Source organism: Streptomyces sp. NPDC059861, assembly GCF_042731435.1.
Taxonomy (GTDB): domain Bacteria; phylum Actinomycetota; class Actinomycetes; order Streptomycetales; family Streptomycetaceae; genus Streptomyces.
Genome location: NZ_JBHWJQ010000030.1, coordinates 1 through 57,671, shown reverse-complemented (window position 1 = coordinate 57,671; position 57,671 = coordinate 1). Strand labels below are relative to the sequence as shown.

The window sequence follows — 57,671 nt, the reverse complement described above, 5'->3', positions numbered from 1 at the left end:
GTACCACCGTGGAGCGGCCGATCGAGACCTGGGCGAGCTCGGTGGCCATGGGGTGCTGGGTGCGGTACGTCCACCGCGTCGCGGTGCCGGAGCGCCGCACGTCGGCCTGGAGACCGTTGGCGACGGCCGTGTAGCCCTCGGGGGCGGTGATCCGGAAGGTGAAGCCGGCCTTGTCGGAGGGGTGGTCGTTGCACGGGAACACCAGGTGGGCGGCGTCGGCCTGGTTGGCCATCGCGAGGCCGTCGGAGGTGCGCACCCAGCCTCCTTCCCGGCCGCCCGCGGGCATGGGGTCGCTGGTGTGCCGCACGGTGATGCGCATCCGCTGCCCCTGGGGCAGCGCCTCGTCCGGCGTGATCACCAGGTCCTCGTCGGCCGCGGCGAACGACGCCGGCTCACCGTCGATCTCCACGGCGGAGACCTTGCCGCGCGCGAAGTCGAGGTTGACGCGCGAGAGAGGGGCGGTCGTCCGGGCGTCGATGGTGGTCACGGCCTGGAGCGGCTTGTCGTTGCTGCCGGGATACGTGAGGGACAGGTCGTACGCCGCCACGTCGTACCCCGGGTTGCCGAGGTACGGGAACAGGCGGTCGCCGACGCCCAGCGGGATGGGCGAGGCGCTCGCGGCGACGAGACAGACGGAGGCGGCGGAGGCGACCAGGGCCGCCTTCAGCCGACGCTTGATCCTGGGGGCGTCGGTGCGGGCTCGGGCGCCGTCGGTGGCGGGCCGGGGAGCCCTGTCACGGGGGGTGAGCAGCATGGGCTACGGCTATCAGCGCGCGCGTGCGACACCACGACGGCGCGCGCCGGGCGCACCCGAACGGGGTGCGGGTGGGGGCCAAGGCGCCCAGTTGGAGGGCGGGTGGGCCCGGCGGGCGCCACACACACGCGGGGCGTGGTGGTGGTCAGGGCGTGGCGCCGCGTCTCACCACGTCGACACCTGGTGCTGCGCCCGGCTCACGTCGTACACCCCGGCCACGTTGCGCATCGCGCGCATCAGGGCGGGCAGGTGGGCGGCGTCGGTCAGTTGGAGTGTGTACGTGTGGCGGACGCGCTGCTGGGTGGGGGGTTCGACGGTGGCCGAGACGATCTCGGCGCCCTCCAGGGCGATGGCCTCGGTCAGGTCGGCGAGCAGGTGCGGGCGGCCGAACGATTCAGCGACGAGCGTCACCCGGCACTCCGCGCTCTCCCCCCAGCTCACGTCCACCTCCGCGCGCCCCGTGCCCTTCATCCGCGCCACCGCCGCGCACTCGACGCGGTGGACGGTCACGACTCCCCCGCGCACGGCGAAGCCGGTGACCTCGTCGGGTGGTACGGGGGTGCAGCAGCGGGCCAGCCGGATACTCGCGCCCGGGCGGTCGGCGACCACGGCTTCGGGGGAGACGGACGCTTCCGCCCCTCCGAAGGCTCTCGGAGTCCGAGACGTTCCTGGGGCCACCGGGGTTAAGGGGGCTGCCGGGGCCGGAGCGGCCCCAGTGGCGGAAGTGGGCGACGTGGGAGATGCCGCGGAGTTCTCGGCAGGGTTCTCGCGGCTCGTCTCCGCGGCCCCCGCCCCGCCCGCCTCCGTGGGCGTGGGATGCGCGGTGAGCCACCGCTGGATGGCGATGCGGGCACCCGGTGTGTGGGCGTGGTCCAGCCACTCCCTGGAAGGCTCGGAGGCCGGGTCCTGGCCCATGAGGAGCTGGACCGTGTCGCCGTCCCGCAGGACCGTGCTCAGCGTCGCCAGGCGGCCGTTCACGCGCGCCCCGATGCACGCGTGCGCGTCCTCGCCGTACTGCGCGTACGCGGCGTCCACGCAGGACGCGCCCTCGGGCAGACCGAGGGTGCCGCCGTCGGGGCGGAAGACGGTGATCTCGCGGTCCTGGGCGAGGTCCTCCCGCAGGGTGGACCAGAAGGTGTCGGGATCGGGGGCGGCCCGCTGCCATTCGAGGAGGCGGGAGAGCCAGCCGGGGCGGGTGGGGTCGGCGCGCTCGCCGTCGGCCGGGTCCTCGGAGGAGGCGGGCGGCGCATAGGGGTTGCCGAGCGCGATGACGCCTGCCTCCGCCACCTTGTGCATCTGGTGGGTACGGATGAGTACCTCGGCGACCTGGCCGTCCGCGCGGGCGAGGGCGGTGTGCAGGGACTGGTAGAGGTTGAACTTCGGTACGGCGATGAAGTCCTTGAACTCCGAGACGACGGGCTTCATACAGGTGTGCAGTTCGCCGAGGACGCCGTAACAGTCCGCGTCCTCGTTCACCAGCACCAGGAGCCGGCCGAAGTCGCAGCCGCGCAGCCGGCCGCGCTTGCGCGAGACGCGGTGCAGGGAGACGAAGTGCCGGGGGCGGATGAGGACTTCGGAGGCGATGTCGGCCTCGTTCAGCACGGTGCGCATCTCTGCGGCGATCTCGGCGAGCGGGTCGTCGCAGCGGGCCGCGTTCTCGACGATCAACGCGCGTGTGTGCTCGTACTCCTCGGGGTGGAGGATCGCGAAGACCAGGTCCTCCAGTTCGGTCTTGAGGGCCTGGACGCCGAGGCGTTCGGCGAGCGGGATCAGGACGTCCCGGGTGACCTTGGCGATCCGGGCCTGTTTCTCGGGGCGCATCACGCCGAGGGTGCGCATGTTGTGGAGCCGGTCGGCGAGTTTGATCGACATCACCCGGACGTCGCTGCCGGTGGCGACGAGCATCTTGCGGAAGGTCTCGGGCTCGGCGGCGGCGCCGTAGTCGACCTTCTCGAGTTTCGTGACGCCGTCGACGAGGTAGCGGACCTCCTCGCCGAACTGCTCGCGCACCTGAGCGAGGGTCACGTCGGTGTCCTCGACGGTGTCGTGGAGCAGAGAGGCCGTCAAAGTGGTGGTCTCGGCACCGAGTTCGGCGAGGATCAGGGTGACGGCGAGCGGGTGCGTGATGTACGGCTCGCCGCTCTTGCGCATCTGGCCCCGGTGCGAGGACTCGGCCAGGACGTAGGCGCGGCGCAGCGGTTCGATGTCGGCGTCGGGATGGTGGGCGCGATGCGCCTCGACGACGTGGCCGATGGCGTCGGGCAGCCGGTCACGGGTGGCGGACCCCAGCAGGGCGGCGCGGCCCAGGCGGCGCAGGTCGAGTCGCGGGAGCGACCTTCTGCGCGGCGCCGGCGAGGGCACGGGGCCTGTCATCGGGCCCGCCACAGCACCTGGGCTCGCGGGGTTCGTGGCCTCCGCACTCATGGGCACCTCCGGCTGCATGGACCGGCGAACGGGGTGCCCCATGGCGGACACGGCTCAGGGGTGGCGGACATCTCCCCCGTCCGGGCCGGTGCTTGATGCTATCGAGCCGACCACGCCCACCTGACCGCCTCTCGCCCAGCGTGAAACGGATCACCCATTCGAGCGACGGTTTGGAGGTTTATGGCCGGGCACGGCATGAACTGGGCTGCCAGGTGTCGAACGTCCGCGCGGTGTTTTCGCCGCTGTCGGCCGTAGGGCGACCGCATCCTGGCGGAGTGTCAGCCGATCACGGCGGCGAGCGTGCGATCCAGCCGAAGCGGATACCCCGTCAGCCCGCCGAGCCCGCCAGCCACTCCGCGTCGATCTCGCCCTCGGCGACGATCACCGCCGGGCCGGTCATCTCGATCTCGCCGTCCGGCCGTTCGGTGATGACCAGACGTCCGCCGGGGACGTCCACGGTGTACGTCACCGGAGTCCCGGTGACGGCGGGGTCGGCGCCGTCTCGGCGGGCGGCGGCCACTGCGACGGCGCACGCGCCCGTGCCGCAGGAGCGGGTCTCGCCGGAGCCGCGCTCGTGCACGCGCATGGCGACGTGCCGGGGGCCGCGGTCGACGACGAACTCGACGTTGACGCCGTCCGGGTAGGCCGCGGCCGGGCTGAACGGCGGCGGGGAGTGCAGGTCGCCGGCGTCCGTGAGGTCGTCCACGAACGCCACGGCGTGCGGGTTGCCCATGTTCACGTTCCGCGCGGGCCAGCTGCGCTCGCCGACACTCACCGTGACATCGCCCTCGGGGAGCCGCGCGCTGCCCATGCCGACGGTGACGTCGCCGTCCTTGGCGAGGTGCACGGTCTTCACGCCCCCGCGCGTGGCGACGGCGATGTCACCTTCGGTGACGTGCCCGGCGCGCTGGAGGTAGCGCGCGAACACGCGCACGCCGTTTCCGCACATCTCCGCGATCGAGCCGTCGCCGTTGCGGTAGTCCATGAACCACTCCGCCTCGGCCGCCATCTCCTCGGCCTCGGGGTGCGCCGCGGACCGCACGACGTGCAGCAGGCCGTCACCGCCGATGCCGGCGCGGCGGTCGCACAGGGCGGCGACGGCGACGGGGGGCAGGTCGATGGCGTTCTCGGGGTCCGGGACGATCACGAAGTCGTTCTCGGTGCCGTGCCCCTTGAGGAAGGCGATCCGCGTGCTCATTCCTCGATCGTACGGGGTGACCACGACACTCCGTCGCGCCCGGGCGTCGTCCGGCCAGGGCCTCGGCGCCGTGACCGACCCGTGCCACCCCGAGGTTCAGCGCAGCCGACCGTTCCGGCCGGTGATCGACCCGCCCTACGGTGAGCAGCCGCTCAGCGCAGCCGGGCCACCCGCCATACCGCGAGCACCACCACCGCGGCGACCAGGACCACGTACGCGAGCACCACCCGCCAGTCCGGTCTCCGCCCGGAGCCCCGCTGCGGCAGCCCCGGCCAGGTGTGGCCGACCTTGCGGGCGGCCATCATGCCCCAGCCGGCCGCGCAGGAGCAGATCAGCAGCCCCAGCATGGCGATCACGGCGCCACTGTCGCCGAAGTCGAAGGCGAGCGGGAACGCGAACATCAGGGAGCCCACCGCGGCCAGGCCCACGATCGGCGCGAGCTGCCACAGGCGCAGCCGGCGCTGCGGGCGCAGCTCGACCTCGACCTCGGGACCGCTCACGAACAGCTCGTCCGGCTCGGGGCCGTCGTCGGTCACACCGTCCGGCGTCTCGTCGAGCCCGTCCGCAGCGAGACGGACGTCCCCGTCGGGGCCGAGGGGACCCGCAGCGCCGAGGCCGAGGGAATCCTCACCGTCGGAGCTGAGCGGACCATTCCCATGGGGGCCGGCCGGCCCCTCCGTGTCGGCGCCGAGACGGGCACCCCCGCCGGCGGTCAGTCCCTCCGCGTCGACGCCCGGACGACCGTCGTCGTCCCGCTCCGCTTCACCACTCCCGGTGGTGGCGTGCTCGGCGTCTTGTGCCGTGTTGCGAGGGCCGGCCTCCATCGCCACGCGCCCTCCCAACTAGGACTCCACTTGGTCGATCGAAGCTCGATGATGGCACGGCGCCGGAGGCCCGGATGACGGCCGGAGCGTCCCGATGCCATCACGTGATCAGGCTGTGACCGGTCGTTCGACCAACGCCAGGGCCCGCCGCGGAAGTTCCCCGCGGTCCGCCGCGGCCCCACTGAGCCAATGCACCCGGGGGTCGCGCCTGAACCACGAATCCTGGCGGCGCGCGAAGCGTTTGGTGGCCCGGACGGTCTCGGCCCGTGCCTCCTCCATCGTGCATTCACCGGTCAGCGCCGCGAGCACCTGCTGGTAGCCGAGTGCGCGCGACGCCGTACGCCCCTGGCGCAAACCCTGCGCCTCCAGTGCGCGCACTTCGTCGACGAGCCCGGTGTCCCACATCCGGTCGACCCGGAGTGCGATGCGCTCGTCGAGCTCGGGACGCGCCACGTCGACGCCGATCTGCACGGTGTCGTACACCGAGTCGTGACCCGGGAGGTTGGCCGTGAAGGGCATCCCGGTGATCTCGATCACTTCCAGCGCCCGGACGATACGGCGGCCGTTGCTCGGCAGGATCGCGCGCGCGGCGTCGGGGTCGGCGGCGGCGAGTCGGGCGTGCAGAGCGCCGGAGCCGCGCAGCGCGAGCTCCTCCTCCAGCCTGGCCCTGACCTCGGGGTCTGTCCCCGGGAACTCCAGGTTGTCGACCGCCCCACGGATGTACAGACCTGAGCCGCCGACGAGGACGGGCCAGCGTCCGTCGGCGAGCAGGGCGTCGATGCGCTCTCGGGCGAGCCGCTGGTACTCGGCGACGGAGGCCGTGACCGTGACGTCCCAGATGTCCAGCAGGTGATGCGGGATGCCGCCGCGCTCCTCGGGCGTCAGCTTGGCGGTGCCGATGTCCATCCCCCGGTAGAGCTGCATGGAGTCGGCGTTGACGACCTCCCCACCGAGCTGCTGGGCGAGGTGGACGCCCAGATCGGACTTTCCGGCCGCGGTCGGTCCGACGACGGCGATGACTCGGGGGGTGGGAAGTGCGCTGCTCACCGCACCAGTCTCGCAAACCTCTCACCCCGCCCTCGAACGAGTTACGTGACGGGGGCAACCCGGAGTCGTTGCCCGTTGCGGGGGTTCACGCCGCCAATTCAGGGAGGCGGCGACCCGGGCGATACACGGACGCTTCCCGGCCTCCTCGGCTTCGCCCGGACAGGAGCCCCATGGCGACGCGGGATTTAGCCCGCGCGAGTAACGTATGGAGTTGATATGGGCGTTTTTGCGCGACTTTTCCGCAGGTCGAAGACCACGGAGGAGACGTCGGCCGCCGAGGCACGGACCGAGCAGCCGTCGGCCGGGCCCGAGGCGGATGAGGTGACGGAAGCCAAGTCATCGGACGAGACCGAAGCCGGGGCCGCGACGGAGCCGCCCGCGGCGAAGAAGGGTGACGAAGGCGACGCTTCGGAGGCCGTCGAGATCCCGCAGCAGCAGTCTCCCGGCAAGGCGGCCGACAGCGAGGCCGACGAGGGCGCCCGGACATGACGGTCCCGCGAGGGAAGGTGAACCCATGGGTCTTTTCGACAATCTGAAGGCCAGGCTGGGCCCGGCCAAGGGCAAGGTCTCCGACCTCGCGCAGCAGCACGGGGGCAAGATCCAGCACGGCATCGACAAGGCCGCCAAGGCCGTTGACGACCGGACCAAGGGCAAGTACAGCGACAAGATCCATACGGGCACCGACAAGGCCAAGGGCGCCATGGACCGGCTCGCGCACAAGGACGACAGGGACACGGGAGGCGGCACCACCACGCCGCCGAGCGGCCCGCCGCCGGCCTCCTGAACAGCCGACGACGCGGACGTCAGCGCCGAAAGCAGAGTTGGCGGAGGAGTCGGCGGTCAGCGCGGACCAGGGCATACGGCACGACGGGCGGCCGCGGAGCACGACGCTCCCGGCCGTCCGCCGTATGCGCCGACCGATCGCCGCGCGCGCCTGTTCCGTAGGCGCAGCCCGGATCCCGTAGGGCGCTGCCCGTCCGCCCTTCGCCGTCGGCGGCTGCACGTCAACGACTACGTGTGGGGCGCTGCCCGTCAGCCGTTCCACATAGGGCGCTGCCCGTCAGCGTCCCACGTAGGGCGCTGCCCACCAGCCGTCCGCGCCGCCCCTTACCGTCGGTCGGCCCCCGTTCCCAGCGCGCCCCCTACGACCAGGACGCCACCACGTACCCCACCCCGTACGGCGCGTCCTCGTACAAGAGGGCGCCGCCGAGGCCGGCGTCCTCGGCCGCGCCCGCGAGCACCTGCCAGGGCGCACGCCCCGACACCATCAGTCGGCGCGCCAACTCCACGTCCAGCGCCTCAAGGGCCGCGAGGTCGGCCGATCCCAGCGCACGCCCCACCGCCTCGTCGAACGGCTCCGCCCGCTCGTCGAGATATCCCGGCGCCTTCAGCGTGCGGCACGCGCTCGCGTCACCCATCACCAGCAGCGCGACCCGCTCGGTCCCGGCGGCGATCTCCCTGCCGATGTCCCTGCACCGCTCGGGCGCGAGCGATTCCCCCACCGCGAGTCCCTCGATCGGCGCGTCGGACCAGCCGGTCCGCCGCAGGAGCCAGGCGGCGACCGCGAGCGACGGCGGCAGCGTCCCCGGGACGGCCGCCTCGGTCCCGTCGGTCGCTCCGTTCCGGCCCAGTCGCACACCGACGTCGACACCGAAGCCGCGGAACGAGCCGTGCGTGCCCTCCGGGTACGTCTCGGTCTCGCCCTGCCACGTGGGCCCGACGACGATCAGCCGGTCGGGCCGGGCGGCGGCGAGCACGCCCAGCGCGTCGGTGCACGCGGTACGGGCGGCGTCCAGCTCAGGAGCGGCACCCGCGGCGACCGCGGGTACGAGAAGCGGCGGGCAGGGGCACAGTGCGGCGGCGACAAGCATGATCGGCAGCGTAACCCCGCCGGCCCACCGGCCGGCGCTCCGGCCCGAGTCGCCGCGCCCTCGGTCGCCGCGCCTTCAGCCGACGCGCCTTCAGCCGTCGCGCCCGCGATCGCCCGGCCCAGGTCTCGGCATTGCCGGTCACCGCACCTCAGCCGCCCTGCCTTCAGCCGCGTCGGCTTCGTCGCGGTCGCCCGGCCCAAGTCTCCGCGTCCCCCGTCGCCGCATCCTCAGCCGCCGGGGCTGGTCGCCCCGGCCTCAGCCGCTCACGTCGTCTCCCTGGCCTCAGCCCTTCCAGTCGATCCCAGACGCCCGTGGCCCGAATCGGTCTCAGCCGCCGTGCCTCAGTCGCGGCCGCAGCCGCCGCCCGAGGCCACCGGCAGGGGCTCCGGGACGCCCACCGTCGGCAGGCCGAGCAGCACGCCCGCCGGCTTGGCGGCCTCCGCCGCGTTCCGCTTCTCCCAGGCGTCGCCCGCGCGCGTGCGGCGCACGGCGAGAACGGGGCCCTCGGCGAGGAGGTGGTGCGGGGCTGCGTACGTCACCTCGACCGTGACCACGTCGCCGGGGCGCACATCCTCGTCCGGCTTCGTGAAGTGGACCAGACGGTTGTCGGGGGCGCGGCCCGAGAGGCGGTGGGTGGCGCCGTCCTTGCGGCCCTCGCCCTCGGCGACCATCAACTCCAGGGTGCGGCCGACCTGCTTCTTGTTCTCGTCCCAGGAGATCTCCTCCTGGAGGGCGACGAGACGCTCGTAGCGCGCCTGGACGACCTCCTTGGGGATCTGCCCGTCCATCTCGGCGGCCGGGGTGCCGGGCCGCTTGGAGTACTGGAACGTGAACGCCTGCGCGAACCGGGCCTCGCGCACCACGTGCAGGGTCTGCTCGAAGTCCTCCTCGGTCTCGCCGGGGAAGCCGACGATGATGTCGGTGGTGATCGCCGCGTTCGGGATGGCGGCGCGGACCTTCTCGATGATGCCGAGGTAGCGCTCCTGGCGGTACGAGCGGCGCATCGCCTTCAGGACCGTGTCCGACCCGGACTGGAGCGGCATGTGCAGCTGCGGCATCGCGTTCGGCGTCTCGGCCATCGCGGCGATGACGTCGTCCGTGAAGTCACGCGGGTGCGGCGAGGTGAAGCGGACGCGCTCCAGGCCCTCGACCTTGCCGCAGGCCCGCAGCAGCTTGCTGAAGGCCTCACGGTCACCGATGTCGGAGCCGTAGGCGTTGACGTTCTGGCCGAGCAGCGTGATCTCGGAGACGCCCTCGGCGACCAGGGCCTCGACCTCGGCGAGGATGTCGCCGGGACGGCGGTCCTTCTCCTTGCCGCGCAGCGCCGGGACGATGCAGAAGGTGCAGGTGTTGTTGCAGCCGACGGAGATCGACACCCATGCCGCGTAGGCGCTCTCGCGGCGCGTCGGCAGCGTGGAGGGGAACGCCTCCAGCGACTCGGCGATCTCGACCTGTGCCTCTTCCTGCACGCGCGCGCGTTCCAGCAGGACGGGCAGCTTGCCGATGTTGTGCGTGCCGAAGACGACGTCCACCCACGGCGCCCGCTTCACGATGGTGTCGCGGTCCTTCTGCGCGAGGCAGCCGCCGACCGCGATCTGCATGCCGGGCCGCTGGGCCTTCTTCGGCGCGAGGTGGCCGAGGTTGCCGTAGAGCCGGTTGTCGGCATTCTCCCGTACCGCGCAGGTGTTGAAGACGACGACGTCCGCCTCGCCGTCGACCCCCTCCGGAGCGCGTACGTACCCGGCGTCCTCCAGCAGCCCGGCCAATCGCTCGGAGTCGTGAACGTTCATCTGGCACCCGTAGGTGCGGATCTCGTAGCTCTTGGGTGCTTGAACGTCCACTGCCGGGCTCCGGTCGCTGCTGCTGGTCATGCGTCAAGGGTAGGCGGTCCCGCGAGGGGGCCGTCCCCGTCCCGGGAGGGGCCCGTCCCGGTCCAGGACCCGGGCCCCTCAGGGGGCTAGGCGGGCGAGTGCGCCGATCTCCAGTGCCGCCACAGCGCACCGTCCGGGCCGAGGTTGATGCCGTGCGTCGCGCGGTCCGGGGTGGGCAACGCGAACTCGTCGACGACACCCGCGGTCGGCATCCGCCCGATCCGTTGGGCAGGTACTCCGTGAACCACAGGGCACCGCGTGCGTCATTCGCCGGGCAACGGCGCGGGTGATGAGGTGCGCACGCAGGACACGACGACCACGAAGGGCCATACGGACTGAAGGGTCGTCACCATGCGTTCGACGGCTCCGGCGGAGCCCTGTTGGCTCGCCTCGATCAGGAACCAGGCCGCACCGGCGCACATCGCGGCGGTCGCCGCGAGGCAGGGAGCGGGGCGCAGTGCCCAGGGAGCGGCGCCGCCGCGCTCGGTGGCCATGACCGGCCACACCGCGAGGAGGGTGAAGGCGATCGCGGCGACGGAACCGTGGCGCAGGGAGCCCCCGCTGCTCGGGGCCGGGAGCAGCGCCACCAGCAGCGCCGCCACTCCCCCGGCGGCCAGCGCCACGCGTCCGGCGACCGCGGCCGCGCGCAGTGCCCAGGCGGTCAGCAGGTGGCAGGCGCCCAGGGCGAGCATTGCCCCGGTCATCACCCAGAAGCCCGCCGCCCCGTAGGCCGCCAAGACGCTGATCGTCTGGGTGAAGGGGTCGTAGTCGGGTCCCTCGAGCCGTCCCGCGACCGTCCAGCCCGAGATCAGCAGGACGGGCGCGCATCCCGACGAGACCAAGGCCCACCTGGGAACCGTTCGCATCCGCACACGGTAGAACGCCGGCCGGCGCCTTCCCGGTACACACGCGAGCGGCGTGCCCCGGCCGCCGTCCGAAGCCTGTGGAGCAGGTGCGGGCGATGCCGTCCCAGGGTCTTCGCACCCGCGTCCCGCACTCCTCCTTCCGCATTCCGCATTCCGCATTCGCACTCCGTACGCCACGGGGCACGAGCGTGTGGTCGTCCGCGAGCAGCGCGCGTGTCGGCGCCGGCATCACCGGGCCCCACCGGCGGTGGGTATGCGCAGCCGTATCTCCGTGCCCTGCCCTGGCGCCGGGCTGAGCGTCAGCGCCGCCCCGACCAGCAGCGCCCGTTCCCGCATCCCGCCGATCCCGGCCCCTTCCGGCGCCCGGCCGAGCCCCTTGCCGTTGTCGCGGACGTGCAGCTCGACGCCGCCGGCGACCGGCCCGAACCGGAGTTCGGCGCGGTCGGCACCGGAGTGCCGCGCGGTGTTGGTGAGCGCCTCCTGGGCCACCCTGTACACGACCAGTTCGGTCTCCTCGTCCAGCGCAGGCAGCTCGCCTTGCACATCGGGGCGCACAGTCAGCCCGTGCGCGGTGAACTCACCGGCCAGCGCCCGCAGCGCACTGGCCAGCCCCAGTTCCTCCAGCACCCCCGGCCGCAAGCGGCGCGCGATACGCCGGATCTCGTCGAGACCGGCCCGGGTCGCGTCCTGCGCCTGGCCGACCTCCTGCCTCAGCTCCTCGGGCGCCCGGTCGGCGACCCGCTTGAGCTGGAGCAGAACGGCGGTGAGGGTCTGCCCGACCTCGTCGTGGAGTTCGCGGGCGATGCGGTGGCGTTCCCGCTCCTGGGCGGAGAGCGCCCGTGCCGCACTGGCGGCGCGTTCGGTCTCCAGCCGGTCCAGCATCGTGTTGTACGTCGTGATGAGCACCGCCGTCTCCACCGGCCCGGAGACCTCGGCGCGGGCTCCCGGCCGCAGCAGGTCCGCGGTGGCCATGGCCCGGCCCAGACGGCCCAGCGGGGCCAGACCGACGCGCAGGACGGCGGCGTTGACCGCGAGCAGCGCCGCGAGACCGCAGACGACGACCAGCACCTCGCCCGGCAGCACCGGGGTCGACACCGTGACCGGGCCGAGCAGCAGGGCCGTGGCCACGAGGAGGCCGAGGGCGTTCAGGGAGAAGATCCGCCAGAACAACGACACGCGGGTACGCAGTCCTCTCCCGGTCCTGGCCGACAGCACCGGCCTGACCAGCCTCTCCGCTCTCCGCCGTCGCTGTCCATCCGTGCTGACACCCATGTCGCCACGGTACGGGCGGATGGCAGCATGGCGGGGCCGACGCCGTGCACAGCGATCGGCATGCAATCGGCACAGCCATCAGCACAGCAATCGGCAAAGCGATCAGCACGGCAATCCGCAGGGCATCCGCAGGACGATCAGCAAGGGGAAGAATCGTGTCCGCTCCACGCCTCAGGGCGACGCCGCTGCCGGGCATCGGGGTCCAGTACGACCTCGTCACCCGGGAACACCGCCACCTGTCCGTGGTGGCCCACCGCGACGGCACCCGGACGGTCAACGTCTACCGGACCGACGACCCCGACTCCTGCGCCCAGTCGCTGCACCTGACCATCACGGAGGCCGGCGCGCTGATCGACGCGTTGCAGCCCTCGCACCACAGCAACAACCTGCTCTCCACCACGGACCTCGGCCTGGTGGCCGAGCGGATCGAGGTGGGAGCGACCACGCGCTGGAACGGCCGTGTGCTCGGCGACACCCGCTTGCGGACCGAGACCGGCGCCTCCGTCGTGGCCGTGCTGCGGCGGGCCGAGGCCATCCCGTCCCCGACGCCGGACTTCCGGCTCGCGGGCGGCGACACGCTGATCGTCATCGGCACCCGCGAGGGCGTCGACGCCGCCGCGGCGATACTCGGGCGGGAGTGAACCCGGTGCACTCCGCGGTACTGCTGATCGAGTTCGGTTCGATCCTCCTGGGCCTCGGCCTGCTGGGCCGGATGGCCGGCCGGCTGGGCTTCTCGCCCATTCCCCTCTATCTGCTCGCCGGGCTGGCCTTCGGCGAGGGCGGTCTGCTGCCGCTCGGCGCGAGCGAGGAGTTCGTCGCCATCGGCGCCGAGATCGGCGTCATCCTGCTGCTGCTCATGCTCGGTCTGGAGTACACCGCCAGCGACCTCGTCACCAACCTCAAGTCCCACTACCCGGCGGGCCTGGTCGACTTCGCGCTCAACGCCCTGCCGGGCGCGGCGGTCGCGCTGCTGCTCGGGTGGGGGCCGGTGGCCGCCGTGGTCCTGGCGGGCGTCACCTGGATCTCGTCCTCGGGTGTCATCGCGAAGGTGCTCGGCGAACTGGGCCGGATCGGCAACCGCGAGACGCCCGTGATCCTCAGCGTGCTGGTCCTCGAGGACCTCGCGATGGCCGTGTACCTGCCCATCATCACCGCGCTGCTCGCGGGGGTCAGTCTGGCGGCGGGCAGCGTGACGCTGGCGATCGCACTGGGCGTGGCGGGGCTCGTGCTCTTCGCGGCGGTGCGCTACGGCCGGGTCATCTCGCGGTTCGTCTCCAGCGACGACCCGGAGAAGCTGCTGCTGGTCGTCCTCGGGCTGACGATCCTCGTCGCGGGCATCGCCCAGCAGCTCCAGGTGTCGGCGGCGGTGGGCGCGTTCCTGGTCGGCATCGCGCTGTCGGGGGAGGTCGCGGAGGGCGCGCACACGCTGCTGAGCCCATTGCGCGACCTGTTCGCCGCGGTGTTCTTCGTCTTCTTCGGCCTGCACACCGACCCGGCGAGCATTCCGCCGGTCCTGCTGCCCGCCCTCGGCCTGGCCGTCGTCACCGCCCTCACCAAGATCGCCACCGGCTACTGGGCAGCCCGGCGCGCCGGGATCTCCCTGAAGGGCCGCTGGCGCACCGGCGGCGCGCTGGTGGCCCGTGGCGAGTTCTCCATCGTGATCGCGGGCCTGGCGGTGACGGCCGGCATCGAACCGTCCCTGGGCCCCCTGGCCACGGCGTATGTCCTCATTCTGGTCATCCTCGGCCCCCTCACCGCCCGTTACACCGAGCCGATCGCGACGCGCTGGATGCGCCACCGCGCCAAGGGCCCGTCCGGACCGGTACGACGCGAGGAGGACGCCCGGACGGAGGCACCGGTCGGCGACTGAGATCCGGGTCCGGCTCGGCCCCGACCGGTCGTCGGCCGGCGTCCGGTGGGCGCGGAGCCCGACCCCGACCATCCCGTCATACGGCCGCCTCAGGCCCCGTCCGGCTGCCACCCCTGACTGCGCAGCACCGCCGACACGTCCGGTGCCTCGTAGTGCTCCCCCTTGAGCACCTTGCCGTCCGCACGCCGCATCACCTGGCCGTCGGGGCCCAGCTTGGTCATGTTGGAACGGTGGATCTCGGCTATCACCGCGTCGAGGTCGATGCCGTGCACGAGAGCCGTGCCGTACGCCACATAGACGACGTCGGCCAGTTCGTGCGCGAGCTTGTCGAGGGGGCCGGTCACCGACACCTCGGCGACCTCCGCGGCCTCCTCGGCCAGCAGCTCGCCGCGGTGCCCGGCCAGCTTCGGCGACACCTCCGTCGGAACGCTGCGGGCGTCGAGACCGAAGGCGAGGTGGAACTCACGGACCAGGTCGGCGGGCGAGGAACTCATACTCGAAACACTATCGGCCCCCACTGACAGCCCCCTGTGATTCCCGCCCTGGTCAGCAGCCGTACGGACTGGCAGGATCGCGCGCATGTCCAGAGCGCTCCCCCGTATCGGCACCCGCCGTGCCCTGCAGAGCACGGCGGCCGGTGCCGTCGCCCTCGGCCTGCTGCTGTGGTGGCTGCTGCCGCTGGGCGAGGAGCCGCCGAGGGGGGCGATCACGTTCAGCACCGGCACGCCGCGTGGGGTCTACCAGGAGTACGGCACCCTGCTGCGCACCGAGCTGTCCAGGGACATGCCGAACCTCAAGGTGCGGCTGCTGACGAGCGACGGTTCCCAGGAGAACGTCGCGCGCGTGGCGACCGGCGAGGCCGACTTCACCATCGCGGCGGCCGACGCGGTGGAGACGTACGAGCTGAACAGGGGACCGGGCGCGGACCGGCTGCGCGGGGTCGCGCGGTTGTACGACGACTATGTGCACCTGGTCGTCCCGCGCGACTCGGACATCCACTCGGTCGAGGATCTGCGCGGCAGGCGGGTCGCCATAGGGCTGCCCCACTCGGGCGTCCGGCTGATCGCCACCCGGGTGCTGAAGGCGGCCGGCATCGACGCGCGGCAGGACATCACGCCGCTGTCCGACGGCATAGACACCGGCCCGGCCCGGCTCAGGCAGGGCGGGATCGAGGCGTTCTTCTGGTCCGGCGGGCTGCCCACGGACGGACTGCGGGAGCTGGCCAAGAAGTTCAAGTTCCGCTTCGTGCCGATCGACGCGGACTTCGTCTCCGAGCTGCACCGCCAGGGCCCGGCGACCCACCACTACCGCGCGACCAACATGCCCGAGTCGGCCTACGGGGCCCGCGGCGGCGCCACGGTGCCGACGATGGCGGTGTCGAACGTACTGATCACACGCAAGGACATGGACCCCGAGCTCACCGAGTGGGTGACCCGCACGGTGATCAAGAGCCGCGACGGCATCGGGGCGCACGTCCACTCCGCCCAGCTGGTCGATCTGCGCACAGCCATCTACACCGACCCGCTGCCCCTGCACGAAGGCGCCCGTCGCTACTACCGCTCCGTCAAGCCGTAGGGCAGTTACGGGGCACGGTCAGCGTCACCTTCAGCCCGTGCGGCGCATGATGCTCGTAGGCGATGGAGCCGTCGGCCGCCGCGAGCAACGCGCGCGTGATGGACAGCCCGAGCCCCGAACCCTTCACGTTCTGGTGCCGACCGCTGCGCCAGAAGCGGTCGCCCACACGGCTCAGCTCCTCGTCGGTCAGGCCGGGCCCGCGGTCGGCGACCACGACGGTCGAGGTGTCGCCGTTGGAGGCGACGGTGACCTCGACGCACTCGCCCTCGGGCGTGAACTTCACCGCGTTGTCGATCACCGCGTCCAGCGCGCTGGACAGGGTCACCGGGTCGGCCCAGGCGGTCGTCGCCGGGCAGTCCCCCACCAGCCGTACGCCCTTGGCCTCGGCGGTCGGTGACCAGGCGGCGACCCGCTCGGCGGTCAGCGCGCCGACGTCCGTGAGCCGGAGGTCGGCCCCCGCGTGCTCGGCGAGCGCCAGGTCGAGCAGGTCGTCCAGAACCCGCGCCAGGCGTTTGCCCTCGGCCTGGACGGAGGCGATCTCCTCGTTTCCCTCGGGCAGTTCGAGGGCGAGCAGCTCGATGCGCAGCAGCAGCGCGGCGAGCGGGTTGCGCAACTGGTGCGAGGCGTCGGCGACGAAGGCGCGTTGCTGCTCCAGCACGTCCTCGACGTTGTCCACCATCTCGTTGAACGACCGGGCGAGGCGGCGCAGTTCCGGCGGTCCGCTGGCCACCGCGACCCGGGACTTCAGACGTCCGGTGGCGATCTCGTGCGTGGTGGCGTCCAGGACGCGTACGGGCCGGAGCACCCAGCCGGTCAGCCGCAGCGCGGCGCCGACGGCCAGCAGCATGGCGGCCGTCTCGCCCGCGGCGATGACCAGCCAGCCGTACAGGATCTTCGAACGCATCTGGTCGGTCGGCGAGTCGGTGACCACGGCCGCGACGACGTCACCGTCCCGGATGACCGGCGAGGCCACGACGAGCCGGCCGTCCTGCCAGGGCCACACCTGCTTGGGGTCGTCGCTGCGGCGGCTCAGCAGGGCCTCGTCGAAAGCCTCGCGCACCTCGCCCTCCGGGGGGAGGAACCACTCCGCCGGCGCATGAGCCATCGGGGTGTCATTGACGTAGAAGACACCGACGCGAATGCCGTAGACCTCGTAGTAGCTGTCGAGTTCGCGGCTGAGCGTCTCCAGGCGCTCGTCCGGCTCGGTGCGGCGGGACCCGGTGGGCGAGGCGGTGACGAACTGGGCGAGGGCCGCGAAGAACGCCGTGTCGTCGATCCGGTCGACGACCACCTTCTGCTGCTGCGCGGCGGCCACGCTGACGGCCAGCGGGACGCCGAGCGCCAGCAGTACGGCCGCCATCAGGACGATCAGCAGCGGCAGCAGACGTGTGTGCACTCTGCCCCGCTAGGTGGCCGGGGCGACGAGCCGGTAGCCGACGCCGCGCACGGTCTCGATCAGGGCGGGCATGCGCAGCTTGGCGCGCAGGGACGCGACATGCACCTCCAGGGTGCGTCCGGTCCCCTCCCAGCTGGTGCGCCACACCTCACTGATGATCTGCTCCCGCCGGAACACCACCCCGGGCCGCTGCGCGAGCAGCGCGAGCAGATCGAACTCCTTGCGGGTCAGCTGGACGACCGATCCGTCCACCGTGACCTGACGGGTGTGCAGTTCGATCCGTACGGCGCCCAGGAGCAGCGCGGTCTCCCCACCGGAGGCGGGGTCCTCGTGGACGGTGCGCCGGCTGACGGCGTGGATCCGGGCGAGCAGTTCCCCCGTGTCGTACGGCTTCACGACGTAGTCGTCGGCGCCGAGGTTGAGGCCGTGTATGCGGGAGCGGACGTCGGAGCGCGCGGTGACCATGATCACCGGGATGCTGGTGCGCTTGCGGATCTTGCCGCAGACCTCGTAGCCGTCCTGGTCGGGCAGGCCGAGGTCGAGCAGGACGACGCCGAAGCCCGCGCCCTCCGGGACGAGCGCCTGAAGAGCCTCCTCGCCGCTGCGCGCGTGCGTGACGTCGAACCCGTGCCGCGCAAGAACCGCGGACAGCGCGGCGGCGACGTGGTTGTCGTCCTCGACGAGGAGCAGTCTCATCCCGGCCTCCTTCGGTTCATCGGCGGTACGGACTCGGCGGGTACAAAAGTCGCTGGGCACAAAAAGGTGTGCACGCGCGCGCGTGCACCAAGGCAGTCACGCTGATGGAAGAGGACGGCGTCAAGAGGGTTCCTGTTGCGGGGGCCTTCCGTTATCCGGCCGATACGCGCCTCGTCCTCCGTACTACCACCCGTGTCCAGCTGCTACCGGATCGTGATACTCAAATTCGCCTCAGATGTAATGACGCAGGTCGCATAGGGTAGCTACTGTCCTCCGAAACCGAGGAGGACGGAGCCCGAGAGCGATGACCGAAGTATCGGTGGCCAAGGAAGATGTGGCCGCGACCGGCGAACTGGTCGTCCTGAAGAGCGTCAACAAGCACTTCGGCGCGTTGCACGTACTCCAGGACATCGATCTCACGATCGCACGCGGCGAGGTCGTCGTGGTCATCGGACCCTCCGGGTCCGGAAAGTCCACCTTGTGCCGCACCATCAACCGGCTGGAGACGACCGACTCCGGCTCGATCACCATCGACGGCAAGCCGTTGCCCGCGGAGGGCAAGGCGCTGGCCCGGCTGCGCGCCGACGTCGGCATGGTGTTCCAGTCGTTCAACCTCTTCGCGCACAAGACCGTGCTCGAGAACGTGATGCTGGGCCAGATCAAGGTCCGCAAGACCGACAAGAAGCAGGCCGAGGCGAAGGCCCGGGCCCTGCTCGACCGGGTCGGCGTGGCCTCGCAGGCGGACAAGTACCCCGCACAGCTCTCCGGTGGCCAGCAGCAGCGCGTCGCGATCGCGCGGGCGCTGGCCATGGACCCGAAGGTGATGCTCTTCGACGAGCCGACCTCGGCCCTCGACCCGGAGATGATCAACGAGGTGCTGGAGGTCATGCAGCAGCTCGCCCGTGACGGCATGACCATGATCGTCGTGACGCACGAGATGGGCTTCGCCCGATCCGCTGCGAACCGCGTGGTGTTCATGGCAGACGGCCGCATCGTCGAAGAGGCCGTGCCGGACCAGTTCTTCAGCAACCCGCGCAGCGACCGCGCCAAGGACTTCCTGTCGAAGATCCTCCACCACTGACCGTCACTCGTCGCACCTGCTGCGACAAGCCGCGTTTCCCGCACCGGACGGCCCTCCTCTTCATCACGCAAAGGATGTTCACATGAAGCTCCGCAAGGTCACTGCCGCGGCGACCACCGCACTTGTCCTGGCCCTGACCGCCACCGCGTGCGGTGGGGGTGACGGGGACTCGGAGTCGGGCTCCGGTGGCGGCGACAAGATCAAGATCGGCATCAAGTACGACCAGCCGGGTCTCGGCCTGAAGGAGCCGGGCGGCTCCTTCTCCGGCTTCGACGTGGACGTGGCCACCTACGTGGCCAAGGAGCTGGGCTACGAGGCCGACCAGATCGAGTGGGTCGAGACCAAGAGCGCCGACCGTGAGAACGCCCTTTCCCGCGGCGACGTGAAGTTCATCGCCGCCACCTACTCGATCACCGACGAGCGCAAGGAGAAGGTCGACTTCGGCGGCCCGTACCTGCTGGCCCACCAGGACCTGCTGGTCAAGGCGGACTCCGACATCAAGGAAGGCACCGACCTCAACGGCAAGAAGCTGTGCTCGGTGACCGGCTCCACCTCCGCGCAGAACGTCAAGGACGAGATCGCCCCCGACGCCCAGCTGAAGCAGAACGGCACATACTCGGAGTGCATCGCCGGTCTGCAGAGCGGCGCGGTCGACGCGGTGACCACCGACGACTCGATCCTCGCCGGCTTCGCCGCGCAGGACCAGTACAAGGGCAAGTTCAAGCTCGCGGGCCTGAAGCTGAGCAACGAGAACTACGGGATCGGCGTCAAGAAGGGCGACTCCGAGACCCTGAACAAGATCAACGAGGCGCTGGAGAAGATGGTCAGCGAAAAGGCCTGGGACAAGGCGGTCCAGGACAACTTCGGGCCGGCCAACTACAAGAACGAGCCCGCGCCGAAGATCGGCCAGATCGTTCAGTAACGCGGGAAACCCTCCCCTAGCGGAGTGCTTCGCAGGCGCACCACCGCCGGCCGCTGTCCCGGCGGCGGTGCGCCATGCCCGCCACGTTCGTCACACACCCGGAAGCGCGGGAGATCGTGTTCGACTTTCTTTCTGACTATGACGACCCGAGCCTGTTGGGCGCCTTCTGGGTGACGGTGCAGCTCACCGTCTTCTCCGGCATCGGCTCGCTGGTCTGGGGCACCCTGCTGACCGCTATGCGGGTCAGCCCGGTCCCGCTGATGCGCGGCTTCGCCACCGCCTACGTGAACATCGTCCGGAACATCCCACTCACAGTCATCATCATCTTCACCTCGCTCGGCCTCGCCGACATCTTCGGGGTGACGATGGGTGCGGCGGACAACTTCGACCTTCAGGGTTTCCGGCTGGCGATCCTCGGCCTCATCGCCTACACCGCCGCCTTCGTCTGTGAAGCGCTGCGGTCCGGCATCAACACCGTGCCCGTCGGGCAGGCCGAGGCGGCCCGCGCCCTAGGGCTGAGCTTCAGTCAGGTCCTGCGGCTGATCGTGATGCCGCAGGCGTTCCGCGCGGTCATCGGCCCGCTGGCCAACGTCCTGATCGCGCTGACCAAGAACACGACGGTGGCGGCGGCGATCGGTGTCGCGGAAGCCGCGCTGCTGATGAAGGAAATGATCGAGAACGAGGCTCAGACCCTGCTCATCGGCGCGGTCTTCGCCTTCGGTTTCGTGGTACTGACCCTGCCCACCGGCCTGTTCCTCGGCTGGCTGAGCAAGCGACTGGCGGTGAAGCGGTGACCTCGGTTCTGTACGACGCCCCCGGCCCCAAGGCCAAGCGGCGCAACATCATCTTCTCGGTGGTCTTCGTCGCCCTGCTCGCACTGCTCGCGTGGTGGGTCTGGCAGGTCATGGACGACAAGGGCCAGCTGGAGTGGGCCCAGTGGAAGCCGTTCACCGAGGGCGAGGCGTGGACGACGTATCTGCTGCCCGGTCTCGGCAACACGCTCAAGGCCGCGGCGCTCGCCATGGTGATCGCCCTGCCTCTGGGCGCCATATTCGGCATAGCACGCATGTCCGACCACCGGTGGGTGCGGGTCCCGGCCGGCGCGGTGGTGGAGTTCTTCCGGGCGATCCCGGTGCTGCTGCTGATGCTGTTCGCCAACGAGTTCTACGCCCGGTCCACGGACGTCAGCAGTGACGACCGGCCCCTGTACGCGGTCGTCACCGGCCTGGTGCTCTACAACGCTTCCGTCCTCGCCGAGGTCGTCCGGGCCGGCATCCTCGCCCTGCCCAAGGGGCAGACGGAGGCCGCCCAGGCGATCGGCCTGCGCAAGAGCCAGACGATGAGGACCATCCTGCTGCCGCAGGCCGTCACGGCGATGCTGCCGGCCATCGTCAGCCAGCTGGTCGTCATCGTGAAGGACACCGCGCTCGGTGGCGTGCTGCTCAACTTCAGCGAACTCGTCAGCGCGCGCGGCACGCTCGCCGCCAACTACGCGAACGTCATCCCGAGCTTCATCGTCGTGGCGATCATCTTCATCGTCCTGAACTTCGCCCTGACCAGCTTCGCGGCCTGGCTGGAAGCCAGGCTCAGGCGCAGCAAGAGGAGCACCGGCGCGGTGCTGGGAGCCGAGCAGGTGGAGGAGCTCAACGCGGCCGAGGTCGGAGGTACCCACGGCACCCGGCCCGGAGGGGCCGTCTGAGGGTGAGTCAGCGGCTTCCGTGACATGAGGGGCAGTGGCATGATCGCCACTGCCCCTCGTCACTTGACGCAAGCACCGGCAATGGGTTGCATACGTTCTGTGATCGTGCACCCTGCTCCAACCTCCTGTTCACAAACGTCTCCAGAGGCACCGCTGCGGACAGGGAGCGCCGCGTGGATCCGGTGATCATCGTCGGAGCGGGGCCCGTCGGGCTCACGCTCGCCCTGGCGCTGGCGCGCCAGGAAGTGCCGTCTGTCGTCCTCGACGAGGGGCCGGGCAAGGACGAACCACGGCTCGCCCGCACCCTCGTCCTGCGCGAGGACACCGCCGCGCTCATGGAACGGCTGACCGGGGTACCGCTCGACGAGGTCGGGACCCGTTGGGCCGGATGGCGGTCGATGCGGCGCAAGCAGGTGGTTCGGGAGATCACTTTCGAGGACCCCGGCGACGCCGGTGCCGTCGGTGCCGTCGGCAGCGCCATCGGCACGGGCCCCCGCCCCGGCGCCGCCGAGCCCGACCGCCTCCGCCCGGCTGACCCGGGGCGCAAGCTCAGCTCGGACTACGCCGTGACCACCGGCGCCGCCCCCGAGCAGCCGCCCCTGCACCTCGCCCAGCACGTCCTCACCGACGCCCTGCGCGCGGCCATCGACCACGAGCCCCTCACCAAGATCGCCGTGGACAGCAGGCTCGACACCATCGAGCAGGAGGCATCCGGCGTCACCGCGCACACCCGGGGCCCCAACGGCACCTGGTGGCGCGGCAGTTATCTGGTCGGCTGCGACGGCCCCCGCTCGACCGTGCGCAAGCTCCAGGACATCCGCTTCCCCGGCCGTACGGCGGTGGAACGATACGCCGTCGCCGCCCTGCGTACGGAACTCCCCTGGCCCGGCCGGGCGATGCTCCACCGCACGCCGCCGTGGCGGACGTCGGGCCCCTCGGCGGGCGAGATCACCGCACGACCGCTCCCCGCCGGCGTCTGGCGGGTCGACTGGCTGCTGCCCCCCGGCAAGGACCTGGTCACGCCCGAGCTCGTCATCACCCGTATCCGGGAGACCCTCGCGGGCTGGACCGGCGGCTCCACCCCGCCGTACGAACTGCTCGACACCGGCGTCCACACCGTCCACCACCGCCTGGCCCGCCGTTGGCGCGTCGGCCGCGTCTTCATCGCCGGGGACGCCGCCCACCTGCTCGGCGCGCTCGGTACACAGGGGCTGGAGGAGGGGCTCAAGGACGCCGACAACCTCGCCTGGAAGCTGGCGCTGTCCTGGCATCACGGACCTCGCGAGGCGCTTCTCAACAGCTACCAGGCCGAGCGCCGCGCGGTGGTCGCAGCCCGGCTGCGCGCCGCCGACCAGGTGCTGCCGCTGCTCCGCGGCGGCGGTGCCCTGCGCGCCTACGTCCCCGGCACCAGCCGGGGCCATGAGTCGCTGCTCACCGAGGGTCACCTGGGGCGGGGACCACTGGGCGAGACGTCCACCTACGCGGACTCACCCCTCGCACCCCCGTCCATCGAGGCGGAGGTCCCCGTCGAGACGCTCCCGGGTGCGCCGGTGACGGATGTGCGGGTCACGGCGGAGGATGGTTCCTTCGTACGACTGCGCGACCGGCTCGGGCGCGGCGCGCTGCTCGTCCTGCTGATCGCCCCGGGCACCGGCGTGTGGGAGCGCAAGCACTGGGTGACCGCCGGGATCATGCCCCGGCTCGCGGCCGCGGTCACGGCGCTGCCCCATCCGGCCGAGCTGCTGGTCGCCGAGCGCTACCCCGGCGCCTCCGCCCACACCGTGCTCCTCATCCGCCCCGACGGACACCTGGTCACAGCCCTGAACGGCGTTCGCCCGGCCGACCTCTACGCGGCCGCCGAGGCGGCACTGGGCGGCCCGGCGAAGGCGCCGGCGGAAGCCACGGCGGGCTCGCGCTGACGCCGGTCCTTCCGGGCGCTGTGCGCGTCCCGTCCTCTCCGCCGCCCTGCGTCTTTGTCCGCAGGGTGGCGGAGAGTTGACCAGTCCGGACCGTCGTGGTGTACTCCGGATCGTGACCGACACCTGTGTGCGCCTGTGGCGGAGGGTCCATATGGACCTCGTCCGCTATGCGGGCTGCGTGTGTCGTCCCTCCTGCTGATCTCGCCTTTCTCTCTTTCCGCGCGCCGCTGACGTCTCGCCGCGCGCGCTCACGCGAACGCTCATCAGGACGGTGCACGTTGTCTGTCTCTCCTTCCGCTTCCGTACCCGCCTCCGCCGCGGGGTCCGCCACTGCCGCCCCGACGCAGGCCGATCTTCTCGACTTCGTCCGGCGTACGGCCGCGGACGACGCGTTGATCGACTCGCTTCCGCTCGACCCCCAGGGCCGTACCTGGGTACGGCTGGAGGGGCCCGGAGGCAGCGAGGCCTGGCTCATCGGCTGGCCGCCCGGCACGGGCACCGGATGGCACGACCACGCCGACTCGGTCGGCGCCTTCCTCACCGCCCGTGGCGAACTCAAGGAGAACTCCCTCGCAGCCCGGCTGCCCACCGACGGCTGGAAGACCCTGGAACTCACCGAGGACGTCGACCGGGAGCGCCGCCTGCCGGCAGGCCGGGGTCGCTCCTTCGGCCGCCACCACGTCCACGAAGTGCTCAACGAGTCCTCCGAACGGCACACCGTCTCCGTGCACGCCTACTACCCGCCGCTGCCGCGGATCCGCCGCTACAGCCGGGCCGGGAACGTGCTCCGGCTGGAGCAGGTCGAGCGACCGGAGGACTGGCAGTGATGCGCCGCACGGTACGGCACGGTGCCGGTGAACGCGCAGGTCGCACACGGGCGTTGAGGAGGAACGATGAGTGGTGAGCGTGGGGTGCCGGTGGGCATCGACGAGTTGCTGGAGCGGGTGCGCGAGGGGTACGCGCGGATCGAACCGCAGGAAGCCTACGAGGCCGCCCGGGCCGGCGAGGCCCTCCTCGTGGACATCCGGTACGAGGCCCTCCGCGAACGCGACGGCCTGATCCCCGGCGCCTTGGTGGTGGAGCGCAACGAACTGGAGTGGCGCCTGGACCCCGTCGGCAGCCACCGCCTTCCCGAGGCCACCGGCCACGACCTGCGCGTCGTGGTCGTCTGCAACGAGGGTTACGCGTCCAGCCTCGCGGTGGAGTCCCTGCACCGCCTGGGGTTGCACCGGGCGACCGACCTGACGGGGGGCTTCCAGGCTTGGCGGGGTGCGGGGCTGCCCGTGACGGCGAACCCGTGACGCCCGTCTTGGAATCGCCGCCCGCCTGGACGCCGAAATCTCCGCGCGCCTAGACGCCGTGGAACCGCCCGCGCCCTTGGACACCGTGGAATCACCACGCGCCTGACCACCGTGGGACCGCCGCGCCCTTGGACACCGTGGAATCACCACGCGCCTGACCACCGTGGGACCGCCGCGCCCTTGGACACCGTGGAATCACCACGCGCCTAGGACCCCTCTCCCCCCAAGAACTCCGTGTCCTCCCCCTCTTCCTCCAACGCCTGCCGCACCACCCGCAAGGCCATCCCCTCGGGATATCCCTTCCGCGCGAGCATCCCCGCCAGCCGCCGGAGCCGCTTGTCGCGGTCGAGGCCGCGGGTGGAACGCAGCTTGCGGGCGACCAGTTCGCGTGCGGTCGCCTCCTCCTGCTCGGTGTCGAGCTGGGCGACGGCGTCCTCGATCAGCGTGGAGTCGACCCCCTTGGTCCGCAGCTCCTGCGCCAGCGCCCGCCGGGCCAGCCCCCGGCCGTGATGCCGGGACTCCACCCAGGCGTCGGCGAAGGCACTGTCGTTGATCAGCCCCACCTCCTCGAACCGCGACAGCACCTCCTCGGCCACGTCGTCCGCGATCTCCCGCTTGCGCAGGGCGTCCGCGAGCTGCTTTCGCGTCCGCGGGGTCCCGGTGAGCAGGCGCAGACAGATCGCCCGTGCCCGCTCAGCCGGGTCCCCTGGGGACTCCTCCTGCTCGGCCCTCGACAAGGAGGAGGTGCCCCCGTCCTGTGCGGGCGACTCCGCGAAGCCCCGCCGACGACGCCCGCGCCCCCGCCGTGCGCCGGTCTCGCCGCGCCCCCCGCGGTCGCCACCGCCATCGCTCGCACCCGCACCGGCGCGCGAGCCACCGTCCTGCCGGTCCTCACCCTGCCCGGCCCCGGCAAAGCCCCCCTCGTCCGCGCTCCCCGGATCCGGCTTCCACGGGACGCCGGGGTCGGGGTACGCGTACTCGGCCCAGTCGGTTCGCCGTGTCACGGGTCAGCTCTTGGCAGCCGCGGCCTTGGTCTTGGCGGTCTTCGCCGCCGCCGGGGCGGGCACCGCCTTGGCCGGGTCGTCCGCGGGGGCGGAGACCGCGGCGTCCGTGCCCGGCTGGGCAGCCGGCTGTTCCGGCCGCACGCCCACGCCCAGCTTCTCCTTGATCTTCTTCTCGATCTCGTTGGCCAGGTCGGGGTTGTCCTTCAGGAAGTTGCGCGCGTTCTCCTTGCCCTGGCCGAGCTGGTCGCCCTCGTAGGTGTACCAGGCGCCGGCCTTGCGGACGAAGCCGTGCTCCACGCCCATGTCGATCAGACCGCCCTCGCGGCTGATGCCCTGGCCGTAGAGGATGTCGAACTCGGCCTGCTTGAAGGGCGGGGCGACCTTGTTCTTGACGACCTTGACGCGGGTGCGGTTGCCGACCGCGTCCGTGCCGTCCTTCAGGGTCTCGATGCGACGGATGTCGAGTCGCACCGAGGCATAGAACTTCAGCGCGCGGCCACCGGTCGTGGTCTCCGGGGAGCCGAACATCACGCCGATCTTCTCGCGGAGCTGGTTGATGAAGATCGCGGTGGTCTTGGACTGGTTGAGCGCGCTGGTGATCTTCCGCAGGGCCTGGCTCATCAGCCGGGCCTGCAGACCCACGTGGCTGTCGCCCATCTCGCCCTCGATCTCCGCGCGCGGGACGAGCGCGGCGACGGAGTCGATGACGATGAGGTCGAGGGCGCCGGAGCGGACCAGCATGTCCACGATCTCCAGGGCCTGCTCGCCGTTGTCGGGCTGGGACAGGATGAGGTTGTCGATGTCGACGCCGAGCTTCTGCGCGTACTCGGGGTCGAGGGCGTGCTCCGCGTCCACGAAGGCGACCTGTCCGCCGGCCTTCTGGGCGTTCGCCACCGCGTGCAGGGTCAGGGTCGTCTTACCCGAGGACTCCGGGCCGTAGATCTCTACGACTCGGCCGCGCGGCAGGCCGCCCACACCGAGGGCCACGTCGAGCGCGGTCGACCCGGTCGAGATGACCTCGATGGGCTCCTTCGTCCGATCGCCCATGCGCATGACCGCGCCTTTGCCGAATTGCCGTTCAATCTGTGCGAGCGCGGCGTCGAGAGCCTTCTCGCGGTCGGTTCCTGCCATGGGTTCCACCCGGTTTGCTTGAGTCGATCGCTTCACGTCAAAGACGCTAACGCCTGCCACTGACAATGCGCCCCGACGCCGGTCCGGCCTGTGGATAACTCGGGCACTTCTGTGTCAAATCCCTGTGGAAATCCCCGCCGAGAGCCTCACCGGAGCCTCCATAAGAATGGATGTTCGATTTTTGTGTCAAGCTCACCACGCGGCACCTCCGAGACTACGACCGCGTACTGACGCCGGGCCCGGTTTCCACCCCACCGCCCCGAAACCCACCCTGCTTCACCCGGCGTACGGCGGCGTCTCCGGCCGTACTGTCGCCCAGCCGCGGTTACGAACGCCCGTCCGCGGAGCCTTCGCCCAAGCCACCCGAAGGTCCGGAGTCCCTTGAAGGGCGATCCCCCGACTCCGCCGCCCGCAGCCGCCCCCACACCCGCCGCGCGCGCGTGACCAACCCCGTCCCCGGGGCCTGCCTCCGGTGCCCGTGCACCCGAGGGTCGTCCGTGACGTCGTAGCGCTTCACGTACGCGCCGAGGAACGCCTGGAGCGTGGCGACCGCCGGGATGGCGATCAGCGCGCCGACCGCCCCGAGCAGGGCGGTGCCCGCGACGACCGACCCGAAGGCGACGGCCGGGTGGATGTCGACGGTTTTGGAGGTCAGCTTGGGCTGCAGCACGTAGTTCTCGAACTGCTGGTAGATCACGACGAATATCAGCACCCACAGCGCGTACCAAGGGTCGACCGTGAAGGCGATCAGCATGGGCAGGGCGCCGGCGAGATACGTACCGATGGTGGGGATGAACTGCGACACCAGCCCCACCCAGACAGCCAGCACGGGCGCGTACGGCACGCCCAGGATCTCCAGCAATATGTAGTGCGCCACTCCCGAGATGAGCGCCATCAGACCGCGCGAGTACAGATAGCCGCCGGTCTTGTTGACGGCGATCTCCCACGCGCGCAGCACCTCGGCCTGACGGGCGGGCGGCAGCACGGAGCAGAGCGCGCGGCGCAGCCTCGGGCCGTCGGCGGCGAAGTAGAACGCGAACAGGGTGATCGTCAACAGCTGGAACAGGCCCCCGAGGACCTGCGCGGACACGTCCAGGACGCCGGTCGCGCTGTTCTGCACGTAGTTGCGCAGCCAGTCGGAGCGGAGCACGCCCTCCTGGATGTCCACGCGCCTCAGCTCGGTCTTGAAGTGGGCGTTGATCCAGTTGATGACGGAGTCGAGGTAGTCCGGGAAGCCCTCGACCATCGTGATGATCTGGCCGGCGAGCATCGAGCCGAGCAGGGTGACGAAGCCCGCCGAGACGATCATCACGGCGAGGAAGACCACGCCGGTGCCCAGCCCCCGGCGCATTCCGCGCGAGGCCATCCAGCTCACGGCGGGCTCGATGGCGAGTGCGAGGAAGAACGCGATCAGGATGTTGATCAGCAGGCCGGTGAGCTGGTGGAAGGCCCAACTGCCCAACTGGAAGAGGGCGACCAGGGTGAGCGCCAGCACCATGGCGCGCGGCAGCCAACGCGGCATGCCCCCGCCGGGCGTGACGCGACCGCCGGCGGGGGGCCGGGCCGGCGGCGTCGTGCCGGAGGGGGATGCGTGCGGGGCTGTATGCCCTGTCTCGTCTGCCACGATGCAAGTCTCACCCACGCCACCGACAATCGGGTGACGTCCGGCGATCTTCCTGACCGGTCAGCGCCTTTCCTGCGGCACGTTCATGACCGCGCAGACCACACGCCACACGTCCTTGGCCTCCCAGCCGGCGTCGAGCGCCTGGTACACGGTGCGTTCACCGAGCTCCGACATCACGTGATCACGCGCGAAGGTGTCGGCGTACCCCGTACCGAAGTGCTCCGCCATCCGCTCCCAGAAGACCGTCAACCTCATGACATCAGTATCCCGCCCCTGAGAGTGGGCCCGAGCCGGGAGCGCATGCCGAGACCGCTTTCCGTCCTACGGTCTGAGCCATGGCCGAAACAGGAGCTTCACCACTCCCCCCGACGCCCCCGGCGCACTCCCCGCTGTTCCGCGCCGAGCAGTTCGTCTGGCTCACCGCGCGCGTGCTGGAGCAGCGCCTCTTCGCGTACCACTTCCTCCACGGCGGCGCCGACCCGGTGGAGTCGGCTCTGGACGCCTACCGCAACCAGGACGGCGGATACGGCCACGCCCTGGAGCCCGATCTGCGCGGTCCGGTCAGCCAGCCGCTGCACACCGCGCACGCCCTGCACGTGCTGGACGCCATCGGGCACTGCGGCGGCCAGCGCGTGGAGCGTGTGTGCCGCTATCTGACCTCCGTCTCCACGCCGGACGGCGCGCTGCCGGCGGTCCATCCCAGTCAGCGCGGCTATCCGACGGCCCCCTTCGTACCGGTCGTCGACGACCCGCCCAGCGAACTCCTCGCCACCGGGCCGGTGGTGGGTGTCCTGCACCGCAACGAGGTGTGGCACGCCTGGCTGTTCCGGGCCACGGACTTCTGCTGGCAGGCGGTCGAGTCACTGAAGCGGTCCCATCCCTACGAGATCCAGGCGGCGGTGACGTTCCTTGACTCCGCACCCGACCGCCCGCGCGCGGAGGCGGCCGCCGACCGTCTGGGCCGCCTGGTCCGCGAACACCGCCTCGCCGCCCTCGATCCCGAGCGTCTGGACGCCTACCCCGTCGCTCCCGGGTACGCCCCCGGCGAGCACCACTTCCCGCACGACTACGCCAGGACGCCGCACTCCCTCGCGCGCGTGTGGTTCAGCGACGACGAGATGGAACGCTCCCTGGACTTCCTGGCGAGCGAACAGCAGGAGGACGGTGGCTGGCCGATCCGCTGGCGCCAGTGGGCCCCCGCCCCCGCGCTGGAGGCCCGCCCCCTGGTGACGATCCAGGCCCTGCGCACCCTCAGGTCCTATTCCCGCGCCATCGGCTGACTCCGTGCCTGGCCAGGATCGCCCGCGCCGTCGGCTGACTCCGTGCCTCAGCCACTGATCGCCCGTACCCCCGCCGTCACCACCACGGCCGCCGCGACGACCAGCAGGAAGGGAGCACGCAGGAACAGCGCCACGGCGGCCGCGGCGACCCCCGCGGCCCGGGCGTCCAGCACCAGCGCCCGTCCGTCGGCGAACGTCTGCTGGGCCGTGAGGGCGGCGAGCAGGGCGATGGGCAGCAGCGCGGCGAGCCGCTTGACGAGCGGCCGTTCCAGCACGCCGGCCGGCACCAGCAGCCCGGCGAGCTTCACGGCGTAGCAGCTGACGGCGGTGACACCGATCGCTATCCAGACGTTCAACGATCCTCCTCCCGTCCCGCGCGGCGCCCACGCGCCCACAGCACCGCCGGCGCCGCGAGCGCGGCCACCAGCACCGGCAGACCTGCGGGCAGCACCGGCAGCAGCCCCAGCCCCAGAAGCATCGCGAGCCCCGCGACAGCCCGCTCGGTCCCACTCGTCAGCATCGGGGCCAGCAGCGCCAGGAAGACCGCCGGCCCGGCCGCGTCGAGCCCCCATGCGGCGGTGTCGCCGAGGGCTTCCGCCCCCAGTGCCCCGAGCAGCGTGGTCAGGTTCCACAGCACGTAGAGGCTGAGCCCGGTCACCGTGAATCCGATCCGGACGCCGCGCCGCGTGGACTGCGCCAGCGCGACCGCCGCCGTCTCGTCGATCACCCACTGTGCGGCGAACGGACGCGCCGCGCGCGGGAGGGCCAGCAACTGCGACAGCCGCAGCCCGTAGAAGGCGTTGCGTACGCCCAGGAAGAAGGCGCCCGCGGCCGCGGTGAACGGATTCCCGCCCGCGGCGAGCGCCCCCACCAGCGCGAACTGGGAGGCGCCGGTGAACACCAGCAGACTGAGCGCACACGTCTGCCACAGGGTGAGTCCACTGCCCGCCGAGGTCACCCCGAAGGCGAACCCCGACAGACCTACGGCGACTCCGACGCCGAGGGCGTCCCGTACGACGGCGGCATCCGGTCTTCCATCGGTTCGTATGTCTGCGAGAGCTGTCTGATCTGCCACGTCTTGGACGGTAGGCGCAGCCGCCGTGCCGCGTCTTGTACGTTCTTGCGCTCCCGCTGGTAGGCCCCCGGCGGCACCCCCACGATCCGGCTGAAGTGCCGATTCAGGTGCGGCTGGTCCGTGAACCCCACCAGTGCCGCGGCCTCCGCGGGCGCCGTGCCGCCGTCCAGCAGCCGCCGCGCCCGCCGCACCCGGGCATCGGTCAGCCAGGTGTGGGGCGGCATCCCGTACGACTCCCTGAACGCGCGCAGCAACGCGAACGGACTGGTCCCGAGCTCCTCCGCGAGCCTCTCCAGACTCGGCGGCTCGGCCATCCGCACCTCCAGCACCTCCCGCGCGCGTGCCGCGACGCGCGCCCCCGCCGTCCGCACCTCGCGCTGCGGCATCGCCCCACCGTTCAGCCGCAGCAGCCGGGTCACGGCGACCCGCAGGAGCGTGTCGGCGGCGAGGGCGTTCCCCTCGTCGGCGGCGCGCAGCACCTGGTGCACCAGTCCCACCGCGTACGGGTCCTCCAGCACGGGCCGCACAAATCCCGGCGTCCCACGAATCACCGTCGTCTCGGCAGCGATCTCCGCCACCAGATCCGGCGAGGGATAGACCGCCCCGTACCGCCACCCCTCCGGCACCCCGGCCCGCCCGGTGTGCGGCGTATCGGGATTCACCAACGCCAGCGTCCCGGCCCCCGCATATTGGTCGCCCCCACCGTGGTGGAAGACCTCCACCCCGTCCGCGATGGCCGCGATCACGAAGTGCTCATGCGTATGCCGCACGAACGTCTTCCGCACGTACCGGGCCCGCAGCAGATCCACACCGGGCAGCTCCGAGTACTGCCAGTGCCGCGCACGCTCACCCGACCCCATGCCCTCATTCTCCGCCACATCCGCGGGCGCGCCCCGCGCTCCCACCCGAACCCCCAGCTCAGCGCCATTGTCAGTGCCGAGGTGCAGGATGGACGCATGGCGAGCTCCACGCACCGAGCCCTGGACGGCTTCTCCCCCGCGACCCGCGGCTGGTTCACGGGGGCCTTTTCCGCGCCCACCGCGGCCCAGGCCGGCGCGTGGCAGGCCATCGGCGAGGGCTCGGACGTCCTGGTCGTGGCGCCCACCGGCTCGGGCAAGACCCTGGCCGCCTTCCTCGCCGCTCTCGACCAGCTCGCCTCCACCCCGCACCCCGCCGACCCCAAGAAGCGCTGCCGGGTCCTCTACGTCTCGCCGCTCAAGGCCCTGGCCGTCGACGTGGAGCGCAACCTCCGCAGCCCCCTCACCGGCATCCGCCAGGAATCCGTCCGGCTCGGCCGGCCCGAGCCCGACATCAAGGTGGGCATCCGCTCCGGCGACACCCCGGCCGCGGTGCGCAGGGCCCTGTCCACCCGCCCGCCGGACATCCTGATCACCACCCCCGAGTCCCTGTTCCTGATGCTCACGTCGGCCACCCGCGAAGCCCTGACCGGCGTGGAGACGGTGATCCTCGACGAGGTGCACGCCGTCGCCGGCACCAAGCGCGGCGCCCACCTCGCCCTCTCCCTGGAGCGCCTGGACGAGCTGCTGCCGAAGCCGGCCCGCCGTATCGGCCTGTCCGCCACCGTCCGCCCGGTCGACGAGATCGCCCGCTTCCTCTCCCCACGCCGCAAAGTGGAGATCGTCCAGCCGAAGTCCGGCAAGGAGTTCGACCTCTCCGTCGTGGTCCCGGTCGAGGACATGGGTGAGCTGGGTGGCTCCCCGGCCGGCGACAACGGCCCCGAGGGCGGCGACCGCCCGTCCATCTGGCCGCATGTGGAGGAGCGCATCGCGGACCTCGTCCAGTCCCACCGCTCCACCATCGTCTTCGCGAACTCCCGCCGTCTCGCGGAGCGCCTCTGCAACCGGCTCAACGAGATCGCCTACGAGCGGGCGACCGGCGAGCCCCTGGACGAGCACCACTCCCCGGCCGAGCTCATGGGCGGCTCCGGCGCCGCCCATGGCGCCCCGGCCGTCATCGCCCGCGCCCACCACGGCTCGGTCTCCAAGGAGCAGCGCTCCCTGGTCGAGGAGGACCTGAAGGCGGGTCGGCTCCCGGCCGTCGTCGCCACGTCCAGCCTGGAACTCGGCATCGACATGGGCGCGGTCGACCTCGTCGTCCAGGTCGAGTCCCCGCCCTCGGTCGCCTCCGGCCTCCAGCGCGTCGGCCGCGCGGGACACCAGGTCGGCGCGGTCTCGACGGGCGTGGTCTTCCCGAAGTACCGCGGCGACCTGGTCCAGGCAGCTGTGGTCACCGAGCGGATGCGCACCGGCGCGATCGAGTCCCTGAGGGTCCCCGCCAACCCCCTCGACGTCCTGGCCCAGCAGCTCGTCGCGATGACGTCGATGGACACCTGGCAGGTCGACGACCTGCTCGCGATGGTCCGCCGCGCCGCCCCCTTCGCCTCGCTCCCCGAGTCGGCGTTCACCGCGGTCCTCGACATGCTGGCCGGCCGCTACCCGTCCGACGCGTTCGCGGAGCTGCGCCCGCGCGTGGTGTGGGACCGCGTCACGGGCTCCATCACCGGCCGCCCCGGCGCGCAGCGCCTCGCCGTCACCTCCGGCGGCACCATCCCCGACCGCGGCCTGTTCGGCGTCTTCCTGGCCGGCGCCGACCCCAAGAAGGGCGGCGGCCGGGTCGGCGAGCTCGACGAGGAGATGGTCTACGAGTCACGCGTCGGGGACGTCTTCACGCTCGGCACCAGCTCCTGGCGCATCGAGGACATCACCCGCGACCGGGTGCTGGTCTCCCCGGCCCCGGGCGTCCCGGGCCGCCTCCCCTTCTGGAAGGGTGACCAGCTCGGCCGCCCGCTCGAACTGGGCCGCGCGGTGGGCGCGTTCCTGCGCGAGGTCGGCTCCCTCAGCAAGGAGGACGCCCGCCTGCGCCTGCTCGCCGCGGGACTCGACGCCTGGGCCGCCGACAACGTGCTGTCCTACCTCGACGAACAGCGCGAGGCCTGCGGCCACGTCCCCGACGACCGCACCATCGTCGTCGAACGCTTCCGCGACGAGCTCGGCGACTGGCGCGTCGTGGTCCACTCCCCCTTCGGTGCCCAGGTGCACGCCCCGTGGGCGCTGGCACTCGGCGCCCGCCTCTCCGAGCGGTACGGCATGGACGCCCAGGTGATGCACGCCGACGACGGCATCGTGCTGCGCCTGCCCGACGCCGACCTAATGGGCCTGGACCTGCTGGACCAAGGGCCGGTGAAGCTGGGCACCGAGTACGACGCCGAGCAGGCTCCCGTCGGCGCCGGGGACGTGGTCTTCGACAAGGGCGAGGTCGACCAGGTCGTCACCGACCAGGTCGGCGGATCGGCCCTGTTCGCGTCCCGGTTCCGCGAATGCGCCGCCCGCGCGCTGCTGCTGCCCCGCCGCAACCCGGGCAAGCGCACGCCCCTGTGGCAGCAGCGCCAGCGCGCGTCGCAACTGCTCCAGGTGGCAGGTGAGTTCGGTTCGTTCCCGATCGTCCTGGAGGCGGTCCGCGAATGCCTCCAGGACGTCTTCGACGTCCCGGGCCTGGTCGAGCTGATGGGCGACCTGGATTCCCGCAAGGTCCGCCTGGTCGAGGTCACCACCCCCGAGCCGTCCCCCTTCGCCCGCTCCCTCCTCTTCGGATACGTCGCCCAGTTCCTGTACGAGGGGGACTCGCCACTCGCCGAGCGCCGCGCAGCCGCGCTGTCGCTGGACTCGCGCCTGCTCGCCGAGCTGCTCGGCCAGGCGGAGCTGCGCGAACTGCTCGACGCGGAGGTGCTGACCGAGCTGGAGCGGGAGCTTCAGTGGCTCACCGAAGACCGCCGCGTCAAGGACGCCGAAGGCGTCGCCGACCTGCTCCGCCTCCTCGGCCCGCTCACCGCCGCCGAGCTGGCCGAGCGGGGCGCCGAGCCGCAGTGGGCACAGGAGCTGGCCCGGGCCCGCCGCGCGATCCAGGTCCGTATCGCCGGCACCGACCACTGGGCGGCGATCGAGGACGCGGGCCGCCTGCGCGACGCGCTCGGCACAGCTCTGCCGGTCGGCGTCCCGGAAGCCTTCATGGAACCGGTGAAGGACCCGCTCGGCGACCTCCTCGCACGCTACGCCCGCACCCACGGCCCCTTCACGTCGGCCACGGCCGCCGCCCGGTTCGGCCTGGGCGTGGCGGTCACCGAGGGCGCCCTCCAGCGGCTCGGGGCGTCCGGGAGGGTCGTACAGGGCGAGTTCCACCCGGCCGGCATCGGCCAGGAGTGGTGCGACGCGGCGGTCCTGCGCCGGCTGCGCCGACGTTCCCTGGCCGCGCTGCGCCACGAGCTGGAGCCGGTGCCGCCGCCGGCGCTGGCCCAGTTCCTCCCGCAGTGGCAGCACATCGGCCGGGGGCACACACTGCGGGGCATCGACGGCCTGGTGCGCGCCATCGAGCAGTTGCAGGGCGCCTCGGTGCCCGCCTCCGCCCTGGAGAAGCTCGTCCTGCCGTCCCGCGTCGCCGACTACACCCCGGCCATGCTCGACGAGCTCACGGCCGCCGGCGAGGTGGTGTGGGCCGGAGCGGGCGCGCTGCCCGGCAAGGACGGCTGGGTTTCCCTGTACATGGCGGACGCGGCCCCCCTCCTGCTGCCGCCCCCGCACCCCCTGGAGCTGACGGCCCTCCACGAGTCCGTGCTCGCCGCCCTCTCCGGGGGTTACGGACTGTTCTTCCGCCAGATCACCGACCAGGTCCGCGCCACCACGCACCCCGAGGCCACCGACCCCCAACTGGCCGACGCAATCTGGGACCTGGCCTGGTCCGGCCGGCTGACCAACGACACCCTCTCCCCGCTGCGCTCCGTGCTCGGCTCGGGCCGCACCGCGGGCTCCACAGCCCACCGCGCCAAGCGAACAGTCCCGCGTGGCCGCTACGGCTCACTGACCGCCGCCGCCCGTACGGCGTCCCGCAGTGGCCCTCCCACCGTCGCCGGCCGCTGGTCCCTGCTGCCGGCCCACGAGCCCGACCCGACCGTCCGCGCGCACGCTCTGGCCCGCACCCTGCTCGACCGGCACGGCGTGGTGACCCGGGGCGCGGTCGCCGCGGAAGGCGTCGAGGGCGGCTTCTCGGCGACGTACCGCATCCTGTCCGCCTTCGAGGAGAGCGGTCAGGCCCGGCGCGGCTATGTGGTGGAGGGTCTCGGCGCCGCCCAGTTCGCGATGGACGGCGCGGTCGACCGCCTCCGCGCCGTGGCCAACGCCCGCGACCGGGGCGAAGCCCTGCCCGGGCCGGCCTTCGGAACCGCCGCCGGCTCCCCCCACGGCAACGGCATCCACGGCGACGGCACCTTCGGCAGTGGCCCCGACGGCTTCTTCTCCCCCGCCGACGCCCTCGGCCCCTTCGACGACCACGCCTACCAGGGCGACGACGCGTACAACGACCCCGACGGTGAGGCCCCGCTCGCCCACCCCGCGCCGGGCGAGTACGTGTCTCCCAGGGACTACGCCGCAGCCGCCCGGACATCCCCCTGGCAGAACGGCGGCCGCTCTCCGTACGACCCGGGCTCCCCCGCACGCCGTAACGGCTCCGCCCTCGCCTCCCGGGCGGTCGTCCTCGCCGCCGCCGACCCGGCGAACGCGTACGGCGCCGCCCTGCCCTGGCCCGAGCCCCCGACCGGTGCGGGCCACAAGCCGGGACGCAAGGCGGGCTCTCTGATCGTCCTGGTCGACGGAGAACCGGCCCTGTACATGGAGCGTGGCGGCAAGACCCTGCTGGCCTGGCCCACCGACCAGGACGTCACCCCCACCGACGACCCCCGCCTGGGCGCCGCCGCCGAGGCCCTCGCCGCGGCCGCCCGCGCGGGCTCCCTCGGCACGGTCACCGTGGAACGCATCAACGGCACCGCCGCCCTCACGTCCCCCGTGGGCACCCTCCTGGAATCGGCCGGCTTCATCGCCACGCCGAGAGGCCTGCGCCTACGGGCGTGAACCAGGACCGCCGGCCCCACACCCCGGCGCCCGAGTCTCCCCGGGCAGAACATGCCACCCTGAACCCATGCCCGAAGGAGACACGGTCTGGCAATCCGCGAGACGCCTGCACACCGCCCTCGCGGGCAAGATCCTGACCCGCTCCGACCTGCGCGTCCCCAAGTACGCGACGGCCGACCTCACCGGCCGCGCCGTTCTGGACGTCACCCCCCGCGGCAAACACCTCCTCACCCGCGTCGAAGGCGGCCTCACCCTCCACTCGCACCTCAGGATGGATGGTTCCTGGAGGGTGTTCGCGACCGGCGCACGCTGGACCGGCGGCCCCGCGCACCAGATCCGCGCGATCCTCGGCAACCTGGACCACACCGCCGTCGGCTACCGCCTCCCGGTCCTCGAACTGCTCCGCACCACCGACGAGGACCGCGTGGTCGGCCACCTCGGCCCCGATCTCCTGGGTCCGGACTGGGACCCGGACCACGCCCTGGCCAACCTCCTCGCCGCCCCCGCGCGCCCCCTCGGCGAGGCCCTCCTGGACCAGCGCAATCTCGCCGGCATCGGCAACGTCTACAAGAGCGAGCTCTGCTTCCTGCTCGGCGCCACCCCCTGGCTCCCGGTCGGCGCCCTGCCCGCCGAGCGCGCCGCCAAGCTCCCGGCCCTCGCGAAGAAGCTCCTGGAGGCCAACCGCGACCGCCCGATCCGCAGTACCACGGGCCGCCGGGGCCAGGACCTGTTCGTCTACGGCCGCGCACCCCGCCCCTGTCTGCGCTGCCACACCTCGATCCGCGTCGCCGACCAGGGCGACGGCTCCCGCGAGCGCCCCACGTACTGGTGCCCGCACTGCCAGACCGGCCCGGCTCCGACGCCGGGCACCCCACACTCCAGCCAGGCCCCAGGGAGCAGAACTCGCCCCGCGCCGCCCGGCAGAATCCAGCACCGCCCGACCAATTGACGATCCGTCAGGAACCCTCGTACCGTCCCTGCATGGCCGTACAGGCATACGACCTCACCGGACGCACCGCGTTCATCACCGGCGCCGCGGGCGGCATCGGCCGCGCGTCGGCGATCCTGCTCGCGCAGGCGGGCGCCACGGTGCACTGTGCGGACCGCGACGTCCCCGGCCTCCACGAGACGGCCACGCTCATCAAGGACCAGGGCGGCGCCGCCCACATCCATCCCCTGGACGTCACCGACCGCGCCCAGGTCAGGCAAGCCGTCGAGTCCTGCGAGCGCCTGGACGTGCTGGCCGCGATCGCCGGCATCATGCACAGCAGCCCGGTCCTGGAGACCCGCGACGAGGACCTCGACCGGGTGCTGAACGTCAACTTCAAAGGCGTGCTCCACGCCTGCCAGGAAGCCGCGCGCCTGATGCTCGCCCACGGCGTGAAGGGCAGCATCATCACCATGGCGTCCGGCGCCGTCGACACCGGCGGCCCGGGCCTGCTCTGCTACGGCGCGGCCAAGGCGGCCGTCGTACAGCTGACGAAGACGCTGGCCACCGAGATGGGCCCGTGCGGCATCCGGGTGAACGCGGTCGCGCCGGGCTGGATCCGCACGCCGATGACCGACCGCCACGACAGCGCGGCCCAGGCGCACACGGAGTCACTGATGGCGCGGATGTCCCCACTGGGCCGGGTCGGGGAGGCGGAGGAGGTCGCTCACGCCGTCCTGTACCTGGCCTCGGACGCGTCGGCCTTCACGACGGGCCAGATCCTGCGTCCGAACGGGGGTGTGGCGATGCCCTGGTAGCGGCCCCCCAGACCGCCCGCCAGACCACCGCCCCGAGCGAGCCTGCCGCACGCCCCCCGGGCACACAGTGCACCGGCAGCAGGCTCAGCCCCCACCCCCCGGCCACGACCGCCCCCTCCAGCGCCCCCGCGTCGGGCGCCGTCGCCAGTCGCAGCACGGCCCACCACCACACCACGCCGAGCCCCAGTACGGCCCCCCGGCGCACTATTCGCCCCGCCATGGCCGTCACCTCCAGCTCGGCGCCAGAAACGCCGTCCTCATCTCCGGGGCGACGCCGACGACGCTAGTCGCGTGCCCTCGCGCCATGGGAGGGCGCACCAGCGGCACAGGGGCGCACATGCGTAGCAGCGACCTCGCCGGCCGGGCGCACGGGCGACCCGCGGATACGCCGGGTCAGCCGTTCTCGGCCTGGAACATCCAGTGGTGCTTCTCCAGGTCCGCGGTGATCCCGATCAGGATGTCCTGCGAGACGGGATCCGGCGCCTCGGTCGCCGCCACCCGCTCACGCATGCGCCCGATCACCGCGCCCAGCGCGTCCACGAGCACCCCGACCGCCTCCGCGTCCCTGATCCAGCCGCCGGCGGTCGCCGCGATTCCGCTGCCCACGGCCACTGTCGAGGCACGCCCGTCGGGTGAGACACCCAGCGCGGAAGCGCGCTCGGCGACCGTGTCGGAGTGGGTGCGCGCGCTGGTCACCACGTCGTCGAGCTGGAGGTGCACGCTGCGGAAGCGGGGGCCGACCACGTTCCAGTGGACCTGCTTGGCCACGAGGGAGAGGTCGATCAGATCGACGAGGGCCCCCTGCAGCGCCTCGGCGACGGTCTTCAGATCCGCGTCGGACAGCGGGCTTTTCACGACGTACATGGCACCTCCGTGGGCTGACCCCGTCATCTCCCTCCACGATGACCGCGCCGACCCGGACCGGCAAACGCACCCAAACGGAACGTAAAAAACTCCCAAAGAGGGACCGGGCCCCGCACACGCCGGACGCGAATGCCCGGACCCGCGCAGCGCCCCACCCACGCACCCGCACAAGGCCCGACCCACACACCCCCGGACCCGCACAACCCCCGGACACGCGGGAACCCCCGGACCCGCACAACCCCCGGACACGCGAAAACCCCGACCGCTCCCCCGGATCCACCCGGAGAAGCCCCGGCCGGGGCCTCACACGTTCCTGACAGTCACAGACCTCGTGACGCGCGGCAGCGTGCCGCACACGCGAGCCTCGACTCAGGCGGCAACCACGTCCACCGCCTCGGCGGGCGCCTTGATGGTCACCCGTTCCGGTGGCACACCGGCCACCGACACGGAACCCAGCATCGGACGAACCCGCGTGGGAACAGGCTCACTGGGGGTGGCCGCTGCAGACTGTGCCAGCTCGGCGAGGGCGAGCTCGTCGCTCACTTCCCGCATGAGCTCGGACATCCGTACGTCCAGCGCGTCGCAGATGGCGGAGAGCAGCTCGGAGGAAGCCTCCTTCTGCCCCCGCTCCACCTCGGAGAGATAGCCGAGTGAGACTCGGGCGGACGAGGAGACTTCGCGCAGAGTACGGCCCTGGCGCTGGCGCTGCCGACGCAGCACGTCACCCAGCAGGCGACGGAGCAGAATCATCGGTGGCTCCCTCCTCGGACCGCGTAGCCGCATCCTTCACGCCCCACCGTACCGCCTTGCGCTGCGGCCGTGCGGGGAGCGATGTCGTGTTCACTCAGGGCTGCAAACATCAAAACCCCCCGTTCCGTTCCGTATCCTGTGCCCGCTCATTCCCAGTCTGTTCGCCCGCAAGCTCCCTCAGAAGCAGTGCGAGTACGCTCCGTACACTCTCCATACGAATTTCCGCCCGTCGGCCGTTCAACCTCAGGGCCTCCACTTTTCCGCCACCGGCAGAAACAGCACCCGCCCCGAACGGTCCGTCCAGGGCGACGAAAACGGTTCCGACGGGCTGTCCGTCCTGGGGGTCGGGACCTGCGACACCGGTGGTCGCGATGCCCCAGTCGGCACCCAGGGCCTTCCGCACTCCGGCCGCCATCTGAGCCGCCACCTGCGGATCCACTGCTCCACGCTGAGCCAGCAGGGTGGCGTCCACACCGAGCAGTTCGTTCTTGAGCTCGGTCGCGTACGCCGTCACGGACCCTCGGAAGGCCTTGGAGGCCCCGGGCACCGCCGTCAGCTCCGCCGCGACCAGCCCACCCGTCAGCGACTCGGCGACGGCGACGGTCTCGCCCCTCACCGTGAGTAGTCGCACCACTTCGGTGGCCGGGGAACTCACCGTTCCGTCTCCTCCAACGCGGCCTTGCGCTCGGCGATTCCCTGCCTGCGCAGCACAATGGCCTGTCTCACGTAATCCAGCCCGGTAGCCACGGTCAGGACGACCGCCGCGGCCATCACCCAGAAGCGCAGGGTGGCCAGCCAGCCCGTGAGCGCCAGCACATACATGCCGACGGCCACGCCCTGGGTGAGGGTCTTCAGCTTTCCGCCACGGCTGGCGGGGATGACGCCGTAGCGAATGACCAGGAAACGCAGCAGCGTGATCCCCAGTTCCCGGCCGAGGATCACCGCCGTCACCCACCAGGGCAGATCGCCCAGCGCGGAGAGACAGATCAGCGCCGCACCCATGATCGCCTTGTCGGCGATGGGGTCGGCGATCTTCCCGAAGTCGGTGACGAGGTTGTACGTGCGGGCCAGATGGCCGTCGAACAGATCGGTGATCATGGCGATGGCGAACGCCGCCCAGGCGAGCGAGCGCCAGGCCGGGTCGTACCCGCCGTCGGCCAGCATCAGCGCGACGAAGCCGGGGACCAGGAGCAGCCGGAGCATGGTCAGGAGGTTGGCGACGTTCCAGACGCTGGCCTGGTCGACTGCGGCAGCCGCGATGTTTCGGCCGCGTACCGGTCTCACGCCCATCTGCGCGCTGATGGCACCGGCCCCCGAGACGCCCGCTCCGGTGGCACCCGTCTCCGCGGCACCCGGACCGAAGCCGCTCGTGCCCTGCGAGGAGCCCTTCAGAGAAGCCCGCTGCGAGGAGGATCCTTTCGAGGCCGCGGCCGTGCCGTTCGCCGGGGCGGGGCCACCCGCGGCGGACGCCGGTACTCCGGTCATCTGCCCGCCTCCTCACTGCCGGCCCGGCCGTCGGCGCCTACGGCGGCGAACGCCAGCGGCTCGGCCACGAGGTCGACACCTTCCGTACCGACCACCTTCGCCTCGACCATACGACCGGCGCGCAGCGTCTCGCCGCCGGTGAGCAGCACCTGCCCGTCGGTCTCGGGCGCCTGGTGGGCGGCGCGGCCGTAGATGCCGTCCTCTCCGCCGACGGACTCCACGAGGACGCGCAGGGTCTCGCCGACGCGGTCCTCGGCACGCTGCGAGACGAGTTCCTCGGCGAGCCGCGAGATGTGGGCGAGCCGCTCGGCGACGACGTCCTGGTCGAGCTTGCTGTCGTAGGTCGCCGCCTCGGTGCCCTCCTCGTCGGAGTAGCCGAAGACGCCGATGGCGTCGAGCCGTGCGCCGTTCAGGAAGCGCTCCAGCTCGGCCAGGTCGGCCTCGGTCTCCCCGGGGAAGCCCACGATGAAGTTGGAGCGCACGCCCGCGTCCGGTGCCTTGCTGCGGATGGTGTCGAGCAGCTCCAGGAACCGGTCGGTGTCGCCGAACCGGCGCATGGCGCGCAGCACGGCGGGCGCGGAGTGCTGGAAGGACAGGTCGAAGTAGGGCGCGACCTTGGGGGTCGAGGTGAGCACGTCGATCAGGCCGGGCCGCATCTCCGCGGGCTGGAGGTAGCTGACCCGCACCCGCTCGATGCCGTCGACGTCCGCCAGCTCCGGCAGCAGCGACTCCAGCAGGCGGATGTCGCCCAGGTCCTTGCCGTAGGAGGTGTTGTTCTCGGAGACCAGCATGATCTCCTTGACGCCCTGCTCGGCCAGCCACCGCGTCTCGTTCAGCACGTCGCTCGGGCGGCGGGAGATGAAGGAGCCGCGGAAGGACGGGATGGCGCAGAAGGTGCAGCGCCGGTCGCAGCCGGAGGCCAGCTTCACCGAGGCGACGGGGCTGCCGTCGAGCCGGCGCCGCAGCGGCGCGCGCGGGCCGGAGGCCGGGGCGAGTCCCTGCGGGAGGTCCGAGGGGGCGCCGTGGCCGGGCAGTGCCACGTCGGAGACCGTCTGCCGCTCGGCGGGGCTGATCGGCAGCAGCTTGCGCCGGTCGCGGGGGGTGTGCGCGGCGTGGATGCCGCCGTTCAGGATGGTCTGCAGTCGGTCGGAGATGTCCGTGTAGTCGTCGAAGCCGAGCACGCCGTCTGCCTCGGGGAGGGCCTCGGCGAGTTCCTTGCCGTACCGCTCGGCCATGCAGCCCACCGCCACGACGGCCTGGGTTCTGCCGTGTCCCTTGAGGTCGTTGGCCTCCAGGAGGGCGTCGACGGAGTCCTTCTTGGCGGCGTCGACGAAGCCGCACGTGTTCACGACGGCGACGTCCGCGTCCCCGGCGTCCTCGACGAGCTCCCAGCCGTCCGCCTCCAAACGGCCTGCGAGCTCCTCCGAGTCCACCTCGTTACGGGCGCAGCCAAGGGTGACAAGTGCGACGGTACGGCGTTCAGGCATGGGCTCAAGACTACTTCGTCCCACGGACACCCCACGTCGACGGGGTTGGCCGATCTTGGCCAACCCCGTACGCACCGCGCCCCCGCAAGGACCGTCTATCCGGCCTGCGGGTCACCCTTCGTGTACGTCAGCCGCTCCACGGCGCCGGGCTGGAAGTCGTCGTCGATCTTCTTGCCGTTCACGTAGAGCTGGATGGCGCCCGCGTCGCCGAGCACCAGGTTGATCTTGGAGCTGTCCTGGAAGGTCTTGGACTGGCCCTGCTTGAGCAGACCGTCGAACAGGAGCCGGCCGTTGTGGTCCTTGGCGGAGATCCAGCTGCGGCCGTCGGTGGCGCTGACCTGGACGGTGACCTTGTCGCGGGGCGCGGCCGCGATGGCGCTCTCGGTGGGGTCGGGCTTGGGGTCGGTGGGCCTCGGCGCGTCGGCCGACGGCGAGGCGGTCTTGCCGTCGGAGGGCTTGGCGCCTTCCGCGACCGGCGCCTTGGAGCCGTCCTCGGTCTCGCCCTTGAACAGGGTGAACCCGACGAAGCCGATCACGGCGACGATGGCTGCGACCATCGCCGCGGTCCAGTTGGGCCCCCGCCGCTCGGGACGGATGCGCTCGGCCTCGAACAGCGGCGCCGCCGGCGTCGGCGCCGGACTCCCGCCGCGCTCGGCGTCGTACTGCTCGAGGAGGGGGGCCGGGTCCAGGTGGACGTACTTGGCCAGGGTCCTGATGTGCCCGCGCGCGTAGACGTCGCCGCCGCAGGGCGCGAAGTCGTCCGCCTCGATGGCGTGCACGATGCCGATGCGGACCCGGGTGGCGGTACTGACGTCATCGACGGTCAGCCCTGCGGCGATACGCGCCTGCTGCAGGGCACGGCCGATGGAGGGGCGGGCTTCCTCGGAAACGTCTTCGAACGGACGCTCGTCTTCAGGGGAGTTGCCGATGGACACGGGGGCGCCTTTCGAGCGTGTAGCCACCTGTGCTGGAGGTTCAGTCTAGGGGGGGTGCAAAAGGGTGGGGCAACCCGACGGAGGGACTTTGTACGCCATCCGAATGGCCTGACGTCCCGGTGACGGGGGTGGTGCTTGACGAATGATGGGGCGGGTGCTTGTCGCTTCCCTCAACTTGACGTGCGACGCGGGGAAACGGTTGCTCAATGATCCCTTACGGGTGAGTCACGATCGAACAACCTTGTGCGGCGAGCCGACGAGCGTGACCCGCTTGCCTACCCTTCAGACTCCCCACGGATGACGGCGAGCACGCCATCCAGCTCATCGGGTTTCACAAGAACATCACGCGCCTTGGACCCCTCACTCGGCCCGACGATGTTCCGGGACTCCATCAGGTCCATCAGCCGCCCGGCCTTGGCGAAGCCGACGCGCAGCTTGCGCTGGAGCATGGAGGTCGACCCGAACTGTGTGGAGACGACCAGTTCGGCCGCCTGGCACAGCAGGTCGAGGTCGTCCCCGATGTCCTCGTCGATCTCCTTCTTCTGCTTGGTGCCGACGGTGACGTCCTCGCGGAAGACCGGTGCCATCTGGTCCTTGCAGTGCTGGACGACGACCGCGACCTCCTCCTCGGTCACGAACGCGCCCTGCATACGCGTCGGCTTGTTCGCGCCCATCGGCAGGAACAGCCCGTCGCCCTTGCCGATCAGCTTCTCGGCGCCGGGCTGGTCGAGGATGACGCGCGAGTCCGCCAGCGACGAGGTGGCGAAGGCCAGCCGCGAGGGCACGTTCGCCTTGATCAGACCGGTGACCACGTCCACGGACGGCCGCTGCGTCGCCAGCACCAGGTGGATGCCGGCCGCGCGCGCGAGCTGCGTGATGCGCACGATCGAGTCCTCGACGTCCCGCGGCGCCACCATCATCAGGTCGGCGAGCTCGTCGACGATCACCAGCAGATAGGGGTACGGCTGGAGCTCCCGCTCGCTGCCCTCGGGCGGTTTGACCTTGCCCTCACGCACGGCCCGGTTGAAGTCGTCGATGTGCCGGTAGCCGTACGCCGCCAGGTCGTCGTAACGGAGGTCCATCTCCCGTACGACCCACTGGAGCGCCTCGGCGGCCCGCTTCGGGTTGGTGATGATCGGCGTGATCAGGTGCGGGATGCCCTCGTAGGCGGTCAGCTCGACGCGCTTGGGGTCGACCAGGATCATCCGGACGTCCTCCGGGGTCGCCCGCATCATGATCGAGGTGATCAGGCAGTTGATGCAGGACGACTTGCCGGAACCGGTGGCTCCGGCGACCAGGATGTGCGGCATCTTCGCGAGCGAGTGCATGACGTACCCGCCCTCGACGTCCTTGCCGAACGCCACCAGCATGGGGTCGTCGTCCTCGGCGGACTCCGCGAGCCGCAGCACGTCGCCGAGGTTGACCATCTCGCGGTCGGTGTTCGGGATCTCGATGCCGACCGCGGACTTGCCCGGGATGGGGCTGATGATCCGCACGTCGGGGCTGGCGACGGCGTACGCGATGTTCTTGGTGAGCGCGGTGATCCGCTCGACCTTCACGGCGGGACCGAGCTCGACCTCGTAGCGCGTCACCGTCGGCCCGCGCGTGAAGCCGGTGACGGCCGCGTCGACCTTGAACTCGGTGAAGACGGTCGTCAGCGAGGCCACCACGGCGTCGTTGGCGGCGCTGCGCGCCTTGCCGGGGCCCCCGCGCGTGAGGAGGTCGAGCTTCGGCAGGGCGTAGGTGATGTCGCCGGACAGCTGGAGCTGCTCCGCGCGCGGCGGCAGGTCGCGGGTCTGTGCGGGTGCCGACTTGGTGAGGTCGGGGACTCCGGTCCCGATCTTCTCCTGCTGGGGGCGCGCGGCGGGCACCGGCGTCGGGGTCGGGGTCGGGGTGGTCTCCGCGCGGTCGCCCACGCTGACGCCCTGGGTGAGGTCGGCGACGATCGGCGAGGGCGGCATGCCGTGCAGCACGGCGCCGTCGAGCGCGGCGGCGGCGGCCGCGGCGACGTCCACGGCGTCCCGCTGCCGCTCTCCCTCGGGCTGCGGCACGGACGAGCGCCTGGGACGGCCGCGACGCCGGGAGAGCGCCTCCTGCTCGGCACCGTCGGGGTCGTAGGCCTGCGGGGCCTGCCCGCGTCTGCGGGGCCGCGCGGGGATCGCCTCGCGCCACTGTTCGTCGTAGCGCTCGTCGTCGTCGGAGTACTCGTCCTCGTAGGCCTCGGCGTCACGGAGGACACCGAGCTTCACGCCGAGCAGCCGCAGCCGCTGCGGGATGGCGTTGACGGGCGTGGCCGTGACGACGAGCAGCCCGAAGATCGTGAGCAGCACCAGCAGCGGTACGGCGAGCACCTCGCCCAGGGCATACGTCAGCGGGGTCGCCGTGCCCCAGCCGATCAGGCCGCCGGCGTCCCGTATGGCCTGCATGCCGGCGCTGCGCGCGGGTGAGCCGCAGGCGATGTGGACCTGGCCGAGCACGCCGATGAGCAGCGCGGACAGGCCGATGACGATGCGGCCGTTGGCCTCGGGCTGCTCGGGGTGGCGGATGAAGCGCACGGCGACGACCGCGAGCAGGATCGGCGTGAGCAGGTCCAGTCGGCCGAAGGCACCGGTGACCAGTATCTCGACGAGGTCGCCGACGGGGCCGCGCAGATTGGACCAGGTACCCGCGGCGACGATCAGCGCGAGCGCGAGCAGCAGCAGCGCGACGCCGTCCTTGCGGTGGGCGGGGTCAAGGCTCCTGGCGCCCTGCCCTATGCCGCGGAACACGGCTCCCACGGCGTGCGCGAGGCCGAGCCAGACCGCGCGGACGAGCCGGTAGACGCCCCCGGTCGGGCTCGGCGCCGGCTTGGGCGCGGCCTTCTTCGCCAAAGCCTTCTTGGCGGGCGCCTTCTTCGCGGGGGGCTTTTTCGCAGCGGCCTTCTTCGCCGGAGCCTTCGCGGAAGCGGCAGCCTTCTTGGCGGGCTGCTTCTTGGCTGCGGAGGGACGTGAGGCCATAGGTGTGAGGTTACCGGTGGAGACGACAGCGGACACGTGCGCCTACTGCTTCACCCGTTCGTGTCGCCCTTGCGGGGGCGCCGAACTGACGTGGGCTCACGAGCTGCAGCCTTGTGGAAGCCCACGGTGGGACGACGCCGTGAACTCCGGTGGGCAGGCAAGCAACTCGGCCCGGCCCGCCGTCAGTTCTGCGACGGCACCGAGGGAGGCCCGCCGGTGCCCGGCTCCAGCGCGTCCAGCGCCCGCCGCAGTCCCGTGAGCTTGCGCTCCAGATGGGCGGCCGTGGCCACCGCCGCCGCGTCGGCTGCCTCGTCGTCGAGCTGCTTGGAGAGCGCCTCGGCCTGCTCCTCGACGGCCGCGAGGCGAGCCGACAGCTCGGCGAGCAGCCCGGCGGACTCCTTGCCGCCGACCGCGCCCTTGCCGCCGCCCTCCAACTGGAGCCGCAGCAGCGCGGCCTGCTCGCGCAGTTGGCAGTTCTTCATGTAGAGCTCGACGAAGACGGAGACCTTCGCGCGCAGCACCCACGGGTCGAACGGCTTGGAGATGTAGTCCACCGCGCCCGCCGCGTAGCCCCGGAAGGTGTGATGGGGGCCGTGGTTGATCGCGGTGAGGAAGATGATCGGGATGTCCCGGGTCCGCTCGCGCCGCTTGATGTGCGCGGCGGTTTCGAAACCGTCCATTCCCGGCATCTGGACGTCCAGCAGAATGACCGCGAAGTCGTCCGTGAGCAGTGCTTTGAGCGCTTCCTCCCCGGACGATGCCCGCACCAGCGTCTGATCGAGCGCAGAGAGGATCGCCTCCAGCGCCAGCAGATTCTCCGGCCGGTCATCGACCAGGAGGATCTTGGCCTTCTGCACCATGGCCCGCCCTCCTCGCCCCGGCAGTGCACCGGGCGCCGCCCCGTGGGACGACTCCGTTGCGCCGCCCATCCTCGTGCCGGTCATCGTAGCCGCACCCCGCTTGTCGCCACACCCTGTCACCGCGATGTCACTGTGCACGTAGCAGAAACGCAGCAGGGGACCAGAAGGTTCCCCGAATCCCGCGCTCGTACACGGCTACGCGCACTCTGAGTCAGCAACTCCCCATCGACATCCACCGTTCACTCGCCCTGCATCCACTGCTCCATCACCGCCAGCAGGTGATCGGGATCGACCGGCTTCGTCACATAGTCTGACGCACCGGACTCGATCGCCTTCTCCCGGTCGCCCTTCATCGCCTTCGCCGTCAGCGCGATGATCGGCAGCCCGGCGAACTGCGGCATCCGGCGAATCGCGGTCGTCGTCGCATAGCCGTCCATCTCGGGCATCATGATGTCCATCAGGACGACCGCCACGTCGTCGTGCTGTTCCAGCACCTCGATGCCCTCACGGCCGTTCTCGGCGTACAGCACCGACAGCCCGTGCTGTTCCAGGACGCTGGTGAGCGCGAAGACGTTGCGGATGTCGTCGTCGACGATGAGTACCTTCTCACCCACGAACCGGATGCCCGCACGCGGGTGCGGCTCCGGCTCCGCCTCACCGCTCTGCCACGGCTCCTGCGGCAGGGCCCGCCGCTCGGCCCGGGGCGTGCTCCGGCGGCGCCGCCGGAAGAGCGCGGCGGCCCCGTTCTGCGTCTCGCGGTACGACTTCACCTCGGCCGGCGTCTCGACCGCCACCTCGGCCAGCTCGGGCCACTCGGTGAGCTCCGCCACGGGGGTCGCCGGCGGCAGCTGTTGGTACCCGTGCGGCGGCAGCTCGCTCGGGTGCAGCGGCAGGTACAGCGTGAAGGTGGAACCGCGGCCCGGCTCGCTCTGCGCGTGGATCTCACCGCCGAGCAGTTGCGCGATCTCCCGGGAGATCGACAGACCGAGGCCCGTACCGCCGTACTTGCGGCTGGTCGTGCCGTCCGCCTGCTTGAACGCCTCGAAGATCACCCGCATCTTGCTCGCCGCGATCCCGATGCCGGTGTCGGTCACCGAGAACGCGATCAGCCCGGCCTCGGGACCGGTCAGCGACCCGGCCTCCAGCAACTGCTCCCGGATCGCCTGCGGTACGTCGTCGCGCGCGGGACGGATGACCAGCTCCACCGAGCCCGAGTCCGTGAACTTCACCGCGTTCGACAGCAGGTTGCGCAGCACCTGGAGCAGGCGCTGCTCGTCGGTGTGCAGCGTGGCCGGCAGCTCCGGGGAGACCCGCACGGACAGGTCCAGGCCCTTCTCCGCGGTCAGCGGCCGGAAGGTGGCCTCCACGTAGTCGACGAGCTGGACGAGGGCGATACGCGTCGGGGAGACGTCCATCTTGCCCGCCTCGACCTTCGACAGGTCCAGGATGTCGTTGATCAGCTGGAGCAGGTCGGAGCCGGCCCCGTGGATCGTCTCCGCGAACTCGACCTGCTTCGGGGTGAGGTTCCCGTCCGCGTTGTCGGCGAGCAACTTGGCCAGGATGAGCAGCGAGTTCAGCGGCGTACGCAGCTCGTGCGACATGTTGGCGAGGAACTCGCTCTTGTAGCGCATCGACACGGCGAGCTGCTCGGCGCGCTCCTCCAGGACCTGCCGCGCCTCCTCGATCTCGGTGTTCTTCACCTCGATGTCGCGGTTCTGCTGGGCCAGCAGCTCGGCCTTCTCCTCCAGTTCGGCGTTGGACGCCTGGAGGGCCTTCTGCCGGTTCTCCAACTCCGCGGAGCGCTCACGCAGTTGCTCGGTCAGCTCCTGCGACTGCTTCAGCAGCACCTCCGTCTTGGTGTTGACGGAGATGGTGTTGACGCTGGTCGCGATCATCTCGGCGATCTGGTTGAGGAAGTCCCGCTGGATCTGGGTGAACGGCGTGAACGAAGCCAGCTCGATCACGCCGAGCACCTTGCCCTCGAACAGCACCGGCAGCACGATCACCTGCGCGGGCGGTGCCTCACCGAGCCCGGAGGAGATCTTCAGATAGCCGCTGGGCGCGTTCTCCACGAGAATCGTGCGCTTCTCCTGCGCGGCCGTGCCGACCAGCGCCTCACCGGGCCGGAACGACGTCGGCATGGAGCCCATCGAGTAGCCGTACGAGCCGAGCATCCGCAGCTCGTACTGGTCGTCCTTGCCCGTGTTGTCGGCCGGCGGCAGCGCCAGGAAGAACGCACCGTGCTGCGCGGAGACCACCGGCGTCAGCTCGCTCATGATCAGCGAGGCCACGTCCTCCAGGTCCCGGCGGCCCTGCATCAGCGCGGAGATACGGGCGAGGTTGCCCTTGAGCCAGTCCTGCTCCTTGTTGGCGATCGTGGTGTCGCGCAGGTTGGCGATCATCTTGTTGATGTAGTCCTGGAGCTCCTGGATCTCTCCGGAGGCGTCCACGTCGATCTTCAGGTTCAGGTCGCCGCGGGTCACCGCGGTCGCCACGCGCGCGATGGCGCGCACCTGCCGGGTCAGGTTCCCGGCCATCTCGTTCACCGACTCCGTCAGGTCACGCCAGGTGCCGTCGACGTCCCGCACCCGCGCCTGACCGCCCAGCTGGCCCTCCGTGCCCACCTCGCGGGCCACCCGCGTGACCTCCTCGGCGAACGAGGACAGCTGGTCGACCATCGTGTTGATGGTCGTCTTCAGTTCGAGGATCTCACCGCGCGCGTCGATGTCGATCTTCTTCGTCAGGTCACCCTTGGCGATGGCCGTCGTCACCATGGCGATGTTCCGCACCTGACCGGTCAGGTTGGACGCCATCTGGTTCACCGACTCGGTGAGGTCCTTCCATGTACCGGCCACACCGGGCACATGCGCCTGACCACCGAGGATGCCGTCCGTACCCACCTCACGGGCCACCTTCGTGACCTGCTCGGCGAACGAACTCAGCGTCTTCACCATGGTGTTGAACGTGTCGGCGAGCTGCGCCACCTCGCCACGCGCCTCGATCGTCACCGTGCGCGTCAGGTCACCGTTGGCGACCGCCGCGGCGACCTGCGAGATGTTCCGCACCTGAACGGTCAGGTTCTTGGCCATCAGGTTGACGTTGTCGCTGAGGTCCTTCCAGATGCCGGTGACGCCCGGCACATGCGCCTGACCGCCCAGGATGCCCTCGGTGCCCACCTCGCGCGCGACCCGGGTCACCTGGTCGGCGAAGGACGACAGCTGGTCGACCATCGTGTTGACGGTGGTGACGAGTTCGAGGATCTCGCCCTTGGCGTCGACCGTGATCTTCTTCGAGAGGTCGCCCTTGGCGACCGCCGTCGTCACATGGGCGATGCTGCGCACCTGCACGGTGAGGTTGTTCGCCATGAAGTTGACGGACTGGGTGAGGTCCTTCCAGGTGCCGGAGACGCCCTGCACCTCGGCCTGGCCGCCCAGCGCGCCCTCGGTGCCCACCTCGCGGGCCACCCTGGTGACCTCCTCGGCGAACGAGGACAGCTGGTCGACCATCGTGTTGAGGGTGTTCTTCAGCTCCAGGATCTCGCCGCGCGCGTCGACGGTGATCTTCTGCGACAGGTCACCCCGCGCCACCGCCGTCGCGACCTGGGCGATCTGCCGCACCTGCGCCGTCAGGTTGCCGGCCATGCCGTTCACGGAGTCGGTCAGGTCACGCCACACACCGGCGACGCCGGGCACCTGCGCCTGACCGCCCAGCCGGCCCTCCGTACCCACCTCACGGGCCACCCGGGTCACCTGGTCGGCGAAGGCGGAGAGCTGGTCGACCATCGTGTTGACGGTGTTCTTCAGCTCCAGGATCTCCCCGCGCGCGTCGACGGTGATCTTCTGCGACAGGTCACCCCGCGCCACCGCCGTCGTCACCTGGGCGATCTGCCGCACCTGGGCGGTCAGGTTCCCGGTGATGGAGTTGACGGAGTCCGTCAGCTCCTTCCACGTGCCCGACACGCCGTCCACGCGCGCCTGGCCGCCCAGCCGGCCCTCGGTGCCGACCTCCCGGGCCATCGTCGTGACCTGGTCGGCGAACGACGACAGCTGGTCCACCATCGTGTTCACGGTGTTCTTCAGCGCGAGCATCTCGCCGGAGACGTCCACGGTGACCTTCTGCGACAGATCACCGTTGGCGACCGCCGTCGTCACCTGGGCGATGTTCCTCACCTGTCCGGTGAGGTTGCGGAACGCCGTGTTGACGGAGTCCGTCAGGTCCTTCCAGGTCCCCGCCGCGCCCGGAACCTGCGCCTGGCCGCCCAGCTCACCCTCGTCGCCGATCTCCCGCGCCACCCGCGTGACCTCGGAACCGAAGGCGGACAGCTGGTCCACCATGCCGTTGACGGTGTTCTTCAGCTCCAGCATCTCGCCGGCCACGTCGACCGTGACCTTCTGCGACAGGTCACCGCTGGCGACCGCCGTCGTCACCGCGGCGATGTCCCGGACCTGGGTCGTCAGGTTCCGGAACACCGTGTTGACGGAGTCCGTCAGGTCCTTCCAGGTCCCCGCGGCGCCCGGCACGTTCGCCTGCCCGCCGAGCCGCCCCTCCGCGCCGACCTCGTTGGCCACGCGTGTGACCTCGTCCGCGAAGATCCGCAGCGTCTCGGTCATCTGGTTGATCGTCTCGGCGAGCTGCGCCACCTCGCCACGCGCCTGCACGGTCACCTTGCGGGAGAGATCACCGTTGGCGACCGCCGTCGTCACCTCGGCGATGCCGCGCACCTGCGCGGTGAGGTTGCCGGCCATGGTGTTGACGGAGTCGGTCAGCTCCTTCCACACCCCGGCCACCCCGGGCACCTGCGCCTGCCCGCCCAGCTCGCCCTCGGTGCCCACCTCGCGCGCGACCCTGGTCACCTCGGAGGAGAACGCGGAGAGCTGGTCCACCATCGTGTTGACGGTTTCCTTCAGCTCCAGCATCTCGCCGGCCACGTGAACCGTGACCTTACGGGACAGATCACCCTTCGCGACCGCGGTCGTCACCAGCGCGATGTCCCGCACCTGCGCGGTCAGCCGGTCCGCCATCGTGTTGACGGACTCCGTCAGGTCCTTCCATGAACCGGACATACCGCGCACCTGGGCCTGTCCGCCCAGCTTGCCCTCGGTGCCCACCTCACCGGCCACACGCGTGACCTCGTCGGTGAACGTCGACAGCTGGTCGACCAGGTTGTTGACGGTCCGCCCGACCTTCAGGAACTCACCGCGCAGCGGATGCCCGCTCCCGTCGGGCGCGTTCGTCCGCAGCTCCATCCGCGGCGCCAGATCACCCTCGGCCACCGCGAACAGCACCCGGCTGACCTCGGACACCGGCCACACCAGATCGTCGACCAGCGCGTTCGAGGCGTCGATCGCGGCCGCCCACGACCCCTCACAGGCCCCCGTCTCCAGCCGCTCCGTGAGCTTGCCCTCACGCCCGACGACACGCCGCACCCGCGACAGCTCACCCGTAAGGTGCAGATTCCGGTCGGCGACCTCGTTGAAGATCGCGGCGATCTCCGCCATCACGCCGTCGCCGGACACCGTCAGCCGCTTGCGGAAATTGCCGTCCCGCATCGCCACCAGGGCCGTTTTCAGCCGGTTCAGGGCAGCCGTGTCCACCTCAGTGGTCCCGTTCCGGTTGCTCGGGGACTGTCCGCCCTTGACGCGCGGCTTCGTGCCCCGCGTCGCTGCGCCAGACTCCACTGTGTCCCTCCCGCAGGGGTCGACCATTACTGCTGTGCTCGGCTACTACTGCTCGACGTATCGATCACTACCGCGTATCTGCGCCCGGTGGCACCAGCCGTCGATCCCACCAGGAGGTACGGACCGCACCAGGGGCTGCTGCCCACCGAACGCGCACCGCACTCGCCCTGGCCGTACCTCCATCACAAGCCTGCCCAGTGTTTCACCCCGGCCGAACCAGGCCATAACAGTTCGGCAGCTTCGCACATCGTCCGCACACCCTCCGGACGGAAACACTGCAGACCGGCATCCGCATGAACCGCGAAGGTAAGTAACCTTGCATGCGGCTGTCCAGCCGCACCGGTTCCGTCCGGCCTGGGCGGTGGCACGAGAACGAGCGGGCATCGGAGGGGCGGCCGCACACATGACCACCGGACTGATCCCCGGGGGACAGCCCCCGGACCCCGGGCCGACGAGCGGCCTGCCGACGCAGACGCGCGGCGCGCCGGCCGGCACCGCAGCCCAGCACGTCGAGAGCAGATCGAGGAGTTTCGTGATCACCGCGCGCGCGGCCGCCAGCTTCGAGCCCGTCGGGCGCTCGGTCGCCTCCGCACGCTCCTTCGTCCGCGACACGCTCCAGGGCTGGGGGTACGCCGACGTCGTGGACGACGCCGTGGTGCTCACCAGCGAACTGGTCACCAACGCCGTCGTCCACGCGGGCACCAACGCGGACGTGCTGTGCCTGCGCCTCGACGGCGGCGTCCGCATCGAGGTCGCCGACCACTACCCGGAACGCGAAGTCCCCCTCCAGGGTTCCGCCGTCAACATGGGCAGCCCCGACCGCGAGGGGGGCCGGGGCCTCCAACTGTGCGCGGCCCTCGCCGGCCGGTGGGGCGTCGACTACACGCCCACGCACAAGCAGGTCTGGTTCCAGATCGACCTTCCCGAACGCGCCGTGGGCACCCGCACCGCCGGCCCGTCCCTCCCCGCCGACCTGCTCCCGCTGGCCGACGGCCGCGTCCGGGTCGCCGTCATCCAGATCGACCGCAGCGGCGCCATCACCGCCTGGAACGAGGACGCCGAGGAACTCTTCGGCTACCAGGGCGAACAGGTCACCGGCAAACCCCTCACCGACCTCGCCGCCTGGCCGCACACCCCGGGCACCAGCACCGGCATCGCCGAGGCGCTGCGACTCTCCCGCTGGGAGGGCAGCTACGGCATCCGCGACTCCGGCGGCCGGGTCGTATCGGTGTACGCCTCCCACCTCCGCGTCCGCGACACCGCCGGCGAGCCCTCCACCGTCTGCCTCCTCGTCCGCGACCACGAACGGGCCGTCCTGCAGACGCCGATGCGCATGACGGCGTCCGACTCGACCACCTCCTCCGAGGGCCAGAGCACCGACCCCTTCGAGGTGTTCATCGGCTCCCCGGCCCCGGACGACCTCGACGGCCTCCTCCAGCGCACCGTCGAACGGGCCCGCGACATGCTCGACGGCGACTCCGCGTTCCTCCTGCTCGCCACCGACGACGAGACGGAGTTGGAGGTCCGCGCCTCCACGGGCCTGCCCTCCGCCCGCCAGCGCTTCGCCCGCGTCCCCGTCGAGGCGGGCCCCGGCCGCTACGGCTCGGCCCGCATGCCCGCCGTCCACGACGACCTCGCCGCCGTCCCGGGCGCCGTACCGCTGCTCAGCGGCACCGGCATGCGCTCGGTCGTCACCGTCCCGCTCAAGGTCGAAGGCCGCCTCACCGGCTCCCTCGGCGTCGCAGCGGAGGGCGCCGGCCGCTACTCCAACGAGGAGGCGCTGCGCCTCCAGTTCGCCGCCGACCGCATCGCCCTGGCCGTCGAGTCGGCCCGCCTCGGCGAACTCGAACGCCTGCGCCGCGGCTCCCTCAGCTTCCTCGTCGAGGCCTCCGACCTGCTCGCCGGCACCCTGGACCGCGACCAGACACTCGCCCTGATGGCGCAGATGACGGTCCCGACGCTGGCCACCTGGTGCGCGGTCTACACGATCGCCGACCAGGCCTCCGAGCCCTACCTCTCGTACGTCCTGCACGAGGACGAGGAACTCATCGACGGCATCAAGTCGCTGCTGTCGAAGATCGCCCCACCCGACCCCGTCCCCACCCCCGGCGCCCGCGTCTGGTCGGCCCCGGCGGAAGCCTCCCACCAGGCGGCCCTGCGCACCTCCATGCGCAGCCTCGGCCTCGGCGAACCCGCCACGGTCAGCTCCGGCATCGGTACGACACTCGCGACGGCGTCCGCGGTCGGCGGCGAGACCGTCGTCCTGCCCCTGGTCGCCCGCAACCGCGTCATCGGCATGCTCACCCTCGGCAAACCCACCGACGAGCACTTCCGCCAGGAGATCCTGGAACTGGCCGAGGACCTCTCCCGCCGAGCCGCCCTGGCGCTCGACAACGCCCGCCTCTACTCCGAGCGCACGGCCATCAGCCAGTCCCTCCAGCGCAGCCTCCTGCCGCCCGAACTCCCCGTGATCGACGGCGTCGAGGTCGAGGTCATCTACCGCGCGGCCGGCGAGGGCAACGAGGTCGGCGGCGACTTCTACGACCTCTTCCCCATCCGCGACGGCGCCTACGGCTTCGCCATCGGCGACGTCTGCGGCACGGGCCCGAACGCGGCGGCCGTCACCGGCCTCGCCCGGCACGCCCTGCGCCTGCTCGCCCGCGAGGGCCTCAGCGGCCCGGCGGTCCTCCAGCGCCTCAACTCCGCCATCCTGGACGAAGGCGCCCGCAGCCGCTTCCTCACCCTCCTGTACGGCGAGATGCGCCCGCAGGAGGACGGCAGCGCCGAGCTGAAGGTGGTCTGCGCCGGCCACCCGCTCCCCCTGCGTCTGCGCCAGGACGGCACGGTGGAGGCCGCGGCCGAACCCCAGCCGCTCCTCGGTGTCCTGGAGGACCTGGACCTCTACGAGCAGACGGTCACCCTCGACCCCGGTGACGTCCTCCTGTGCGTCACGGACGGCGTCACCGAGCGCCGCGAGGGCAGCCGCATGCTGGGCGACGACGGCCTCGCCGATGTCCTCACCACCTGCACCGGCCTCACGGCGGGCGCGGTCGCGGCCCGCATCATGCGCGCGGTGGAACGCTTCGCCTCGGACGCCCCGTCCGACGACATGGCGATCCTGGCGATGCGCGTCCCAGGCCTCCACAACGGCCTGAACAACGCCTGAACAGCAAAAAGGCCCCCGCCCGAAAGGGCGGGGGCCTTCTGCGTCGGAGCCCCCAAACGGAATCGAACCGTTGACCTTCTCCTTACCATGGAGACGCTCTGCCGACTGAGCTATAGGGGCCGGTCGCCTTCTTGAGGTTTCCCTCGCGGCAACGGAATAGATCATACCCCGAACAGACCGCTGCTCCCAACCATCAGCGCCCCGTCGAAGAGACGATCAGAAGGCAGGCTGCAGCAGTCCGCCCAGCGCATTGCACGCGGACACTATCCGCTGCATGTCCCGCTTCGTCAGAGCACCGTCCACCGGCAGCGCGAGCGTCTCCTCCGCGGCCCGCTCGGTCTCCGGCAACACCACACACTCCCGGAACGCGGGCAGCCGGTGCACCGGCGTCTTCACCGGCACCCAGCACTCAACTCCCCTGACCCGCAGGGACCGTGCGAACGCGTCCCGGTCGGGCCGCCCGTTGCCGGGCACCCGCACCACGTACTGCTGATAGGTGTGCCCGACACCGACGTCCGGCGTGTGCACACCCCGCAACTTCGCGTCCAGGTAGGCGGCCCGCTGCCGACGCTGCGCCACCTCGTCGGACGGCTCCTCGGGCTCCCCCTGCTCCAGCACCAGAAGCCCGTGCCGCTGCCCGACGACATGCAGGCCCGCGACATCCGCCGGCCGACCGAACCGATGGACCACAACGACCGCCGCGGTACGCGGGGTTACCACCGCTTCGACCGCGGACGCGTCGAGGCAGTACGACACCGGGTCTATGTCGGCGAACACCGGGCGCGCTCCCGCCAGGGTCACCGCTTCGGAGACCTCGACGTTCCCGAACGCCGGCACGATGACCTCGTCACCGACGCCTACGCCGGCGGCCCTGAGCAATGCAGCAGTACCCATGCTGCGGATCGTGGTTGCGCAACGTGAACTGCAAGTGACGCACAACAAAAAAGAGTTGGACCCGGAACCGAAGTTTCAGGTCCAACTCTTCTAATATTTGTTCGGCGGCGTCCTACTCTCCCACAGGGTCCCCCCTGCAGTACCATCGGCGCTGTAAGGCTTAGCTTCCGGGTTCGAAATGTAACCGGGCGT

At 71.2% G+C, this 57,671-nt stretch carries 49 protein-coding genes, 1 tRNA gene and 1 rRNA gene (1 of these 51 running past the window's edge); 18 read left to right on the top strand and 33 right to left on the bottom strand.

Going from position 1 to position 57,671, the window contains the following annotated elements:
- From ACFV6X_RS24665 to miaA, 5 genes are all read right to left on the bottom strand, one after another.
- Window positions 1-754 carry the 5' portion of a M1 family metallopeptidase gene (locus ACFV6X_RS24665; protein WP_385386812.1) on the bottom strand. 821 nt of this gene lie to the left of the window's left edge, so only the first 754 of its 1,575 coding nucleotides appear in the window; its start codon is at window positions 752-754; its stop codon lies beyond the left edge, outside the window.
- A gap of 165 nt (window positions 755-919) precedes the next feature.
- Window positions 920-3,178: a RelA/SpoT family protein gene (locus ACFV6X_RS24660; RefSeq protein ID WP_385386810.1), complete on the bottom strand. Its 2,259-nt coding sequence runs from the start codon at window positions 3,176-3,178 to the stop codon at window positions 920-922.
- A gap of 328 nt (window positions 3,179-3,506) precedes the next feature.
- A complete protein-coding gene (gene dapF / locus ACFV6X_RS24655) occupies window positions 3,507-4,376 on the bottom strand; it encodes a diaminopimelate epimerase (RefSeq protein ID WP_385386808.1) in 870 nt (289 codons plus the stop codon).
- A gap of 152 nt (window positions 4,377-4,528) precedes the next feature.
- Complete coding sequence (locus ACFV6X_RS24650) at window positions 4,529-5,200, bottom strand: hypothetical protein (protein ID WP_385386880.1); 672 nt, start codon at window positions 5,198-5,200, stop codon at window positions 4,529-4,531.
- A 108-nt stretch (window positions 5,201-5,308) separates the two neighbouring features.
- Window positions 5,309-6,247 (bottom strand): tRNA (adenosine(37)-N6)-dimethylallyltransferase MiaA, encoded by a 939-nt coding sequence (miaA, locus tag ACFV6X_RS24645; protein ID WP_385386806.1) that lies wholly within the window; start codon window positions 6,245-6,247, stop codon window positions 5,309-5,311.
- Between the two features lie 216 nt (window positions 6,248-6,463).
- Between miaA and ACFV6X_RS24640 the strand changes: the two genes are divergently transcribed.
- Window positions 6,464-6,736, top strand: a complete 273-nt coding sequence (locus ACFV6X_RS24640) for a hypothetical protein (protein ID WP_385386804.1) — start codon at window positions 6,464-6,466, stop codon at window positions 6,734-6,736.
- Window positions 6,737-6,761: 25 nt separating this feature from the next.
- Window positions 6,762-7,031 carry an antitoxin gene (locus ACFV6X_RS24635; protein WP_385386802.1) on the top strand — a complete coding sequence of 90 codons (270 nt, stop codon included), beginning with the start codon at window positions 6,762-6,764 and terminating at the stop codon, window positions 7,029-7,031.
- A gap of 358 nt (window positions 7,032-7,389) precedes the next feature.
- On the opposite strand, the gene ACFV6X_RS24630 is transcribed toward ACFV6X_RS24635, so the two are convergent.
- The 5 genes from ACFV6X_RS24630 to ACFV6X_RS24610 all read right to left on the bottom strand — a co-directional run bounded on the left by ACFV6X_RS24630 (window position 7,390) and on the right by ACFV6X_RS24610 (window position 12,031).
- Window positions 7,390-8,118 carry a class III extradiol dioxygenase subunit B-like domain-containing protein gene (locus tag ACFV6X_RS24630; RefSeq protein WP_385386800.1) on the bottom strand — a complete coding sequence of 243 codons (729 nt, stop codon included), beginning with the start codon at window positions 8,116-8,118 and terminating at the stop codon, window positions 7,390-7,392.
- Between the two features lie 341 nt (window positions 8,119-8,459).
- Window positions 8,460-9,989 (bottom strand): tRNA (N6-isopentenyl adenosine(37)-C2)-methylthiotransferase MiaB, encoded by a 1,530-nt coding sequence (miaB, locus tag ACFV6X_RS24625; RefSeq protein ID WP_385386798.1) that lies wholly within the window; start codon window positions 9,987-9,989, stop codon window positions 8,460-8,462.
- 86 nt (window positions 9,990-10,075) lie between these two features.
- The gene (locus ACFV6X_RS24620; RefSeq protein WP_385386796.1) at window positions 10,076-10,201 is read right to left on the bottom strand and encodes a hypothetical protein; all 126 of its coding nucleotides are present in this window, start codon (window positions 10,199-10,201) and stop codon (window positions 10,076-10,078) included.
- Window positions 10,202-10,252: 51 nt separating this feature from the next.
- Window positions 10,253-10,855, bottom strand: coding sequence for a DUF998 domain-containing protein (locus tag ACFV6X_RS24615; protein ID WP_385386794.1), 603 nt, complete (start codon window positions 10,853-10,855; stop codon window positions 10,253-10,255).
- Window positions 10,856-11,083: 228 nt separating this feature from the next.
- Entirely contained in the window at window positions 11,084-12,031 is a 948-nt protein-coding gene (locus ACFV6X_RS24610; protein ID WP_385386792.1) for a sensor histidine kinase, read from the bottom strand.
- 251 nt (window positions 12,032-12,282) lie between these two features.
- Between ACFV6X_RS24610 and ACFV6X_RS24605 the strand changes: the two genes are divergently transcribed.
- Complete coding sequence (locus ACFV6X_RS24605) at window positions 12,283-12,768, top strand: cation:proton antiporter regulatory subunit (protein WP_385386790.1); 486 nt, start codon at window positions 12,283-12,285, stop codon at window positions 12,766-12,768.
- A 5-nt stretch (window positions 12,769-12,773) separates the two neighbouring features.
- Window positions 12,774-13,997 carry a cation:proton antiporter gene (locus tag ACFV6X_RS24600; protein WP_385386788.1) on the top strand — a complete coding sequence of 408 codons (1,224 nt, stop codon included), beginning with the start codon at window positions 12,774-12,776 and terminating at the stop codon, window positions 13,995-13,997.
- An 89-nt stretch (window positions 13,998-14,086) separates the two neighbouring features.
- Here ACFV6X_RS24600 and ACFV6X_RS24595 read toward each other — a convergent pair whose 3' ends face one another.
- Window positions 14,087-14,491, bottom strand: coding sequence for a MazG nucleotide pyrophosphohydrolase domain-containing protein (locus ACFV6X_RS24595; protein WP_385386787.1), 405 nt, complete (start codon window positions 14,489-14,491; stop codon window positions 14,087-14,089).
- A gap of 85 nt (window positions 14,492-14,576) precedes the next feature.
- Here ACFV6X_RS24595 and ACFV6X_RS24590 point away from each other — a divergent pair, with 85 nt between their 5' ends.
- Complete coding sequence (locus ACFV6X_RS24590; RefSeq protein WP_385386785.1) at window positions 14,577-15,572, top strand: TAXI family TRAP transporter solute-binding subunit; 996 nt, start codon at window positions 14,577-14,579, stop codon at window positions 15,570-15,572.
- On the opposite strand, the gene ACFV6X_RS24585 is transcribed toward ACFV6X_RS24590, so the two are convergent.
- Together ACFV6X_RS24585 and ACFV6X_RS24580 are read right to left on the bottom strand one after the other, a co-directional pair.
- A complete protein-coding gene (locus ACFV6X_RS24585; protein WP_385386783.1) occupies window positions 15,562-16,968 on the bottom strand; it encodes an ATP-binding protein in 1,407 nt (468 codons plus the stop codon). The genes ACFV6X_RS24590 and ACFV6X_RS24585 overlap by 11 nt on opposite strands.
- 9 nt (window positions 16,969-16,977) lie before the next feature.
- A complete protein-coding gene (locus ACFV6X_RS24580) occupies window positions 16,978-17,664 on the bottom strand; it encodes a response regulator transcription factor (protein ID WP_385386781.1) in 687 nt (228 codons plus the stop codon).
- A gap of 304 nt (window positions 17,665-17,968) precedes the next feature.
- Here ACFV6X_RS24580 and ACFV6X_RS24575 point away from each other — a divergent pair, with 304 nt between their 5' ends.
- From ACFV6X_RS24575 to ACFV6X_RS24540, 8 genes are all read left to right on the top strand, one after another.
- Window positions 17,969-18,745 (top strand): amino acid ABC transporter ATP-binding protein, encoded by a 777-nt coding sequence (locus ACFV6X_RS24575; RefSeq protein WP_385386780.1) that lies wholly within the window; start codon window positions 17,969-17,971, stop codon window positions 18,743-18,745.
- An 82-nt stretch (window positions 18,746-18,827) separates the two neighbouring features.
- Complete coding sequence (locus ACFV6X_RS24570) at window positions 18,828-19,667, top strand: glutamate ABC transporter substrate-binding protein (RefSeq protein ID WP_385386778.1); 840 nt, start codon at window positions 18,828-18,830, stop codon at window positions 19,665-19,667.
- Between the two features lie 116 nt (window positions 19,668-19,783).
- Window positions 19,784-20,461, top strand: coding sequence for an amino acid ABC transporter permease (locus tag ACFV6X_RS24565; protein ID WP_385386878.1), 678 nt, complete (start codon window positions 19,784-19,786; stop codon window positions 20,459-20,461).
- The gene (locus ACFV6X_RS24560; protein WP_385386776.1) at window positions 20,458-21,366 is read left to right on the top strand and encodes an amino acid ABC transporter permease; all 909 of its coding nucleotides are present in this window, start codon (window positions 20,458-20,460) and stop codon (window positions 21,364-21,366) included. Before ACFV6X_RS24565 ends, ACFV6X_RS24560 begins: the two co-directional genes overlap by 4 nt.
- 173 nt (window positions 21,367-21,539) lie before the next feature.
- A complete protein-coding gene (locus ACFV6X_RS24555) occupies window positions 21,540-23,285 on the top strand; it encodes an FAD-dependent monooxygenase (RefSeq protein WP_385386774.1) in 1,746 nt (581 codons plus the stop codon).
- Between the two features lie 112 nt (window positions 23,286-23,397).
- Window positions 23,398-23,484, top strand: a complete 87-nt coding sequence (locus ACFV6X_RS24550; protein WP_313960178.1) for a putative leader peptide — start codon at window positions 23,398-23,400, stop codon at window positions 23,482-23,484.
- A 79-nt stretch (window positions 23,485-23,563) separates the two neighbouring features.
- Window positions 23,564-24,112 carry a cysteine dioxygenase gene (locus tag ACFV6X_RS24545; RefSeq protein WP_385386772.1) on the top strand — a complete coding sequence of 183 codons (549 nt, stop codon included), beginning with the start codon at window positions 23,564-23,566 and terminating at the stop codon, window positions 24,110-24,112.
- Between the two features lie 66 nt (window positions 24,113-24,178).
- Window positions 24,179-24,586 carry a rhodanese-like domain-containing protein gene (locus ACFV6X_RS24540; RefSeq protein WP_385386770.1) on the top strand — a complete coding sequence of 136 codons (408 nt, stop codon included), beginning with the start codon at window positions 24,179-24,181 and terminating at the stop codon, window positions 24,584-24,586.
- 206 nt (window positions 24,587-24,792) lie between these two features.
- Here ACFV6X_RS24540 and recX read toward each other — a convergent pair whose 3' ends face one another.
- From recX to ACFV6X_RS24520, 4 genes are all read right to left on the bottom strand, one after another.
- Window positions 24,793-25,590, bottom strand: coding sequence for a recombination regulator RecX (gene recX, locus ACFV6X_RS24535; protein WP_385386769.1), 798 nt, complete (start codon window positions 25,588-25,590; stop codon window positions 24,793-24,795).
- Window positions 25,591-25,593: 3 nt separating this feature from the next.
- Window positions 25,594-26,721, bottom strand: a complete 1,128-nt coding sequence (recA, locus tag ACFV6X_RS24530) for a recombinase RecA (protein ID WP_385386767.1) — start codon at window positions 26,719-26,721, stop codon at window positions 25,594-25,596.
- A 325-nt stretch (window positions 26,722-27,046) separates the two neighbouring features.
- Window positions 27,047-28,243 (bottom strand): AI-2E family transporter, encoded by a 1,197-nt coding sequence (locus tag ACFV6X_RS24525; protein WP_385386876.1) that lies wholly within the window; start codon window positions 28,241-28,243, stop codon window positions 27,047-27,049.
- Between the two features lie 162 nt (window positions 28,244-28,405).
- Entirely contained in the window at window positions 28,406-28,600 is a 195-nt protein-coding gene (locus ACFV6X_RS24520; RefSeq protein WP_365445938.1) for a DUF3046 domain-containing protein, read from the bottom strand.
- An 80-nt stretch (window positions 28,601-28,680) separates the two neighbouring features.
- On the opposite strand from ACFV6X_RS24520, the gene ACFV6X_RS24515 reads away from it, so the two are divergent.
- On the top strand, window positions 28,681-29,625 hold the full coding sequence (locus ACFV6X_RS24515) for a hypothetical protein (RefSeq protein ID WP_385386765.1): 945 nt from the start codon (window positions 28,681-28,683) through the stop codon (window positions 29,623-29,625).
- A gap of 47 nt (window positions 29,626-29,672) precedes the next feature.
- On the opposite strand, the gene ACFV6X_RS24510 is transcribed toward ACFV6X_RS24515, so the two are convergent.
- From ACFV6X_RS24510 to ACFV6X_RS24500, 3 genes are read right to left on the bottom strand one after another with little or no spacing between them, the layout of a single operon-like run.
- Entirely contained in the window at window positions 29,673-29,981 is a 309-nt protein-coding gene (locus ACFV6X_RS24510) for an AzlD domain-containing protein (protein ID WP_385386764.1), read from the bottom strand.
- Complete coding sequence (locus ACFV6X_RS24505) at window positions 29,978-30,700, bottom strand: AzlC family ABC transporter permease (RefSeq protein WP_385386762.1); 723 nt, start codon at window positions 30,698-30,700, stop codon at window positions 29,978-29,980. Before ACFV6X_RS24505 ends, ACFV6X_RS24510 begins: the two co-directional genes overlap by 4 nt.
- Window positions 30,607-31,560, bottom strand: coding sequence for an AraC family transcriptional regulator (locus ACFV6X_RS24500; RefSeq protein ID WP_385386760.1), 954 nt, complete (start codon window positions 31,558-31,560; stop codon window positions 30,607-30,609). Before ACFV6X_RS24500 ends, ACFV6X_RS24505 begins: the two co-directional genes overlap by 94 nt.
- A gap of 96 nt (window positions 31,561-31,656) precedes the next feature.
- On the opposite strand from ACFV6X_RS24500, the gene ACFV6X_RS24495 reads away from it, so the two are divergent.
- From ACFV6X_RS24495 to ACFV6X_RS24485, 3 genes are all read left to right on the top strand, one after another.
- A complete protein-coding gene (locus tag ACFV6X_RS24495) occupies window positions 31,657-36,618 on the top strand; it encodes an ATP-dependent helicase (RefSeq protein WP_385386758.1) in 4,962 nt (1,653 codons plus the stop codon).
- A gap of 67 nt (window positions 36,619-36,685) precedes the next feature.
- Entirely contained in the window at window positions 36,686-37,567 is an 882-nt protein-coding gene (locus ACFV6X_RS24490; RefSeq protein ID WP_385386756.1) for a DNA-formamidopyrimidine glycosylase family protein, read from the top strand.
- Between the two features lie 32 nt (window positions 37,568-37,599).
- Window positions 37,600-38,364 carry an SDR family NAD(P)-dependent oxidoreductase gene (locus tag ACFV6X_RS24485; protein ID WP_385386754.1) on the top strand — a complete coding sequence of 255 codons (765 nt, stop codon included), beginning with the start codon at window positions 37,600-37,602 and terminating at the stop codon, window positions 38,362-38,364.
- On the opposite strand, the gene ACFV6X_RS24480 is transcribed toward ACFV6X_RS24485, so the two are convergent.
- From ACFV6X_RS24480 to ACFV6X_RS24435, 10 genes are all read right to left on the bottom strand, one after another.
- A complete protein-coding gene (locus tag ACFV6X_RS24480; RefSeq protein ID WP_385386752.1) occupies window positions 38,312-38,584 on the bottom strand; it encodes a hypothetical protein in 273 nt (90 codons plus the stop codon). The two genes, ACFV6X_RS24485 and ACFV6X_RS24480, sit on opposite strands and share 53 nt — an antisense overlap.
- Before the next feature lie 173 nt (window positions 38,585-38,757).
- On the bottom strand, window positions 38,758-39,228 hold the full coding sequence (locus ACFV6X_RS24475; protein WP_365445913.1) for a DNA starvation/stationary phase protection protein: 471 nt from the start codon (window positions 39,226-39,228) through the stop codon (window positions 38,758-38,760).
- Between the two features lie 369 nt (window positions 39,229-39,597).
- On the bottom strand, window positions 39,598-39,978 hold the full coding sequence (locus ACFV6X_RS24470; protein WP_365460456.1) for a helix-turn-helix transcriptional regulator: 381 nt from the start codon (window positions 39,976-39,978) through the stop codon (window positions 39,598-39,600).
- 109 nt (window positions 39,979-40,087) lie between these two features.
- On the bottom strand, window positions 40,088-40,633 hold the full coding sequence (locus ACFV6X_RS24465) for a CinA family protein (protein WP_385386750.1): 546 nt from the start codon (window positions 40,631-40,633) through the stop codon (window positions 40,088-40,090).
- A complete protein-coding gene (pgsA, locus tag ACFV6X_RS24460; protein WP_385386748.1) occupies window positions 40,630-41,463 on the bottom strand; it encodes a CDP-diacylglycerol--glycerol-3-phosphate 3-phosphatidyltransferase in 834 nt (277 codons plus the stop codon). The genes ACFV6X_RS24465 and pgsA overlap by 4 nt, the downstream gene beginning before the upstream one ends.
- Window positions 41,460-42,950: a 30S ribosomal protein S12 methylthiotransferase RimO gene (rimO, locus tag ACFV6X_RS24455; protein WP_385386746.1), complete on the bottom strand. Its 1,491-nt coding sequence runs from the start codon at window positions 42,948-42,950 to the stop codon at window positions 41,460-41,462. The genes pgsA and rimO overlap by 4 nt, the downstream gene beginning before the upstream one ends.
- A gap of 95 nt (window positions 42,951-43,045) precedes the next feature.
- Complete coding sequence (locus tag ACFV6X_RS24450; protein WP_385386744.1) at window positions 43,046-43,885, bottom strand: helix-turn-helix domain-containing protein; 840 nt, start codon at window positions 43,883-43,885, stop codon at window positions 43,046-43,048.
- Window positions 43,886-44,160: 275 nt separating this feature from the next.
- Window positions 44,161-46,881: a DNA translocase FtsK gene (locus ACFV6X_RS24445; protein WP_385386743.1), complete on the bottom strand. Its 2,721-nt coding sequence runs from the start codon at window positions 46,879-46,881 to the stop codon at window positions 44,161-44,163.
- Window positions 46,882-47,063: 182 nt separating this feature from the next.
- Entirely contained in the window at window positions 47,064-47,741 is a 678-nt protein-coding gene (locus ACFV6X_RS24440) for a two-component system response regulator (RefSeq protein WP_385386741.1), read from the bottom strand.
- A 239-nt stretch (window positions 47,742-47,980) separates the two neighbouring features.
- Window positions 47,981-53,419: a HAMP domain-containing protein gene (locus ACFV6X_RS24435; protein ID WP_385386739.1), complete on the bottom strand. Its 5,439-nt coding sequence runs from the start codon at window positions 53,417-53,419 to the stop codon at window positions 47,981-47,983.
- 403 nt (window positions 53,420-53,822) lie between these two features.
- Between ACFV6X_RS24435 and ACFV6X_RS24430 the strand changes: the two genes are divergently transcribed.
- Window positions 53,823-56,585: a SpoIIE family protein phosphatase gene (locus ACFV6X_RS24430; protein WP_385386737.1), complete on the top strand. Its 2,763-nt coding sequence runs from the start codon at window positions 53,823-53,825 to the stop codon at window positions 56,583-56,585.
- A gap of 47 nt (window positions 56,586-56,632) precedes the next feature.
- Here the strand turns inward: ACFV6X_RS24430 and ACFV6X_RS24425 are convergent.
- From ACFV6X_RS24425 to rrf, 3 genes are all read right to left on the bottom strand, one after another.
- Window positions 56,633-56,705, bottom strand: a tRNA-Thr gene (locus ACFV6X_RS24425).
- 96 nt (window positions 56,706-56,801) lie between these two features.
- Complete coding sequence (locus tag ACFV6X_RS24420; RefSeq protein ID WP_385386874.1) at window positions 56,802-57,464, bottom strand: DegT/DnrJ/EryC1/StrS family aminotransferase; 663 nt, start codon at window positions 57,462-57,464, stop codon at window positions 56,802-56,804.
- Between the two features lie 114 nt (window positions 57,465-57,578).
- Window positions 57,579-57,671, bottom strand: a 5S ribosomal RNA gene (rrf, locus tag ACFV6X_RS24415); the annotation flags it as partial.

Bases quoted from the DNA above. Each gene is read 5' to 3' on its own strand.
- ACFV6X_RS24660 (WP_385386810.1), bottom strand. From the start codon at position 3,178: ATGAGTGCGGAGGCCACGAACCCCGCGAGCCCAGGTGCTGTGGCGGGC.
- dapF (WP_385386808.1), bottom strand. From the start codon at position 4,376: ATGAGCACGCGGATCGCCTTCCTCAAGGGGCACGGCACCGAGAACGAC.
- ACFV6X_RS24650 (WP_385386880.1), bottom strand. From the start codon at position 5,200: ATGGAGGCCGGCCCTCGCAACACGGCACAAGACGCCGAGCACGCCACC.
- ACFV6X_RS24640 (WP_385386804.1), top strand. From the start codon at position 6,464: ATGGGCGTTTTTGCGCGACTTTTCCGCAGGTCGAAGACCACGGAGGAG.
- ACFV6X_RS24635 (WP_385386802.1), top strand. From the start codon at position 6,762: ATGGGTCTTTTCGACAATCTGAAGGCCAGGCTGGGCCCGGCCAAGGGC.
- ACFV6X_RS24630 (WP_385386800.1), bottom strand. From the start codon at position 8,118: ATGCTTGTCGCCGCCGCACTGTGCCCCTGCCCGCCGCTTCTCGTACCC.
- miaB (WP_385386798.1), bottom strand. From the start codon at position 9,989: ATGACCAGCAGCAGCGACCGGAGCCCGGCAGTGGACGTTCAAGCACCC.
- ACFV6X_RS24620 (WP_385386796.1), bottom strand. From the start codon at position 10,201: ATGCCGACCGCGGGTGTCGTCGACGAGTTCGCGTTGCCCACCCCGGAC.
- ACFV6X_RS24615 (WP_385386794.1), bottom strand. From the start codon at position 10,855: ATGCGAACGGTTCCCAGGTGGGCCTTGGTCTCGTCGGGATGCGCGCCC.
- ACFV6X_RS24595 (WP_385386787.1), bottom strand. From the start codon at position 14,491: ATGAGTTCCTCGCCCGCCGACCTGGTCCGTGAGTTCCACCTCGCCTTC.
- ACFV6X_RS24590 (WP_385386785.1), top strand. From the start codon at position 14,577: ATGTCCAGAGCGCTCCCCCGTATCGGCACCCGCCGTGCCCTGCAGAGC.
- ACFV6X_RS24580 (WP_385386781.1), bottom strand. From the start codon at position 17,664: ATGAGACTGCTCCTCGTCGAGGACGACAACCACGTCGCCGCCGCGCTG.
- ACFV6X_RS24575 (WP_385386780.1), top strand. From the start codon at position 17,969: ATGACCGAAGTATCGGTGGCCAAGGAAGATGTGGCCGCGACCGGCGAA.
- ACFV6X_RS24570 (WP_385386778.1), top strand. From the start codon at position 18,828: ATGAAGCTCCGCAAGGTCACTGCCGCGGCGACCACCGCACTTGTCCTG.
- ACFV6X_RS24540 (WP_385386770.1), top strand. From the start codon at position 24,179: ATGAGTGGTGAGCGTGGGGTGCCGGTGGGCATCGACGAGTTGCTGGAG.
- recA (WP_385386767.1), bottom strand. From the start codon at position 26,721: ATGGCAGGAACCGACCGCGAGAAGGCTCTCGACGCCGCGCTCGCACAG.
- ACFV6X_RS24525 (WP_385386876.1), bottom strand. From the start codon at position 28,243: ATGCCGCGTTGGCTGCCGCGCGCCATGGTGCTGGCGCTCACCCTGGTC.
- ACFV6X_RS24520 (WP_365445938.1), bottom strand. From the start codon at position 28,600: ATGAGGTTGACGGTCTTCTGGGAGCGGATGGCGGAGCACTTCGGTACG.
- ACFV6X_RS24515 (WP_385386765.1), top strand. From the start codon at position 28,681: ATGGCCGAAACAGGAGCTTCACCACTCCCCCCGACGCCCCCGGCGCAC.
- ACFV6X_RS24500 (WP_385386760.1), bottom strand. From the start codon at position 31,560: ATGGGGTCGGGTGAGCGTGCGCGGCACTGGCAGTACTCGGAGCTGCCC.
- ACFV6X_RS24495 (WP_385386758.1), top strand. From the start codon at position 31,657: ATGGCGAGCTCCACGCACCGAGCCCTGGACGGCTTCTCCCCCGCGACC.
- ACFV6X_RS24490 (WP_385386756.1), top strand. From the start codon at position 36,686: ATGCCCGAAGGAGACACGGTCTGGCAATCCGCGAGACGCCTGCACACC.
- ACFV6X_RS24485 (WP_385386754.1), top strand. From the start codon at position 37,600: ATGGCCGTACAGGCATACGACCTCACCGGACGCACCGCGTTCATCACC.
- ACFV6X_RS24480 (WP_385386752.1), bottom strand. From the start codon at position 38,584: ATGGCGGGGCGAATAGTGCGCCGGGGGGCCGTACTGGGGCTCGGCGTG.
- ACFV6X_RS24475 (WP_365445913.1), bottom strand. From the start codon at position 39,228: ATGTACGTCGTGAAAAGCCCGCTGTCCGACGCGGATCTGAAGACCGTC.
- ACFV6X_RS24470 (WP_365460456.1), bottom strand. From the start codon at position 39,978: ATGATTCTGCTCCGTCGCCTGCTGGGTGACGTGCTGCGTCGGCAGCGC.
- pgsA (WP_385386748.1), bottom strand. From the start codon at position 41,463: ATGACCGGAGTACCGGCGTCCGCCGCGGGTGGCCCCGCCCCGGCGAAC.
- rimO (WP_385386746.1), bottom strand. From the start codon at position 42,950: ATGCCTGAACGCCGTACCGTCGCACTTGTCACCCTTGGCTGCGCCCGT.
- ACFV6X_RS24445 (WP_385386743.1), bottom strand. From the start codon at position 46,881: ATGGCCTCACGTCCCTCCGCAGCCAAGAAGCAGCCCGCCAAGAAGGCT.
- ACFV6X_RS24440 (WP_385386741.1), bottom strand. From the start codon at position 47,741: ATGGTGCAGAAGGCCAAGATCCTCCTGGTCGATGACCGGCCGGAGAAT.
- ACFV6X_RS24430 (WP_385386737.1), top strand. From the start codon at position 53,823: ATGACCACCGGACTGATCCCCGGGGGACAGCCCCCGGACCCCGGGCCG.